Origin of the sequence: Pseudomonas sp. 2hn, from assembly GCF_019646095.1 — a bacterium.
Classification (GTDB): Bacteria; Pseudomonadota; Gammaproteobacteria; order Pseudomonadales; family Pseudomonadaceae; genus Aquipseudomonas; species Aquipseudomonas peradeniyensis.
The window spans coordinates 1,756,024-1,813,263 of record NZ_CP081016.1 but is presented as its reverse complement, the minus strand read 5'-3'; the positions used below and the strand labels follow the sequence as shown (position 1 = coordinate 1,813,263).

Annotated in this window: 51 protein-coding genes and 1 other RNA gene (2 of these 52 cut by a window edge); 36 read left to right on the top strand and 16 right to left on the bottom strand. The window is 65.2% G+C overall.

The genetic code is table 11. The annotated features are described in order from the left end of the window. The 16 genes from ccoN (K2O50_RS08390) to K2O50_RS08315 all read left to right on the top strand — a co-directional run. Positions 1-652, top strand: the 3' portion of a protein-coding gene (gene ccoN, locus K2O50_RS08390; RefSeq protein ID WP_050706570.1) for a cytochrome-c oxidase, cbb3-type subunit I. It extends 773 nt beyond the left edge of the window; only the last 652 of its 1,425 coding nucleotides appear in the window; the start codon falls outside the window, past its left edge; the stop codon is at positions 650-652. Between the two features lie 13 nt (positions 653-665). Beyond that, positions 666-1,274, top strand: coding sequence for a cytochrome-c oxidase, cbb3-type subunit II (gene ccoO / locus K2O50_RS08385; RefSeq protein WP_028692880.1), 609 nt, complete (start codon positions 666-668; stop codon positions 1,272-1,274). Positions 1,275-1,279: 5 nt separating this feature from the next. Then, complete coding sequence (locus tag K2O50_RS08380) at positions 1,280-1,474, top strand: cbb3-type cytochrome c oxidase subunit 3 (protein WP_011533056.1); 195 nt, start codon at positions 1,280-1,282, stop codon at positions 1,472-1,474. Further along, a complete protein-coding gene (gene ccoP / locus K2O50_RS08375; RefSeq protein ID WP_050706571.1) occupies positions 1,471-2,412 on the top strand; it encodes a cytochrome-c oxidase, cbb3-type subunit III in 942 nt (313 codons plus the stop codon). The genes K2O50_RS08380 and ccoP (K2O50_RS08375) overlap by 4 nt, the downstream gene beginning before the upstream one ends. A gap of 558 nt (positions 2,413-2,970) precedes the next feature. Beyond that, on the top strand, positions 2,971-4,413 hold the full coding sequence (gene ccoN, locus K2O50_RS08370; protein WP_050706572.1) for a cytochrome-c oxidase, cbb3-type subunit I: 1,443 nt from the start codon (positions 2,971-2,973) through the stop codon (positions 4,411-4,413). After that, on the top strand, positions 4,413-5,021 hold the full coding sequence (ccoO, locus tag K2O50_RS08365) for a cytochrome-c oxidase, cbb3-type subunit II (RefSeq protein WP_023631369.1): 609 nt from the start codon (positions 4,413-4,415) through the stop codon (positions 5,019-5,021). Before ccoN (K2O50_RS08370) ends, ccoO (K2O50_RS08365) begins: the two co-directional genes overlap by 1 nt. A 5-nt stretch (positions 5,022-5,026) precedes the next feature. Further along, positions 5,027-5,218, top strand: a complete 192-nt coding sequence (locus K2O50_RS08360; RefSeq protein WP_031315534.1) for a CcoQ/FixQ family Cbb3-type cytochrome c oxidase assembly chaperone — start codon at positions 5,027-5,029, stop codon at positions 5,216-5,218. Next, a complete protein-coding gene (gene ccoP, locus K2O50_RS08355) occupies positions 5,215-6,192 on the top strand; it encodes a cytochrome-c oxidase, cbb3-type subunit III (protein WP_050706573.1) in 978 nt (325 codons plus the stop codon). Before K2O50_RS08360 ends, ccoP (K2O50_RS08355) begins: the two co-directional genes overlap by 4 nt. A gap of 304 nt (positions 6,193-6,496) precedes the next feature. Beyond that, a complete protein-coding gene (gene ccoG / locus K2O50_RS08350; RefSeq protein WP_050706574.1) occupies positions 6,497-7,912 on the top strand; it encodes a cytochrome c oxidase accessory protein CcoG in 1,416 nt (471 codons plus the stop codon). Between the two features lie 15 nt (positions 7,913-7,927). Beyond that, the gene (locus K2O50_RS08345; RefSeq protein ID WP_050706575.1) at positions 7,928-8,458 is read left to right on the top strand and encodes a FixH family protein; all 531 of its coding nucleotides are present in this window, start codon (positions 7,928-7,930) and stop codon (positions 8,456-8,458) included. 148 nt (positions 8,459-8,606) lie between these two features. Further along, positions 8,607-11,078, top strand: coding sequence for a heavy metal translocating P-type ATPase (locus K2O50_RS08340; protein ID WP_220689987.1), 2,472 nt, complete (start codon positions 8,607-8,609; stop codon positions 11,076-11,078). After that, the gene (ccoS, locus tag K2O50_RS08335; protein ID WP_050706577.1) at positions 11,060-11,272 is read left to right on the top strand and encodes a cbb3-type cytochrome oxidase assembly protein CcoS; all 213 of its coding nucleotides are present in this window, start codon (positions 11,060-11,062) and stop codon (positions 11,270-11,272) included. Before K2O50_RS08340 ends, ccoS begins: the two co-directional genes overlap by 19 nt. Then, the gene (locus K2O50_RS08330) at positions 11,265-11,948 is read left to right on the top strand and encodes a sulfite exporter TauE/SafE family protein (RefSeq protein ID WP_050706578.1); all 684 of its coding nucleotides are present in this window, start codon (positions 11,265-11,267) and stop codon (positions 11,946-11,948) included. The genes ccoS and K2O50_RS08330 overlap by 8 nt, the downstream gene beginning before the upstream one ends. Before the next feature lie 160 nt (positions 11,949-12,108). Next, positions 12,109-13,491, top strand: coding sequence for an oxygen-independent coproporphyrinogen III oxidase (gene hemN / locus K2O50_RS08325; RefSeq protein ID WP_050706579.1), 1,383 nt, complete (start codon positions 12,109-12,111; stop codon positions 13,489-13,491). 187 nt (positions 13,492-13,678) lie between these two features. Further along, entirely contained in the window at positions 13,679-14,413 is a 735-nt protein-coding gene (gene fnrA / locus K2O50_RS08320) for a Crp/Fnr family transcriptional regulator FnrA (RefSeq protein ID WP_011533044.1), read from the top strand. A gap of 52 nt (positions 14,414-14,465) precedes the next feature. Next, a complete protein-coding gene (locus K2O50_RS08315; protein ID WP_050706580.1) occupies positions 14,466-15,014 on the top strand; it encodes an adenine phosphoribosyltransferase in 549 nt (182 codons plus the stop codon). Positions 15,015-15,256: 242 nt separating this feature from the next. Here K2O50_RS08315 and recR read toward each other — a convergent pair whose 3' ends face one another. The 3 genes from recR to dnaX all read right to left on the bottom strand — a co-directional run bounded on the left by recR (position 15,257) and on the right by dnaX (position 18,414). Next, entirely contained in the window at positions 15,257-15,859 is a 603-nt protein-coding gene (gene recR, locus K2O50_RS08310) for a recombination mediator RecR (RefSeq protein WP_050706581.1), read from the bottom strand. 88 nt (positions 15,860-15,947) lie between these two features. After that, positions 15,948-16,283, bottom strand: a complete 336-nt coding sequence (locus tag K2O50_RS08305; protein ID WP_011533041.1) for a YbaB/EbfC family nucleoid-associated protein — start codon at positions 16,281-16,283, stop codon at positions 15,948-15,950. Between the two features lie 64 nt (positions 16,284-16,347). After that, positions 16,348-18,414, bottom strand: a complete 2,067-nt coding sequence (gene dnaX / locus K2O50_RS08300; RefSeq protein WP_050706582.1) for a DNA polymerase III subunit gamma/tau — start codon at positions 18,412-18,414, stop codon at positions 16,348-16,350. A gap of 131 nt (positions 18,415-18,545) precedes the next feature. Between dnaX and K2O50_RS08295 the strand changes: the two genes are divergently transcribed. Beyond that, complete coding sequence (locus K2O50_RS08295; protein WP_050706583.1) at positions 18,546-19,304, top strand: ABC transporter substrate-binding protein; 759 nt, start codon at positions 18,546-18,548, stop codon at positions 19,302-19,304. A gap of 358 nt (positions 19,305-19,662) precedes the next feature. Here the strand turns inward: K2O50_RS08295 and K2O50_RS08290 are convergent, their stop codons facing one another. Further along, complete coding sequence (locus tag K2O50_RS08290) at positions 19,663-20,169, bottom strand: DUF2938 domain-containing protein (protein ID WP_050706602.1); 507 nt, start codon at positions 20,167-20,169, stop codon at positions 19,663-19,665. Positions 20,170-20,253: 84 nt separating this feature from the next. Between K2O50_RS08290 and K2O50_RS08285 the strand changes: the two genes are divergently transcribed. Beyond that, on the top strand, positions 20,254-20,658 hold the full coding sequence (locus tag K2O50_RS08285) for a helix-turn-helix domain-containing protein (RefSeq protein WP_050706584.1): 405 nt from the start codon (positions 20,254-20,256) through the stop codon (positions 20,656-20,658). 30 nt (positions 20,659-20,688) lie between these two features. Here the strand turns inward: K2O50_RS08285 and K2O50_RS08280 are convergent, their stop codons facing one another. From K2O50_RS08280 to K2O50_RS08250, 7 genes are all read right to left on the bottom strand, one after another. After that, on the bottom strand, positions 20,689-22,638 hold the full coding sequence (locus tag K2O50_RS08280; RefSeq protein ID WP_050706585.1) for a hypothetical protein: 1,950 nt from the start codon (positions 22,636-22,638) through the stop codon (positions 20,689-20,691). Positions 22,639-22,661: 23 nt separating this feature from the next. Further along, entirely contained in the window at positions 22,662-23,057 is a 396-nt protein-coding gene (locus K2O50_RS08275) for a hypothetical protein (RefSeq protein ID WP_050706586.1), read from the bottom strand. 163 nt (positions 23,058-23,220) lie between these two features. Next, positions 23,221-23,317, bottom strand: an RNA gene (gene ffs / locus K2O50_RS08270) — signal recognition particle sRNA small type. A 188-nt stretch (positions 23,318-23,505) separates the two neighbouring features. Continuing rightward, a complete protein-coding gene (gene ligA, locus K2O50_RS08265) occupies positions 23,506-25,848 on the bottom strand; it encodes an NAD-dependent DNA ligase LigA (RefSeq protein ID WP_050706587.1) in 2,343 nt (780 codons plus the stop codon). Positions 25,849-26,136: 288 nt separating this feature from the next. Then, positions 26,137-27,027: a cell division protein ZipA gene (gene zipA, locus K2O50_RS08260; RefSeq protein ID WP_050706588.1), complete on the bottom strand. Its 891-nt coding sequence runs from the start codon at positions 27,025-27,027 to the stop codon at positions 26,137-26,139. A gap of 348 nt (positions 27,028-27,375) precedes the next feature. Continuing rightward, on the bottom strand, positions 27,376-30,864 hold the full coding sequence (smc, locus tag K2O50_RS08255; RefSeq protein WP_220689986.1) for a chromosome segregation protein SMC: 3,489 nt from the start codon (positions 30,862-30,864) through the stop codon (positions 27,376-27,378). 3 nt (positions 30,865-30,867) lie between these two features. Then, positions 30,868-31,527 carry a GntR family transcriptional regulator gene (locus K2O50_RS08250; RefSeq protein WP_050706590.1) on the bottom strand — a complete coding sequence of 220 codons (660 nt, stop codon included), beginning with the start codon at positions 31,525-31,527 and terminating at the stop codon, positions 30,868-30,870. A 272-nt stretch (positions 31,528-31,799) separates the two neighbouring features. Here K2O50_RS08250 and xdhA point away from each other — a divergent pair, with 272 nt between their 5' ends. From xdhA to guaD, 4 genes are all read left to right on the top strand, one after another. Further along, the gene (gene xdhA, locus K2O50_RS08245) at positions 31,800-33,254 is read left to right on the top strand and encodes a xanthine dehydrogenase small subunit (protein ID WP_050706591.1); all 1,455 of its coding nucleotides are present in this window, start codon (positions 31,800-31,802) and stop codon (positions 33,252-33,254) included. Next, complete coding sequence (gene xdhB / locus K2O50_RS08240) at positions 33,247-35,646, top strand: xanthine dehydrogenase molybdopterin binding subunit (protein ID WP_050706592.1); 2,400 nt, start codon at positions 33,247-33,249, stop codon at positions 35,644-35,646. The genes xdhA and xdhB overlap by 8 nt, the downstream gene beginning before the upstream one ends. 152 nt (positions 35,647-35,798) lie before the next feature. Then, positions 35,799-36,644 (top strand): xanthine dehydrogenase accessory protein XdhC, encoded by an 846-nt coding sequence (xdhC, locus tag K2O50_RS08235; RefSeq protein WP_050706593.1) that lies wholly within the window; start codon positions 35,799-35,801, stop codon positions 36,642-36,644. 10 nt (positions 36,645-36,654) lie between these two features. Beyond that, entirely contained in the window at positions 36,655-37,959 is a 1,305-nt protein-coding gene (guaD, locus tag K2O50_RS08230; RefSeq protein WP_050706594.1) for a guanine deaminase, read from the top strand. Positions 37,960-38,006: 47 nt separating this feature from the next. Here the strand turns inward: guaD and aqpZ are convergent, their stop codons facing one another. Together aqpZ and K2O50_RS08220 are read right to left on the bottom strand one after the other, a co-directional pair. Continuing rightward, on the bottom strand, positions 38,007-38,705 hold the full coding sequence (gene aqpZ, locus K2O50_RS08225; RefSeq protein WP_050706595.1) for an aquaporin Z: 699 nt from the start codon (positions 38,703-38,705) through the stop codon (positions 38,007-38,009). Positions 38,706-38,854: 149 nt separating this feature from the next. Beyond that, positions 38,855-39,610, bottom strand: coding sequence for a GntR family transcriptional regulator (locus K2O50_RS08220; protein ID WP_028692849.1), 756 nt, complete (start codon positions 39,608-39,610; stop codon positions 38,855-38,857). Between the two features lie 358 nt (positions 39,611-39,968). Here K2O50_RS08220 and K2O50_RS08215 point away from each other — a divergent pair, with 358 nt between their 5' ends. Further along, positions 39,969-41,318: an NCS2 family permease gene (locus K2O50_RS08215; protein WP_050706596.1), complete on the top strand. Its 1,350-nt coding sequence runs from the start codon at positions 39,969-39,971 to the stop codon at positions 41,316-41,318. 274 nt (positions 41,319-41,592) lie between these two features. On the opposite strand, the gene uraH is transcribed toward K2O50_RS08215, so the two are convergent. Further along, entirely contained in the window at positions 41,593-41,946 is a 354-nt protein-coding gene (gene uraH / locus K2O50_RS08210) for a hydroxyisourate hydrolase (RefSeq protein WP_050706597.1), read from the bottom strand. 378 nt (positions 41,947-42,324) lie between these two features. Between uraH and puuE the strand changes: the two genes are divergently transcribed. The 7 genes from puuE (at position 42,325) to K2O50_RS08175 (ending at position 49,303) form a co-directional block, all read left to right on the top strand. Further along, positions 42,325-43,251, top strand: a complete 927-nt coding sequence (gene puuE / locus K2O50_RS08205) for an allantoinase PuuE (RefSeq protein ID WP_028692846.1) — start codon at positions 42,325-42,327, stop codon at positions 43,249-43,251. Continuing rightward, the gene (gene uraD, locus K2O50_RS08200; protein WP_028692845.1) at positions 43,251-43,766 is read left to right on the top strand and encodes a 2-oxo-4-hydroxy-4-carboxy-5-ureidoimidazoline decarboxylase; all 516 of its coding nucleotides are present in this window, start codon (positions 43,251-43,253) and stop codon (positions 43,764-43,766) included. The genes puuE and uraD overlap by 1 nt, the downstream gene beginning before the upstream one ends. A 47-nt stretch (positions 43,767-43,813) precedes the next feature. Then, entirely contained in the window at positions 43,814-44,317 is a 504-nt protein-coding gene (locus tag K2O50_RS08195; RefSeq protein ID WP_050706598.1) for an ureidoglycolate lyase, read from the top strand. Between the two features lie 56 nt (positions 44,318-44,373). After that, a complete protein-coding gene (locus K2O50_RS08190) occupies positions 44,374-45,693 on the top strand; it encodes a urate hydroxylase PuuD (RefSeq protein ID WP_050706599.1) in 1,320 nt (439 codons plus the stop codon). A gap of 194 nt (positions 45,694-45,887) precedes the next feature. Further along, positions 45,888-47,243 (top strand): nucleobase:cation symporter-2 family protein, encoded by a 1,356-nt coding sequence (locus K2O50_RS08185; RefSeq protein WP_028692843.1) that lies wholly within the window; start codon positions 45,888-45,890, stop codon positions 47,241-47,243. Positions 47,244-47,384: 141 nt separating this feature from the next. Continuing rightward, the gene (locus tag K2O50_RS08180) at positions 47,385-48,170 is read left to right on the top strand and encodes an outer membrane protein OmpK (RefSeq protein WP_023629830.1); all 786 of its coding nucleotides are present in this window, start codon (positions 47,385-47,387) and stop codon (positions 48,168-48,170) included. A gap of 350 nt (positions 48,171-48,520) precedes the next feature. Continuing rightward, on the top strand, positions 48,521-49,303 hold the full coding sequence (locus tag K2O50_RS08175) for an outer membrane protein OmpK (protein WP_050706601.1): 783 nt from the start codon (positions 48,521-48,523) through the stop codon (positions 49,301-49,303). Between the two features lie 92 nt (positions 49,304-49,395). Here the strand turns inward: K2O50_RS08175 and K2O50_RS08170 are convergent, their stop codons facing one another. Beyond that, entirely contained in the window at positions 49,396-50,310 is a 915-nt protein-coding gene (locus tag K2O50_RS08170) for a DUF808 domain-containing protein (protein WP_062574707.1), read from the bottom strand. 132 nt (positions 50,311-50,442) lie between these two features. Here K2O50_RS08170 and K2O50_RS08165 point away from each other — a divergent pair, with 132 nt between their 5' ends. Then, complete coding sequence (locus tag K2O50_RS08165) at positions 50,443-51,054, top strand: TetR/AcrR family transcriptional regulator (RefSeq protein ID WP_050706603.1); 612 nt, start codon at positions 50,443-50,445, stop codon at positions 51,052-51,054. A 121-nt stretch (positions 51,055-51,175) separates the two neighbouring features. Here the strand turns inward: K2O50_RS08165 and K2O50_RS08160 are convergent, their stop codons facing one another. Continuing rightward, entirely contained in the window at positions 51,176-51,616 is a 441-nt protein-coding gene (locus tag K2O50_RS08160) for a heme-binding protein (protein WP_028692837.1), read from the bottom strand. 257 nt (positions 51,617-51,873) lie between these two features. Between K2O50_RS08160 and gcl the strand changes: the two genes are divergently transcribed. From gcl to pyk, 5 genes are all read left to right on the top strand, one after another. After that, positions 51,874-53,649: a glyoxylate carboligase gene (gene gcl / locus K2O50_RS08155; protein WP_050706604.1), complete on the top strand. Its 1,776-nt coding sequence runs from the start codon at positions 51,874-51,876 to the stop codon at positions 53,647-53,649. Positions 53,650-53,703: 54 nt separating this feature from the next. Further along, on the top strand, positions 53,704-54,486 hold the full coding sequence (gene hyi, locus K2O50_RS08150) for a hydroxypyruvate isomerase (protein ID WP_050706605.1): 783 nt from the start codon (positions 53,704-53,706) through the stop codon (positions 54,484-54,486). Positions 54,487-54,663: 177 nt separating this feature from the next. Beyond that, entirely contained in the window at positions 54,664-55,557 is an 894-nt protein-coding gene (locus K2O50_RS08145; RefSeq protein WP_050706606.1) for a 2-hydroxy-3-oxopropionate reductase, read from the top strand. A gap of 217 nt (positions 55,558-55,774) precedes the next feature. Continuing rightward, positions 55,775-57,049, top strand: coding sequence for a glycerate kinase (locus K2O50_RS08140; protein WP_028692834.1), 1,275 nt, complete (start codon positions 55,775-55,777; stop codon positions 57,047-57,049). Then, on the top strand, positions 57,046-57,240 hold the start of the coding sequence (gene pyk / locus K2O50_RS08135) for a pyruvate kinase (RefSeq protein ID WP_050706609.1). The gene runs 1,221 nt beyond the window's last position; only the first 195 of its 1,416 coding nucleotides appear in the window; it begins with the start codon at positions 57,046-57,048; its stop codon lies off the right edge, out of view. Before K2O50_RS08140 ends, pyk begins: the two co-directional genes overlap by 4 nt.

The following is a 57,240-nucleotide window of genomic DNA, read 5'->3' as shown; positions in this document are numbered from 1 at the left end:
CCTGCACTACACCGCGCTGCCGGACTGGGCGCAGTCGCTGGGCATGATCATGTCGCTGATCCTGCTGGCGCCAAGCTGGGGTGGCATGATCAACGGCATGATGACCCTCTCGGGCGCCTGGCATAAGCTGCGCAGCGACCCGATCCTGCGCTTCCTGGTCGTCTCCCTGGCGTTCTACGGCATGTCCACCTTCGAAGGCCCGATGATGGCCATCAAGACGGTCAACGCCCTGTCCCACTACACCGACTGGACCATCGGCCACGTCCACGCCGGCGCCCTCGGCTGGGTGGCGATGATCTCCATCGGCGCGCTGTACCACACCATCCCGAAAGTGTTCGGCAAGGAACGCATGTACAGCCTCGGGCTGATCAACGCGCACTTCTGGCTGGCCACCATCGGCACCGTGCTCTACATCGCCTCGATGTGGGTCAACGGCATCGCCCAGGGCCTGATGTGGCGCGCGGTCAACAGCGACGGCACGCTGACCTACTCGTTCGTCGAAACCCTGGTGGCCAGCCACCCAGGCTTCGTCGTGCGCTTCGTCGGCGGCGTGATCTTCCTCAGCGGCATGTTCCTGATGGCCTGGAACACCTGGCGCACCGTGCGCGCCCCGGCCGCCGAGCAAGCCACCGCCAACGCCCAGCTGGCTTGAGGAGTAGAGCCTGATGAACCATGAAGTCGTTGAGAAAAACATAGGCCTGATGGCCCTGCTGATGGTGTTCGCCGTCAGCATCGGCGGCCTGACCCAGATCGTCCCGCTGTTCTTCCAGGACGTCACCAACAAGCCGGTCGAGGGCATGAAGCCCTACACCGCCCTGCAGCTCGAAGGCCGCGACATCTACATCCGCGAAGGCTGCGTGGGCTGCCACTCGCAGATGGTCCGGCCGTTCCGTGCCGAGACCGAGCGCTACGGCCACTACTCGGTGGCCGGCGAGAGCGTGTGGGACCACCCGTTCCTGTGGGGTTCCAAGCGTACCGGTCCGGACCTGGCCCGGGTCGGCGGCCGCTACTCGGATGACTGGCACCGCGCGCACCTGTACAACCCGCGCAACGTGGTACCGGAATCGAAGATGCCGTCGTACCCATGGCTGGTGGCCGCGCAGGTCGACAACAGCCACACCGACGTCAAGATGCGCGTCCTGCGCGGCCTCGGCGTGCCGTACAGCGACGACGACATCGCCGGCGCCAAGGACGCGGTCAAGGGCAAGACCGAGATGGACGCGCTGGTCGCCTACCTGCAGGTGCTCGGCACCGCGATCAAGAACAAGAGGTGAGTGCGATGGACATCGACATCGGCATGATCCGTGGCCTGGGCACCCTGGTGGTGATGATCGCCTTCATCGGCCTCTCGCTCTGGGTGTTCAACCGTCGCCGCGACCGTGATTTCGCCGAAGCGCGCCTGCTGCCCTTCGTCGACGACCGCCTGCCCCCCGCCGGGCAGGAACCTGCTGCAATGAGGAGTACCCGGCAATGACCACCTTCTGGAGTACGTACATCAGCGTACTGACCCTCGGCAGCCTGATCGGCCTGACCTGGCTGCTGCTCGCCACCCGCAAGGGCCAGAGCAGCGACACCACCGACCAGACCATGGGCCACAGCTTCGATGGCATCGAGGAGTACGACAACCCGCTGCCGAAATGGTGGTTCTGGCTGTTCGTCGGCACCCTGGTGTTCTCGGTCGGCTACCTGATCCTCTACCCGGGCCTGGGCAACTGGAAAGGCATCCTGCCCGGCTACGAGAATGGCTGGACCCAGGTGGACGAGTGGCAGAAAGAGATGGACAAGGCCGACGCCAAGTTCGGCCCGATCTTCGCCAAGTATGCCGCCATGCCGGTGGAGGAAGTGGCCAAGGACCCGCAGGCACTGAAGATGGGCAGCCGGCTGTTCGCCTCCAACTGCTCGGTGTGCCACGGCTCCGACGCCAAGGGCTCCTACGGCTTCCCCAACCTGACCGACAGCGACTGGCGCTGGGGCGGCGAGCCGGAGACCATCAAGGCCTCGATCATGAACGGCCGCCACGGCATCATGCCGGGCTGGTCCACGGTGATCGGCGAGCAGGGCGTGGCCGATGTGGCCGCGTTCGTGCTGACCAATCTCGACGGTCGCACCCTGCCGGCTGATGCCAAGGCCGACCCGGCCAAGGGCAAGGAGCTGTTCGCCACCAACTGCGTGGCCTGCCACGGGCCCGAAGGCAAGGGCACCCCGGCCATGGGCGCGCCGAACCTGACCCATCCGCAGGCGTTCATCTACGGCTCGAGCTTCGCCCAGCTGCAGCAGACCATCCGTTATGGCCGTCAGGGCCAGATGCCGGCGCAGCACGACATCCAGGGCAACGACAAGGTCCACCTGCTGGCGGCCTATGTGTACAGCCTGTCGCAGGAGCAGGCCACTGAAACAGTGACTGCCAAGTAACACTCGTGGGAGCGGGCTTGCCCCGCGATGGCGCCAGACCTGACGACCTCATCGCCCGGGCCGACGCCATCGCGGGGCAAGCCCGCTCCCACGCTGTAAAAGCCTGCAACTCCGCTCCCTGCGCGAGAGTGCAGCCCCAAAGGGTTTGGTGATCTCCTACAGACCTCCCCCTCTCCCCTCCCGCCTTGCACCCCCTCCGAACACAACTAAGCTTGTTGCCACAGTGGCTCCGCTCGCAGCGACCGGAACAGACGTGGTGCACAGCCTGACATCACGCATCGACTCCACGCTCACGAGCCTGCGGCTTTGGGATGACGCCTTGCGTGCCCGTCCCCGTTTAAAAAGCTTGACCGAACGATCAGAAAAACATGGAAAACGGTACACATTACAAATATTTATTTGTGTACAATCATCCAGCCCAGAAGCCGCGGGACGGCGGTGAAAAGGGTCTGGACACGGGTCGGCGCAGGTTTCCTTGCGTTGCCATAACCCTGGTGGTTATCGATACTGGCGCCGATTTACCAACCAACAAGAACACCCAAACCGTGGAACCTTAGAATGAGCACTGCAATCAGTCCGACTGCTTATAACTATAAGGTCGTCCGCCAGTTCGCCATCATGACGGTGGTCTGGGGGATCCTTGGCATGGGGCTCGGCGTCTTCATCGCCTCGCAACTGGTATGGCCCCAGCTCAACCTGGACCTGCCATGGACGAGCTTCGGCCGCCTGCGCCCACTGCACACCAACCTGGTGATCTTCGCCTTCGGTGGCTGTGCCCTGTTCGGCACCAGCTACTACGTGGTGCAGCGCACCTGCCAGACCCGGCTGATCTCCGACAGCATGGCCGCCTTCACCTTCTGGGGTTGGCAGGCGGTGATCGTCGGCGCGCTGATCACCCTGCCGATGGGCTTCACCACCACCAAGGAGTACGCCGAGCTCGAGTGGCCGCTGGCGATCCTGCTGGCCATCGTCTGGGTCACCTATGCCCTGGTGTTCTTCGGCACCATCGTCAAGCGCAAGACCAAGCACATCTATGTCGGCAACTGGTTCTACGGCGCGTTCATCGTGGTCACCGCGATGCTGCACATCGTCAACCACATCTCCCTGCCGGTGAGCCTGTTCAAGTCCTACTCGGCCTACGCCGGCGCCACCGACGCGATGATCCAGTGGTGGTACGGGCACAACGCCGTGGGCTTCTTCCTCACCACCGGCTTCCTCGGGATGATGTACTACTTCGTGCCCAAGCAGGCCGAACGCCCGATCTACTCCTATCGCCTGTCGATCGTGCACTTCTGGGCGCTGATCACCTTGTACATCTGGGCAGGTCCCCACCACCTGCACTACACCGCGCTGCCGGACTGGGCGCAGTCGCTGGGCATGGTGATGTCGATCATCCTCCTGGCGCCGAGCTGGGGCGGCATGATCAACGGCATGATGACCCTCTCGGGCGCCTGGCATAAGCTGCGCACCGACCCGATCCTGCGCTTCCTGGTCGTCTCGCTGGCGTTCTACGGCATGTCCACCTTCGAAGGCCCGATGATGGCCATCAAGACGGTCAACTCGCTGTCGCACTACACCGACTGGACCATCGGCCACGTCCACGCCGGCGCCCTCGGCTGGGTGGCGATGATTTCGATCGGCGCGGTCTACCACATGATCCCGAAACTCTACGGCCGCGATCAGATGCACAGCGTCGGCCTGATCAACGCACACTTCTGGCTGGCCACCATCGGCACCGTGCTGTACATCGCCTCGATGTGGGTCAACGGCATCACCCAGGGCCTGATGTGGCGCGCCATCAACGACGACGGCACCCTCACCTACTCCTTCGTCGAAGCCCTGCAGGCCAGCCACCCGGGCTTCATCGTCCGCGCCCTGGGCGGTGCGTTCTTCGCCTCCGGCATGCTGCTGATGGCCTACAACGTGCTGCGTACCGTGCGCGCCGCCAACCCGGTTCAGGCTGAGGAAGCCGCCAAGATCGTCGTCGTGGGAGCCCACTGATGAAGCATGAAGCAGTCGAGAAGAACATTGGCCTGATGGCCTTCTTCATGGTCATCGCCGTCAGCGTCGGTGGCCTCACCCAGATCGTCCCGCTGTTCTTCCAGGACGTCACCAACAAGCCGGTCGAGGGCATGAAGCCGCGTACCGCGCTGGAGCTCGAAGGCCGCGACATCTACATCCGCGAAGGCTGCGTGGGCTGCCACTCGCAGATGATCCGGCCGTTCCGTGCCGAGACCGAGCGCTACGGCCACTACTCGGTGGCCGGCGAGAGCGTGTGGGACCACCCGTTCCTGTGGGGCTCCAAGCGTACCGGCCCGGACCTGGCCCGGGTCGGCGGCCGCTACTCGGACGACTGGCACCGCGCCCACCTGTACAACCCGCGCAACGTGGTGCCTGAGTCGAAGATGCCGTCCTACCCGTGGCTGGTCGAGCACAAGCTCGACGGCAAGGACACTGCCAAGAAGATGGAAGTGCTGCGCACCCTGGGCACCCCCTACACCGATGAAGACATCGCCGGCGCCGCCGACGCGGTCAAGGGCAAGACCGAGATGGACGCCCTGGTCGCGTACCTGCAAGGCCTTGGCACCCTCATCAAGAGCAAACGGTGACCGTGATGGATATCGGGATGATTCGCGGCCTGGGCACCGTCGTGGTGCTGGTGGCCTTCGTGGGCCTTGCGCTGTGGGTGTTCAGCCCACGGCGCAAGCGGGAATTCGACGAGGCAACGCAATTGCCGTTCGCGGACGACCCCGAAGCCACCCGTCACGTCGAGCAAGCACAAGCTTCTAGGAGCAAAAAACAATGACAACCTTCTGGAGTCTGTACGTCACCGTCCTGACCCTGGGCACCATCTTCGCCTTGACCTGGCTGCTGCTGTCGACCCGCAAGGGCCAGCGCGAGGAAATCACCGACGAAGTCGTCGGCCACGCCTTCGACGGCATCGAGGAGTACGACAACCCGCTGCCGAAATGGTGGTTCTGGCTGTTCATCGGCACCGTGGTCTTCGCCCTCGGCTACCTGGTGCTGTACCCGGGCCTGGGCAACTGGAAAGGCCTCCTGCCGGGCTATGCCTACGTCGACAACGACAAGAAGACCGAGTTTTCCAACGGCCAGGCCGGCTGGACCGGCGTGCACGAGTGGGAAAAGGAAATGGCCAAGGCCGACGCCCGTTTCGGGCCAATCTTCGCCAAGTTCGCCGCCATGCCGCTGGAGGATGTGGCCAAGGACCCGCAGGCTCTGAAGATGGGCGCGCGCCTGTTCGCCTCCAACTGCTCGGTGTGCCACGGCTCCGACGCCCGCGGCGCCTACGGCTTCCCCAACCTGACCGACAACGACTGGCGCTGGGGCGGTGAGCCGGAGACCATCAAGACCACCATCATGAATGGTCGCCACGGCGTGATGCCGGGCTGGGCCACTGTGATCGGCGAGCAGGGCGTGGCGGATGTGGCGGCCTTCGTGCTGACCAACCTGGACGGACGCAAGCTGCCCGAGGACGCCAAGGCCGACCCGGCCAAGGGCCAGCAGATCTTCGCCACCAACTGCGTGGCCTGCCACGGGCCTGAAGGCAAGGGCACCCCGGCCATGGGCGCGCCGAACCTGACCCACCCGCAGGCGTTCATCTACGGCTCGAGCTTCGCCCAGCTGCAGCAGACCATTCGCTATGGCCGCCAGGGGCAGATGCCGGCCCAGGCGCAAATGCAGGGCAACGACAAGGTGCACTTGCTGGCCGCTTATGTGTACAGCTTGTCGCATCAGGCGGAACCGGCCAAGACCGAGTAAGGCAGGCCTGGCCTCTTCGCGGGTAAACCCGCTCCCACAGGTACTTCACTGAACCTGTGGGAGCGGGTTTACCCGCGAAGAGGCCGGCACTGACAGCACAATTCCTGCAGGCCTCATGACCTGAATCAATTGACACCCGCCATAACACGATTCACACCACGAACCCAACGCGACTAAAGGTCGCAGCGCGCCCCGCACGCGCCAACTCAGGCGTATCATGGGCCGCAGAGCGCTAGCAGAACGCGCGAGACTGCGGCCGGCACGCACTGGCCGCGGCATTTCTCCACTGCCGTGGGACTTGATGATGAGCAAGCAAATTCCGGTACATGACGTCACCCCGCCTGCCAGCAAAGGGAAGGATTCCGTCGACCTCTACGCCTCGCGCGAAAAAATCTACACCCGCGCCTTCACCGGCATCTTCCGCAGGCTGCGGATGGTCGGTGGCGCGGTGTTGTTCCTGCTGTACTTCGGCACCGTCTGGCTGAACTGGGGCGGCCACCAGGCCGTCTGGTGGAACCTGCCCGAACGCAAGTTCTACATCTTTGGCGCCACCATCTGGCCCCAGGACTTCATCCTGCTCTCGGGCATCCTGATCGTCGCCGCCTTCGGCCTGTTCTTCATCACCGTCTACGCCGGCCGGGTCTGGTGCGGCTACACCTGCCCGCAAAGCGTGTGGACCTGGGTGTTCATGTGGTGCGAGAAAGTCACCGAAGGCGACCGCAACCAGCGCATGAAGCTGGACAAGGCGCCCATGAGCGCCAACAAGTTCCTGCGCAAGCTGGCCAAGCACAGCCTGTGGCTGCTGATCGGCTTCGTCACCGGCATGACCTTCGTCGGCTACTTCGCGCCGATCCGCGAACTGGCCATCGAGTTCTTTACCGGGCAGGCCGATGGCTGGGCCTACTTCTGGGTCGGCTTCTTCACCCTGGCCACCTACGGCAACGCCGGCTGGCTGCGCGAGCAGGTGTGCATCTACATGTGCCCGTACGCGCGCTTCCAGAGCGTGATGTTCGACAAAGACACCCTGATCGTCTCCTACGACCCACGCCGCGGCGAGACCCGCGGCCCGCGCAAGAAAGACATCGACTACAAGGCCAAGGGCCTGGGCGACTGCATCGACTGCACCATGTGCGTGCAGGTCTGCCCCACCGGCATCGACATCCGTGACGGCCTGCAGATCGAGTGTATCGGCTGCGCCGCCTGCATCGACGCCTGCGACAGCATCATGGACAAGATGAACTACCCCAAGGGCCTGATCAGCTACACCACCGAGCACAACCTGTCCGGGCAGAAGACCCACATGCTGCGCCCGCGTCTGATCGGCTACGCCCTGGTGCTGCTGGTGATGATTGGCGCCCTGATCACCGCCTTCGCCACCCGCTCACTGGTCGGCTTCGACGTGGCCAAGGACCGCGTGCTGTACCGCGAGAACGCACAGGGGCGGATCGAGAACGTCTACAGCCTGAAAGTGATGAACAAGGACCAGCGCGACCACGTCTACGTGCTCGACGCCGCCGGCCTGCCCGACCTCAAGCTCGAAGGCCAGCGCGAGATCCGCGTGGCCGCCGGCGACATCGTCAACCTGCCGGTGCAGTTGTCGGTCGCTCCCGAACAACTGCCCTCGACCACCAACGAAGTCACCTTCATCCTCAAGGACGCCGACGACAGCGCCAGCCAGGTTGAAGCCAAGAGCCGTTTCATCGGCCCACAGATCCGCTGAGAGAGAACACCAACAATGCCTGCAGCCACCGCCGCCAGCCCCTGGTACAAGCACCTCTGGCCCTGGATCATCATCGGCATCCTGGCCACCTCGGTGTGCCTGAGCCTGACCATGGTCAGCATTGCCGTGCGCAACCCGGACAACCTGGTCAACGACAACTACTACGAGGCCGGCAAGGGCATCAACCGCTCGCTGGACCGCGAGCTGCTGGCCCAGACCCTCAACCTCAAGGCCAGCGTGCACCTGGACGAGCTGACCGGCGAGGTGGAAGTGCGCCTGACCGGCAACAGCGACCCGCAGACGCTGGAACTGAACCTGATCTCGCCGACCCAGCCGGACAAGGACCGCAAGGTGCCGCTGACCCGTACCGAGCAAGGCCGCTATGTCGGCCAGCTCGACGACAAGGTCCAGGGGCGGCGCTTCGTCGAGTTGCTGGGCAGCCAGGATGAGCATGTGTGGCGGTTGTTCGAGGAGGAGAAGGTCGAGCATGGGCTGACCTTGCAGCTGGGGGACGAGGCGTTGCAAGGTGCCGAGCACCAGCAATGAACCGCGATACCGCTGGGGCTGCCCTGCAGCCCTTTCGCGGCACAAGGCCGCTCCTACAGGGGAACGCATGCTTCTGTAGGAGCGGCCTTGTGCCGCGAAAGGGCCGCAAGGCGGCCCCGGCAATCCCAAGCCAAAAGATAGACTCAAAATGACCCACCCCACCCCCTGCTACCACTGCGCCCTGCCCGTCCCCGCCGGCAGCCGCTTCACCGCCGTGGTCCTCGGCGCGCCGCGGCAATTCTGCTGCCCCGGCTGCCAGGCAGTGGCCGAGTCCATCGTCGCCGGTGGCCTGGAGCACTACTACCAGCACCGCAGCGACACCAGCGCCAACCCCGAGGCCCTGCCCCGCCAGCTCCAGGATGAACTGGCGCTGTACGACCGCAGCGACGTGCAACAGACGTTCGTGCGCCACGAAGGCGAACTGGCCTCGACCATCCTGATGGTCGAGGGCATCAGCTGCGCCGCCTGCGGCTGGCTGATCGAGAAGCACCTGCGCAACCTGCCCGGCGTCGACGACGCCCGCTTGAACCTGTCCAACCACCGCCTGCTGGTCAGTTGGGACGACCAGCAACTGCCACTGTCCAAACTGCTGGCCGAGCTGCGCCAGATCGGCTACGCCGCCCACCCCTACCAGCCCGACCAGGCTGCCGAACAGCTGGCCCGGGAAAACCGCAGCGCCCTGCGCCGCCTGGGCGTGGCCGGGCTGCTGTGGTTCCAGGCGATGATGGCGACCATGGCCACCTGGCCGGAATTCAACATCGACCTGTCGCCCGAGCTGCACACCATCCTGCGCTGGGTCGCGCTGTTCCTCACCACCCCCATCGTGTTCTACAGCTGCGCGCCGTTCTTCAAGGGCGCGGCCCGCGACCTGCGCACCCGCCACCTGACCATGGACGTCTCGGTGTCGCTGGCCATCGCCCTGGCCTACTGCGCCGGGATCTGGACCGCGATCACCGGCAGTGGCGAGCTGTACTTCGACACCGTCGGCATGTTCGCCCTGTTCCTGCTCACCGGCCGCTACCTCGAACGCCGCGCCCGCGAGCGCACCGCGGCGGCCACCGCGCAGCTGGTCAACCTGTTGCCGGCCTCGTGCCTGCGCCTGGACGCCAACGGCCAGGGCGAGCGCATCCTGCTTGGCGAACTGCAGTGCGGCGACCGGGTGCAGGTGCTGCCCGGTGCGGTGATCCCGGCCGACGGGCTGATCCTCGACGGCCGCTCCAGCGTCGACGAATCGCTGTTGACCGGCGAATACCTGCCCCTGGCGCGCCGCGTCGGCGACCGGGTGACCGGCGGCACCCTCAACGTCGAAAGCACCCTCACCGTCGAAGTCCAGGCCCTGGGCCAGGACTCGCGGCTGTCAGCCATCGTCCGCCTGCTGGAGCGCGCCCAGTCGGAAAAACCACGCCTGGCGGAAATCGCCGACCGCGCCTCGCAGTGGTTCCTGCTGTTTACCTTGGTGGCCGCCGCCGTGATCGGCGTGATCTGGTGGCAACTGGATGCGCCACGGGCGTTCTGGATCGTCCTGGCCATGCTGGTCGCCACCTGCCCCTGCGCCCTGTCACTGGCCACGCCGACCGCCCTCACCGCGGCCACCGGCAGCCTGCACAAGCTCGGCCTGCTGATCACCCGCGGCCATGTGTTGGAAGGGCTGAACCAGATCGACACGGTGATCTTCGACAAGACCGGCACCCTCACCGAGGGCCGCCTGGCCTTGCGCAGCGTGCGCCCGATGGGTCGGCTGGACGGCGACCAATGCCTGGCGCTGGCCGCCGCCCTGGAAAACCGCTCCGAGCATCCCATCGCCCGCGCTTTCGGCCGCGCCGCCCAGGCCGCCGAAAGCGTCAGCAGCATGCCGGGGCTGGGCCTGGAAGGCGAGTTGGCCGGCCAACGCCTGCGTATCGGTCAGGCCGCCTTCGTCTGCGCCCTCAGCGGCGCCGAAGTGCCCGGCGTGCCGGAGCCACGCGGACAATGGCTGCTGCTGGGCGACCGCCAAGGCCCGCTGGCCTGGTTCGGGCTGGACGACCGCCTGCGCGACGACGCCCAGGACCTGGTGACCGCCTGCAAGGCCCGGGGCTGGCAAACGCTGCTGCTGTCCGGCGACAGCTCGCCGATGGTCGCCGAAGTGGCCGCGCAACTGGGCATCGACCAGGCCGTCGGCGGCCTGCGCCCGGACGACAAGCTCGCCCGCCTCAAGACCCTGCAAGGCCAGGGCCGCAAGGTGCTGATGATCGGCGACGGCGTCAACGACGTGCCGGTGCTGGCCGCCGCCGACATCAGCATCGCCATGGGCAGCGCCACCGACCTTGCCAAGACCAGCGCCGACGCGGTGCTGCTTTCCAATCGCCTGCAAGCGCTGGTGCAGGCCTTCGACCTCGCCCGCCGAACCCGCCGCAACATTGTCGAGAACCTGCTCTGGGCGACGCTGTACAATGGCCTCATGCTGCCGTTCGCCGCGCTCGGCTGGATCACCCCGGTGTGGGCGGCGATCGGCATGTCGGTCAGTTCGCTGATCGTGGTGCTCAACGCCCTGCGCCTGACCCGGCTGCCCGCCGATGCGGCGCCGGCCGGGCGCGAGCCGGCGTCGCTCGAAAGGAAACCGCTATGCCCGCCCTCTACGTGATGATCCCCGCCGCCCTGCTGCTGGTCGGCGTCGCCGTTTACATCTTCTTCTGGGCGGTGGACAGCGGCCAGTACGACGACCTCGAAGGCCCGGCCCACAGCATCCTGTTCGATGACCAGGACCCGCGCCACCAGGCCGCCGTGAAGCCCGGGGACGAACAGCCCGACGACAAGGACCCCGCGCCACGTGCCTGAACTGATTCCGCTCCTGGGCTCGGCGCTGGTCCTGGGCCTGCTCGGTGGCGGCCACTGCCTGGGCATGTGCGGCGGCCTGATGGGCGCCCTGACCCTGGCCATCCCACCCGAGCAGCGCGGTCGACGCCTGCGCCTGCTGCTGGCCTACAACCTCGGGCGCATCCTCAGCTATGCCGCCGCCGGCCTGCTGCTGGGTCTTGCCGGCGTGGCGCTGGCCAGCAGCCCACTGGCCATCGGCCTGCGCGTCATCGCGGCGCTGCTGCTGATCGCCATGGGCCTGTACCTGGCCGGCTGGTGGAGCGGCCTGACCCGTATCGAAGCGCTCGGCCGCGGCCTGTGGCGCCATGTACAACCCGTTGCCACCCGCCTGTTGCCGGTGTCCAGCCTGCCTCGCGCCCTGCTGCTGGGCGCCCTGTGGGGCTGGCTGCCGTGCGGGCTGGTGTATAGCACACTGCTGTGGGCGGCGAGCCAGGGCGATGCGCTGCACAGCGCGGCACTGATGCTGGCGTTCGGCGTCGGCACCTGGCCGGTGCTGCTGGCCACGGGGCTTGCCGCCGAGCGCGTGGGTCGCCTGCTGCGCAAACGCGGGGTGCGCATGGCCGGCGGTGTACTGGTGATCCTCTTTGGTCTCTGGACATTGCCTGGGCCGCACCAGCACTGGTTGATGGGACACTGATCGCGGGGCAAGCCGCTCCCACGCCTGCTAGGGGCGCGCCAACGGGTGGGAGCTGGCTTGCCCCGCGACGGTCGCCAACTCACCTTGATACAAATCAACACGACTTCTTACATCCGCCCCTAGACTCCGGACACTGCAGCTCTATCCGGGGACCACCCACATGCTCGACGACCTACGCTGGGACGCCGACCTGATTCGTCGCTACGATCTGGCCGGGCCACGCTACACCTCCTATCCGACCGCCGTGCAACTGCACGGCGAAGTGGGCTCGTTCGACCTGCTTCACGCCCTGCGCGAAAGCCGCCGCGCCACGCGCCCGCTGTCGCTGTACGTGCACGTGCCGTTCTGCGCCAACATCTGCTACTACTGCGCCTGCAACAAGGTCATCACCAAGGACCGTGGCCGCGCCGCGCCCTACCTGCAGCGCCTGGAGCAGGAGATCCAGCTGATCGCCTGCCACCTCGACCCGAAACAGGTGGTCGAGCAGCTGCACTTCGGCGGCGGCACGCCGACCTTCCTCAGCCATGTGGAACTGCGCCAGCTGATGGCCACCCTGCGCCAGCACTTCCACCTGCTGGACGACGACTCCGGCGACTACGGCATCGAGATCGACCCGCGCGAGGCCGACTGGTCGACCATGGGCCTGCTGCGCGAGCTGGGCTTCAACCGCGTCAGTCTCGGCGTGCAGGACCTCGATCCGGCCGTGCAGCGCGCGGTCAACCGCCTGCAGAGCCTGGAGCAGACCCGCACCCTGATCGAGGCGGCGCGCACCCTGCAGTTCCGTTCGATCAACCTCGACCTGATCTACGGCCTGCCCAAGCAGACCCCGGAAGGCTTCGCCCGCACTGTCGAGGAAGTGATCCGCCTGCAGCCCGACCGTCTGTCGGTATTCAACTACGCACACCTGCCCGAGCGCTTCATGCCCCAGCGGCGCATCGACAGCGCCGACCTGCCGGCGCCGGCGGCCAAGCTGGAAATGCTCCACGCCACCATCGACCAACTGACCGCAGCCGGCTACCGCTACATCGGCATGGACCACTTCGCCCTGCCCGACGACGAACTGGCCATCGCCCAGGAGGAAGGCACTCTGCAGCGCAACTTCCAGGGCTACACCACCCACGGCCACTGCGACCTGATCGGCCTGGGCGTGTCGGCGATCAGCCAGATCGGCGACCTGTACTGCCAGAACAGCAGCGACCTCAACACCTACCAGGACACCCTTTCCACCGCCCAGCTGGCGACCCAGCGCGGCCTTTTGTGCAACCAGGACGACCGCCTGCGCCGTGCAGTGATCCAGCAACTGATCTGCCACTTCGAACTGGATTTCGAGGCGTTCGAGCAGGCCTTCACCATCGATTTTCGCGGCTACTTCAAGGAGCTGTGGCCGCAGCTGCAAGCCATGCAGCGCGACGGCCTGATCAGCCTGGACAGCAAAGGCATCCGTATCCTGCCGGCCGGCCGCCTGCTGGCGCGCTCGGTATGCATGGTGTTCGACGCCTACCTCGCGCAGCAGAATCGCCAGCGTTTCTCGCGGGTGATCTGAGGCGATTGAGGCGTTTCACCGCATGGACAGCCCGCCTTTCGAGGCACACTATGGACAGTTGAACGGTAGCGGAACACCCCTTCCCTGCCGCCGCTAGCGTGCACCAAAAATGCGCACACTGGCCTACAGCCCATGCCGCAGGTTATCCTTACGGCTTATGTGTGCTTTCCCACAAGGATCGAAAGAAATGTCCGAGCCAGTAAAACTGCGCCCACACAACCAGGCCCACTGCAAGGATTGCAGCCTGGCCCCCCTGTGCCTGCCCCTGTCCCTGAACCTGGAGGACATGGATGCACTGGATGAAATCGTCAAACGCGGCCGCCCGTTGAAGAAAGGCGAGTTCCTGTTCCGCCAGGGTGACAATTTCGGCTCGGTCTATGCGGTCCGCTCTGGCGCCCTGAAAACCTTCAGCCTCAGCGATGCCGGCGAAGAGCAGATCACCGGCTTCCACCTGCCCAGCGAGCTGGTCGGCCTGTCGGGCATGGACACCGAGGCCTACCCGGTGTCGGCCCAGGCCCAGGAAACCACCTCGGTGTGCGAGATTCCCTTCGAGCGCCTCGACGAACTCTCGGTACAACTGCCGCAGCTGCGCCGCCAGCTGATGCGGGTGATGAGCCGCGAGATCCGCGACGACCAGCAGATGATGCTGCTGCTGTCGAAGAAGACCGCCGACGAGCGCATCGCCACCTTCCTGGTCAACCTGTCGGCACGCTTCCGTGCCCGCGGCTACTCGGCCAACCAGTTCCGCCTGAGCATGTCGCGCAACGAGATCGGCAACTACCTGGGCCTGGCGGTGGAAACCGTGTCGCGGGTGTTCACCCGCTTCCAGCAGAACGGCCTGCTCAAGGCCGAGGGCAAGGAAGTGCACATCCTCGACCCGATCCAGCTGTGCGCGCTGGCCGGTGGTGCGCTCGAAGCCTGATCGCCCCGTGAACAGGGTATACTGGCGCCGAGTTTTTCCAGGATACCCGCCCATGCACAGCGACACCTTCGACCTCAAAGCCCTGATCCGCCCGGTAGTGGACTTCCCCAAGCCGGGCGTGATCTTCCGCGACATCACACCGCTGTTCCAGTCGCCGCGCGGGCTGCGCTATGTCGCCGACCAGTTCATCGAGCGCTATGTCGAGGCCGATTTCAGCCATATCGGCGCCATGGACGCACGGGGCTTCCTGATCGGCTCGATCATCGCCCACCAGCTGAACAAACCACTTATCCTGTTCCGCAAGCAGGGCAAGCTGCCGGCCGACGTGCTGTCGGAGGGTTACCAGACCGAATACGGCGAGGCCTTCCTGGAAGTGCACGCCGACAGCCTGTGCGATGGCGACTCGGTATTGATCTTCGATGACCTGATCGCCACCGGCGGCACCCTGCTGGCCGCGGCCAACCTGGTGCGCCGCACCGGCGCCCAGGTGTTCGAGGCGGCGGCGATCATCGACCTGCCGGAGCTCGAAGGTTCGCGCCGGCTGCAGGCAGCCGGGGTGCCGACCTTCTGCCTGACCGAGTTTTCCCTCAGCGAATATTGAGTTCGCGTTCGCGATGCTTTGCGTGGGCTTCCAGCCCCCGTCAAGGTTCTGCGATTTTTCGATATGACCGTTCCAACTCAGGATTGCCGGGGTCGCTTTGCGACCCTTTCGCGGCACAAGGCCGCTCCTACAGGGGCGCGCAGTCGCCTGTAGGAGCGGCCTTGTGCCGCGAAAGGGCTGCAAAGCAGCCCCGGCAAATCCAAGCCTGGCGCCAATTATCAAAACCTTGAAAGGGCTGGGTCTTACAGCGAAATCGGCCTGCGCCCCGCAAAGGCGTGGGCCAGCGTCCCGCCGTCCACCAGCTCCAGCTCCCCGCCCAACGGCACGCCATGGGCGATGCGCGTGGCGGCCAGGCCCTTCTCGGCCAGCAGCTGGGCGATGTAGTGGGCAGTCGCCTCCCCCTCCACCGTGGGGTTGGTGGCCAGGATCACCTCGCTGAAGGTGCCCTGCTCCTCGATCCGCGCCATCAGCTGCGGAATACCGATGGCCTCAGGCCCCAGGCCATCGAGCGGCGACAAGTGCCCCTTGAGCACGAAGTAGCGGCCGCGATAGCCGGTCTGCTCTACCGCGTATACATCCATCGGGCCTTCCACCACGCACAGCTGGGTATCGTCACGGCGTGGATCAGAGCACTGCGGACACAACTCCTGCTCGGTGAGGGTCCGGCACTGGCGGCAGTGGCCAACGCCTTCCATGGCCTGGCTCAGGGCCTGGGCCAGGCGCGTGCCGCCGCTACGGTCGCGCTCGAGCAACTGCAGGGCCATGCGCTGGGCGGTTTTCTGGCCTACACCGGGCAAAATGCGCAGGGCGTCGATCAGTTGGCGGATCAGGGGGCTGAAGCTCATCTAGGCAGGCCTGTCAGTCGGTAAACAGAACGAAGAAGGGAGCAACGACCGCTTGGCCGTTGCTCCCCATTGTGCAGCGTGAGCCGGATCAGAACGGCATCTTGAAACCAGGCGGCAGTTGCATGCCGGCAGTCATGCTGCCCATCTTGTCCTGGCTGTTCTGCTCGATCTTGCGCACGGCGTCATTCAGCGCGGCGGCGATCAGGTCCTCGAGCACTTCCTTGTCGTCGGCGTCGGTCGACATCAGGCTCTGGTCGATGCTGACGCGCTTGACGTCGTGGCGACCGGTCATCACCACGCTCACCAGGCCACCGCCGGACTGGCCGGTGACTTCCGCGTTGGCCAGCTCTTCCTGCATCTTCTGCATCTTTTCCTGCATCTGCTGGGCCTGCTTCATCAGGCCGGCCATGCCACCTTTCATCATGGGGGTATACCTCGATTGGGTCATGTGATGCGGCCCGGCACAGGCGGGCCGCATGGTTATCCGTTCATTGGCTCTGGCTGGCCAGGGCGTCTACAGGCTCAATAGTATCCTGCCTGACCGTCGCGCCGAACTGCCGGATCATCTGCTGGATGAGCGGATCCTGCTCGATCGACACCACGGCGTCATGCTGGCGCTCGGCCCGCTTACGCGAGGCGGCCTGGGCCGGGGTTTCCTGCTCGGGGCGGATCAGCTCGATCTTCAGGCGGATCTCGCGACCCAGCTGCTGGTTGAGCGCGTCGTTCAGCCGGCGCTGCTGCGTCGAGTTGAACAACGCGCCCTGCCCCGGGTCCAGGTGCAACAGCCAGTCATCGCCATCGGCGGCGATCAGCGTACAGTTTGCGGCGATGTTGCCTGTCATACCGGAGACAGGCAACTGTGGGAATAATTCCAGCCATTGCAGGGCCAGCCCGGTCGCGGGCATGGCCGCCGGCAGCGGCTCCGGTGCCTGGGCGGGCGCCTCTTCCTGTACGTGCTCGGCCAGTTCGTCCAGGTAGCTGAAGCCAGCCGGATCGCTGTCGGGCGCGTAGTAGTCCTCGTCCGCCGGCGGCTCGTCGTCGCGCTCCATGCCCGCTGGGTTGTAGGCCGACGGATCGAACGGCGGCTCGTCGTAGTCTGGCTGCGGGCTGGCGGCCTCGACCACAGGTGCAGGCTCGGGCGGCTGCTCGGGCGCGACCGGCGCCGGCGCGGCAACGGGCTCCTCCCACGGCAGGTCGATGACCTCCTCGACGGGCTGCGGCTCAGGCTCGGGCTCTGGCTCCGATTGCGCTGCCTCGACAACCTCGGCAACGACCGGCACTTCGATGACTGGCGGCTCCGGCTGTACAGGTGGCTCAGCCACGGGCACCGGCGCGACCGCTTCAGCGACAGGGCTGGCGACAACGGGCGGCGCCACGGCCACAGCCGCCGCTGCCACCGGTTGGGCCGGATCAGCTGTGGCCTGGCTGATCCCCACCGGCTTTAGTACCGGCTTCGGCGCATCGTCGGTGTCAGCCGGACGGAACGCCAGCATGCGCAGCAGGACCATTTCGAAGCCGCCACGCGGGTCCGGCGCCAACGGTAGATCGCGACGACCGATCAGGCCCATCTGGTAATAGAACTGCACATCCTCAGCCGGAAGGGCCTGGGCCAGCGCCAGCACGCGCTCACGGTCGCCCTGGCCGTTGTCGACCGCCTCGGGCAGCGCCTGGGCGATGGCCACCCGGTGCAGCACATTGAGCATTTCCGACAGCACGCCGTTCCAGTCCGGCCCTTGCTCGGCCAGGTCGCGCACCGCCTCCAGCAACGCCCGGGCATCACCCTCGAGCAACGCCTGCAGCACCCCGTACACCTGACCATGGTCGAGGGTGCCGAGCATCGCCCGCACATCGGCGGCCAGCACCTTGCCCTCGCCAAAGGCGATGGCCTGGTCGGTCAGGCTCATGGCGTCGCGCATCGAGCCATCGGCGGCGCGACCGAGCAGCCACAGGGCGTCTTCCTCGAACGGTACGTTCTCGGCGCCCAGCACATGGGTCAGGTGCTCGACCACCCGCTCCGGGCTCATGTTCTTCAGCGAGAACTGCAGGCAGCGCGACAGGATGGTCGCCGGCAGCTTCTGCGGGTCGGTGGTGGCGAGGATGAACTTGACGTAGGGCGGCGGCTCTTCCAGCGTCTTCAACAAGGCGTTGAACGAGTGGGTGGAGAGCATGTGCACTTCGTCGATCAGGTAGACCTTGAAGCGCCCGCGGCTCGGCGCGTACTGCACGTTGTCGAGCAGTTCGCGGGTGTCCTCGACCTTGGTGCGGCTGGCGGCGTCGATCTCGATCAGGTCGACGAAACGGCCTTCGTCGATCTCCCGGCACACCGAACAGGTGCCGCACGGGGTAGAGGTGATGCCGGTCTCGCAGTTCAGGCACTTGGCGATGATCCGCGCGATGGTGGTCTTGCCCACGCCCCGGGTACCGGTGAACAGGTAGGCGTGGTGCAGGCGCTGGTTGTCCAGGGCGTTGATCAAAGCCTTGAGCACATGGGTCTGGCCGACCATTTCGCGGAACGAGCGCGGACGCCATTTACGTGCAAGAACCTGATAACTCATCAAAAAACCATCGTGACCGGAGCGGGCGGAAAGAGCGCTAATGCTAGCGGAGCGGGGCCGAAATTGCACCCTGCCGATCTCGTCTAAGCTCAGTAACGGGCACACCGGCGGCGGATCAGGGAGGATGAGGCGTGCGGCGAGTCCTGGCCATCCTGTTGCTGTGGACCACCCACGGCCTGGCGCAACCGCCGGTGCTGCGCTTTTCCGTCGCCGAAAGCTGGAGCATGCCGTTGATGCGCACCGAGGACCAGCAACCGGTGGAAGGCATCCTTTTCGAGCTGATGCAGGCCATTGCCCGGGAGACCGACGCCCGCCCGCAGTACCACGTGATGGCTCGCCTGCGCCTGCAGGAGGCGATGCAGGCCGGTGAAATCGACGTGCGCTGCTATGTCTCCACCCAGTGGCTGACCGACCGGCCGGGCGACTACCTGTGGAGCATCCCCATCATCGAACAGCGCGACCTGCTGATTGGCCGCCCCGGCGACAGCGGGCCCACCCGCCCGGAAGCACTGTCGCCCCAGGCCATCGGCACCGTGCTCGGCTACACCTACCCCACCCTGGAACCCCTGTTCAGCCAGGACCGCCTGCAGCGCGAGGACAGCCGCAACCAGCTACTGGCCCTGCAGAAGCTCCAGGCCGGACGCTTTCGCCACGCGATCAGCAACCAGCTGTCATTGCAGTGGTACAACCGCTCCCTGCCGCCAGGGCAACGCCTGCAGGCCTTGGCCGTGCTGGAAGAGCAAGCGCTGGGCTGCATGGTGCGCAACGATCCCCAACTACCGACCCAAGGTGTGCTCAGGGCGCTGGTGCGGATCAAGGAGTCCGGGGAGATGCAGCGGATTGTCGAGCGGTATACCGATGACCAGGTCTTTCAAAGTGCTCGACGCTAGAGTTGTGGCGCCTATCAGATCGAGCGCCGCCCGCGCGGCGCATCGCGGGACAAGCCCGCTCCTACATCTGTTTCGGGCCAGTCAATCCTGTGCCATTACCTGGTCCGCCTTGTTCGTCCGACACGGTTCCAGCGTGTGCACCACAGCCGCTTCACCTGTCTCAAGACAGGCACCAAGGCGGACAACCATGGCCTAACAGGTTCGGCACGTTGCAACAAATGTAGGAGCGGGCTTGTCCCGCGATGCGCCGCGCGGGCGGCGCTCGATCTGACAGGCGCTGCAGGGGTTGTGGCGGACACCTGGAGGCCCTCACCCAAGACAAGCATGATGCAGGCTCCATTGGTCCAAACACACCTGTTTAACCTGTCAGCCCTCCCCGAACCCCTCCCAACACTACCGCACTCAGGAACAACCCAAAACCGAACACCCCATGCGTGGCCAAGCTACGCAGGCCGCTCCTGAGCGGTGTCGGGGTACGGGTGGCAAAATACCCCGCCCCAAACGCGGGCTGCACCACACACAACGGCACCAGCACCGAGACCACCCCGAACAGCAACGCGGGCCACAGGACCGGCGCCAGCAACCACCCCTCCCCTGCAATAGCCACCAGCAGCGCCGCAAACACCAGCCCCGTGGCGTAATGGAGCAACCAGCCCCACGCCAGCTCCCCCCTCACCGACGCGGCCTTGCCGATTGCCGCATGCCGCCAGCGCCCCGCGAACAGGTGGCCAACCCAGCGCCCGACCATCGCGTAGTTCAGGGTGGTGATGCCCAGGCGCCTGAGCAGCAGGGTCCACAGGTCCATGACCAGGGTGGCGCCGATGCCGACAAGCAAAATGGAAAATGCGAGAGAAGTAACGCTCATGTCGAAAGCCCTTGGCAGATTGACGGAAAGATCGATGCCGAGCAGCATGCAAGTTGAAGTCAACTTCAAGTCAAGGGAGCCGCGATGGACATTGCCGATGTCGCCAGGCGCACCGGAGTGCCGGCGTCGACATTGCGTTACTACGCGAACAAGGGCCTGCTCACATCGCTCGCCGGCCATGGCCAGCGCCGGCAATTTCCGGCGGATACGCCAGAACGCCTGGCCCTGATCGCCCTGGGCCAGGCGGCGGGCTTTTCGCTGGACGAAGTGGCGGCGATGCTGGACGAGCAACGGGTCGATCGAGCGCTGCTGCTGGCCAAGGCCGACGAGATCGAGCAGAGGATCAAGCGCCTGCAGGCGATGAGCAAAGGGCTGCGGCATGCGGCAGTGTGCCCCGAGGAGAACCACCTGCAATGCCCGACTTTCCAGCGATTGATGCAGGTGTCAGCCAGCAAGGGCAAGCGCGGGAGTCGCCCTGCCCCGCGATGAGGCCCGCCAGCCCAAAGTACGACAGCGGGCTCAGTAGCCGTGCAACTCGCGGAACGGCTGGCCCTTGTGGTAGTTGATCCACTCTTCCACGTCATAGGGCAGGTACAACTGCCGACGCGCCCGCGACAGGGCGATGTATACCGCGCAGATCCGCGCATCGAAGGCGTAGGCGTCCTTGAAGCGCTGGGTGGTCATCAGCTCCGGCGTCAACAGCACCTGATCGAACTCCAGGCCACCGGCCTCCTCGGCCATCAACAGCGTGAGACTGGCGGGCTGCGTGGCGACGCGCGCATCCAGACCGGTCAGGTCGGCAAGCTTGAAACCCGCCTCCAGCCGCGCCTCGACCCACTGGAACGCGGCATCGAAGCGCTCGGACTCGCGCACCTGCTGCCAGTCGAGCAGGTGCGCGAAATACCCATGCGGCCCTTCGGCGTCCTGCCCCGGCGCGTAGAACCCCGCCCTGAACAGGCCAATCGCGGTAACCATGAAGCGCCGCATGTCCGGCCAGTCGGGGAAGTTCAGCAGGCAGTTGGACTCGGCCATCTCCATCGCCCAGCGCATCGTGTCCCAGCGCGAGGCGGTCAGCACCACGCAGCCCTCGGGCGGGACAAAACCTTCGGGGAAGTGCTCGATGCCGACATCGACATGCCGCGCCGCCTCGAACGCGACCTTGGATTTTTTCGAGTGCACACCGATCAACGGGTTGATCAGGCGCTCCACCTTGGGCCCGGAGCGCACGGCGAAGGCCATGTCCTTCTGCCGTACCTGACGCTCGCGCCTGACCACCTCGCCGGTGGCCTTCTGGTATTCGTCACCCAGGGTGATCAGCACCTGGCGGCCACGCTCGATTACCTGCAGCAACGAGGCCGGCACGTCCTGGCTTTCGTCGATGATCACGTGGCTGAAACGCCCGGGCACGCTGCAACCGCCCAGGCTGGCACGTTTGAGCAGCAGCAACGCCTCGAACCCGGTCTGCGCGCCCCAGGTCGGCTGCGCCTCCAGGTAGCGCCACAGGCGGCTGGCGTACTCGAGCAGCACCTGGGCATCGAGGCCGGACAGCGCCTGGCGAAAATGCGGCAGGTGGCGGCTGGACAGGCTGTAGTCCCGCGACTCGCAATAGTTGCGCAGCACTTCCAGGCAGATATCCAGGGCGTGCTCGGCGTCGTACTGGCGCAGCCCGACGATCCCCAGCTCTTCGGCCAGCCGGCGCTTGCCAGGACCGCGCTGTGCCGTCCGGGCGGGAACCGGCCGGGTATCCTTGAGCAGGGCCCGGGCGAACTGGCCGAAGGTCATGCCGACCTTGGCCTGGGTATCCAGCCCCATGCGCCGACGCAGGGTACCGAGCTTGGCCGGCGTGCGCGCCAGGGCCAGCACCCGGCCACGGGGCAGGCATTCCATCAGCGCGCCGAGCAGGTAGCTCTTGCCTATCCCGGCATAGCCCTGCACATGGATGTCCTCATCGAGATTGGCCTGGATGACCTTGAGCAGCTTGTCCTGCTCGACGGTCAGCCAGCGCTCGGTGTCGAAGCCGGTGGTCACCCGCTGGCTGAACGGGTTGTCACTGTGATGCAGGCGAATGCGGTAGTCGAAATCCCACTTGCCGTCCGCCAGCAGGTACTCCCGCGCCTGCACTTGTTCGGCATCGAGCAGGCGCAGCTTGGAACCCTTGATCACCTCGAGGCCGAAATAGAGCTTGCGCGCATCGAACAGCCGACGGGCCTCGGACAGCAAGTCCACGCCAGGCGAGTGCCTGCCATCGACCGCCCACGCCAACAGCTTGCCGAGCACCTTTTCCGCCGCCCGCGCATCGACCTGGCCCGGTGCCTGGGCCAGGTTCTGGATCACCAGCACGGCCGCCAGCTCAGGGTCGCCCAAGGCATCGAGCGCAGGCGCGCCCTCGGCCTGCAGCAAGGCCTGGCATACCTCTGCGCTGACCGGCAGGTACACCGGATGGGAAAAGTCGAAGTGCTCGGGCTGCATGTCGGTACGGGTCCGGGGATCACTCAAGGTTTGTCGGATTCAGCGGCCTGCCCCACCACCAGTTCGAAGCGGTAGGCCCCCAACGACCCGGCCATGTCGCCGGGATAGCTGACACCCGCCTGCGGTGCGTCGAGTACGCCATCGAGCTCATGCAGGGCCAGTTCCAGCAGCTTGCGCAAGTCACGCACCGAGTGCGCCGACACCTGCACCTGCAGCTCGAAGGCCGCCGCGTCAGCCGTTGCTGCCACCGGCACGACCGCTGCCTCGAGGATGCGCTCATGCTCTTCTTCCATCTGGTCGAGCACCTGCGACAGCTCCAGCACACGCTCGGGGCTGGCGGCCATCTGGTCCTTGATTTCCAGGCGGCGCAGCTGCCACTCGCGGATCTTCTGGCGGGTGAGGTCGTCGACATGTTCCACGGTCGCTATCTCCTGGCCGAATGTGCTGACACGATGGGATGCATGATAAGGCGCTGCGCGGAATCGTGCAGGCGGAAAACAGTGCGAGGGTGTAAAGAAACGCGTCTGATGGGTGACGCCTGACAGGTACGCCGGAAAATCCCTGCGCCCAAAATGGAGGCGGCCCCACCAGCCACACCCCGGCACTCGATGTTCCCGCTATGGCTGCTCCCTTCCGGGCCTGACCAGGTTAACGGGTAATCAATGCGGGGGGACCGATGGGGCCACCACGACGGCTCGTCAGCTGACGAGCCGCGCCATTGTACAGCGCCGGGGCGAAGTTACAACCTTTGATCGTGAAAAAACCATCATTTCTCAAGGACTTGTGGCAAAACTATCGCGGGGCAAGCCCGCTCCCACGCATCATCACCCGTGGGAGCGGGCTTGCCCCGCGATAAGGCCTGCGGGTTCAGACGCTGATACCACGCTCCGCCAGGAAGCCCACGAACGCCTCCTCGTCCATCACCTCAACGCCCAGCTCGGCGGCCTTGGCCAGCTTGGAGCCAGCGCCGGGGCCGGCGACCACGCAGTGGGTCTTGCCGGACACGGAACCCGCCACCTTGGCCCCCAGGCTTTCCAGCTTCTCCTTGGCGATATCGCGGCTCATGCGCTCCAGGGTGCCGGTCAGCACCCAGGTCTGGCCGGCCAGCGGCAATCCCTCGGCGGACTTCTTCTCGCACGACCAGTGCATGCCGAATTCCAGCAACTGGGCTTCGATGGCACGGGCCAGCTGCTGGTTGGCCTCGACCTTGAAGAACTCGCGCACGCTGTCAGCGGCCTTGGTATTCAGGGCCTGGCGCAAGTCGATGCCATCGGCGGCGATGATCTTGTCCAGGGTGCCCAGCTTGTCTACCAGCTTCTCGGCACCGGTCGGCCCGACCGAAGGGATGTCGAGCTTGGCGAGCATGCCGGCCAGCGTGGTGCTGGCGGCGAACTCGGCGGCCAGCTCACCCTCGTCCTGCAACTGCATGCCGCAGGCCAGCAACTGCGCGATGACTTCGCGGTTGTGCGCGTCCTCGAAGAAGTTGTGGATCTCGTGGGCGACTTCCAGGCCGATATCCGGCAGGTAGGTCAGCACCTGCGGCAACGCCACCTGCACCCGCGCCAGGCTGCCCAGGGAGCGGGCCAGCACCTTGGCGGTCTCCTCGCCGACATCGGGGATGCCCAGCGCATAGATGAAGCGCGCCAGGCTCGGGCGCTTGCTCGCCTCGATAGCAGCCAGCAACTTGTTGCTCGACACCTCGGCAAAGCCTTCCAGCGCCACCACCTGGTCGAAGGTCAGGTGGTAGAGATCGGCCGGCGAGCGGATCAGGTTCTCGTCGACCAGCTGCTCGACGCTCTTCTCGCCCAGGCCGTCGATGTCCATGGCCCGGCGCGACACGTAGTGGATGATCGCCTGCTTGAGCTGGGCGGCGCAGCTCAGGCGCCCCACGCAGCGGTACACCGCGCCTTCGCTGGTGGTTTCCTTGCCCTTGCTGCGCTTGACCAGCTGGGTGCGCTCGACCTGCGAGCCGCACACCGGGCACTGCGTGGGCACCTCGACCGGCCGGGCGTCCTGCGGACGGCGGTCGAGCACCACCTGCATCACCTGAGGGATCACATCGCCGGCGCGGCGAATGATCACCGTGTCGCCGATGCGCAGGCCCAGCCGGGCGATCTCGTCCATGTTGTGCAGGGTGGCGTTGGACACGGTCACGCCGGCCACCTTGACCGGCTTGAGCCGCGCCACCGGAGTCACGGCGCCGGTGCGCCCGACCTGGAACTCGACGTCGAGCACCTCGGTGAGCTCTTCCATGGCCGGGAACTTGTGGGCGATCGCCCAGCGCGGCTCACGGGCGCGGAAGCCCAGTTCACGCTGGGAGGCCAGGCTGTTGACCTTGAACACCACGCCATCGATTTCATAGGGCAGGCCGTTGCGGCGGGCGCCGATATCGCGGTAGTAGGCCAGGCACTCATCGATACCGGAGGCATGGCGCAGCTCGCGGCTGATCGGCAGCCCCCAGGTCTTGAGCTTCTCGAGGATGCCGATATGACTGTCGCCAAAGGCTTCCGACACCTGGCCGACGCCATAGCAGCAGAACTCCAGCGGGCGGCTGGCGGTGATCTTCGAGTCCAGCTGGCGCAGACTGCCGGCCGCGGCGTTGCGCGGGTTGGCGAAAGTCTTGCCGCCGGCCTCGGCCTGGGCGGCGTTGAGCCGGTCGAAACCGGCCTTGCTCATGTACACCTCGCCACGCACCTCCAGCACCGCCGGCCAGCCCTCGCCCTGCAGCTTGAGCGGGATGTTGCGCACCGTGCGCACGTTGGCGCTGATGTCCTCGCCGGTGGTGCCGTCGCCGCGGGTGGCGCCCTGCACCAATTGGCCATCACGGTACAGCAGGCTCACCGCCAGGCCGTCGAGCTTCGGCTCGCAGCTGTAGTCCACCGCCGCCTGTTCGCCGCCCGGCAGATCCAGGCCCTCCACCACGCGGCGACCGAAATCGCGCAGGTCGTCTTCCTCGAAGGCGTTGCCCAGGCTGAGCATGGGCACTTCGTGACGGACCTGGCTGAACGCCGCCAACGCCGTGCCACCGACGCGCTGGGTCGGCGAGTCCGGGGTCACCAGGTGCGGGTGCTCGGCCTCCAGTGCCTTGAGCTCGTTGAACAGGCGGTCGTACTCGGCATCGGGCACGCTGGGTTCGTCGAGCACGTAGTAGCGGTAGTTGTGCTGGTCAAGTTCGGCGCGCAGGGCATGGATTCGGGATTCGGCGTTCATGGGGTCGTCTTCTCTTGCAAAGCAAAAGAGCAGCCCCTGGCTTAATGCCAGTCAGTTAGCGCTTCATCGCACTTATTGGGGCTGCTTTGCAGCCCTTCGCGGGTAAACCCGCTCCCACAGGATCGCGCAAACGCTGAATCGAGCGCTGTACCTGTGGGAGCGGGTTTACCCGCGAAGGGTCGCGCAGCGACCCCAATTGGCTTAACTGACTGGCATTAAGCCCCTGGCTGCTCTTTTGCTTGAATCATCGCGGCGCGGATCGAGGCTGGATCCACCCGCTCGTACACATCAGCGTTTCTGGGTCAGGGCGCGGCGCTCGAACTCGACGATGCGCTGGCGGTAGTGCTCGATGGTCTGGGCGGTCAGCACGCTGCGCTGGTCGTCCTTGAGTTCACCGTTGAGCTCGTGGGCCAGCTTGCGGGCGGCGGCCACCATCACGTCAAAGGCCTGCTTGGGATGACGCGGGCCAGGCAGACCGAGGAAGAAGCTCACCGCACGGGTGCTGAAGTGGTCGATGTCGTCCAGGTCGAACACGCCGGGCTTGACCGCGTTGGCCATGGAGAACAGCACTTCGCCGTGACCGGCCATGCTCTCGTGACGGTGGAAGATGTCCATCTCGCCGAAGCGCAGGCCGCTTTCGAGGATGTTCTGCAGCAGTGCCGGGCCCTTGAAGCCACCCTCGTCACGGGAAATCACGCTGATCACCAGCACTTCCTCGGCCGGAGGCAGCTCCTTGGCCGGCGTGCTCGGCGCGGTGAAACCGTTGGCGCGGGTGTTGTCGGCGGCGAAATCGTCGTCGCCACCCTCGAACAGGTCGGGCTCACGGGGCTCGGCGGCCAGGTTCAGGTCACCCTGCTGCGGCTCGCTGTGGTTGCGCTTGCCGCGCTTGGCCTTGGCCGGCTTGGGTTCGCGCTCGCGCTCCCGTTCGCGCGCAGGGGCGCTCACCGACGGCAGGTCGGACTCGTCCAGCTCGGGCTCTTTATGGGTTTCCAGCACACGCGCAGGGCCGAGCACCTCGGCGCTGCCGCTGTCGTCGTCCGGGGCGTTGGCGTAGCTACGGTCCAGACGGAACTTCAACTTGCCCTTGCCGCCGCGCATGCGGCGCCAGCCGTCGAAAAGAATACCGGCGATGACAATGATGCCGATGACGATCAGCCACTCGCGCAGACCGATTTCCATGTAATCCCGTGCCTCTATAAAAAAATATGCTTGAAAACAAAGGCTTCAAAGGCCTTTAACACGTGGCGCCAACTCTATGTTCTGACAGGCGTTTTACCCACGCAAAAAACAAGTGACATTAAGCTAGCACGACCAAAGGCAACTTTACACCGTCTGTCGCGTCTGCTGAGGCTTTTGCCTACACGTTCACACCCTTTCTTTACCCCTTAGGCTCTGTCCGAAATGTATCTGCACTCGCCCATACTGCGTTGAAACGGGGCTCGGAATGCTCATGTACTCCAGTACACTCCGCTTCCTCCCCCCGTTTCGCCTTGTCTGACCTTCGCGCAGACACATTTCGTACAGACCCTAGGCATCGACCATGGCCATCGCCTCTTCCACATCGACTGCTACAAGACGTGAACAGCCCGGCTCATGCATGGTCACCCCCATCAGCTGGTCGGCCATTTCCATGGCGATCTTGTTGTGGGTGATGTAGATGAACTGCACGGTCTCGCTCATTTCCTTCACCAGACGGGCATAGCGCCCGACGTTGGCGTCGTCCAGCGGCGCGTCGACCTCGTCGAGCATGCAGAACGGCGCCGGGTTCAGCTTGAAGATGGCGAACACCAGGGCCAGGGCCGTGAGTGCCTTCTCGCCGCCGGACAGCAGATGGATGGTGCTGTTCTTCTTGCCCGGCGGGCGCGCCATGATCGTCACCCCTGTATCGAGTAGATCTTCGCCCGTCAGTTCCAGATAAGCGCTGCCGCCACCGAAAACTTTTGGGAAAAGTGCCTGTAATCCGGCATTTATCTGATCAAAGGTATCCTTGAAGCGATTGCGGGTTTCCTTGTCGATCTTGCGGATGACGTTTTCCAGGGTCTCCAGCGCCTCGACCAGGTCGGCGTCCTGGGCGTCCAGGTAACGCTTGCGCTCGGACTGCTGTTCATATTCCTCGATGGCCGCCAGGTTGATCGCGCCCAGGCGCTGGATCCGCGCCTCGAGCTGCTCCAGCGCCTGCTCGGTGCCCTGCTCGCTGGCATCGACCTCGAGCGTGGCGAGCACGCCCTGAAGATCGTAGCCGTCGGCGAGCAGTTGTTCCTGCAAGGTCTTGCGTCGCACGTCCAGCCCCTGGGACTCCAGGCGCTGCTGTTCCAGCTGGCCGCGCAGCAATTGCGACTGCTGCTCGGCCTGGGTGCGGCGCCGTTCGGCATCGCGCAGCTCACGGTCGGCCTCGTCCATGTGCAGGCGCGCCTGGCGCATTTCCTCGTCGACGCTCATGCGTCGTTCCAGCAGCTCCTCGAGCTTGAGGCGCAATTCTTCCAGTGGTGCCTCGCCCTCCTCCAGGTTCAGGTTCAACTGTTCCTGGCGCTCGCTCAGACGTGCGGCCTGCTGTTCCAGGCGTTCGAGGGCCTGGCGGGTCGAGTCGTGCTGGGCGCGCAGCGAGCCCAGGCGCACGGCCAGCTGGTGGGCGTGATCCTTGTGCTGGCGGGCTTCCTGGCGGATGCGGTCGAGGCCTTCGCGCAGGGTGTCGCGGCGCGCCATCAGCAGCTCGCGCTGTTCGGTGTCCTGGGCCATCAGTTCCAGGGCTTCCTGCAGCAACAGGCGCGCCTCGCCCAGTTGCTCGTGCTCCAGGGCGCGCTGCTCCTGCAGTTCGGTCAGCTCTTCCTGCAGGCGGCGGCGGCGCAGCTCCAACTGCTCGGCACGAGCGCGGCCGGCGGACAGGCGTGCATTGAGCTCGCCGTGCTGGCGGCTTTCGTCCTGGCTGCGACGGCGCAACTGCTCGCGCTGCTCCTCCAGGTCGAGCTGCTGCTCGCGCAGGCGTTGCAACTGCTCGTCGAGCTGTTCGAGCAAGGCCTCCTGCTCCAGCTGCTCCTGCCCCAGCCGCTCGATCTCCTGGCCACGGGCCAGTACGCCACCCTGGGCCTCACCACCGCGGCTGACCCGCAGGAAGTGCCGCCCGACCCAGTAGCCGTCGCGGCTGACCAGGCTCTGCCCAGCGCCCAGCGAGGCCCGCCGGGCCAGGGCCTGTTCCAGGGTGTCCACCGGCATGACCTGGCCCAGCCAGGGCGACAGGTCGACGCTTCCTTCGACCTTGTCGAGCAGGCTGCCGGCGACGGTCGCGCCCCCTCCCCCCGCCATCAGCAGGCGCAGTTCGCCCTGCTCAAGCGCGGCGAATTCCAGGCCGGCGAAATCATCCAGCAGCACCGCCTGCAGGTCGGCGCCCAGCACTGTTTCCACTGCCAGTTCCCAGCCGGGTTCGACCCGCAGCCCCTCGGCCAGTCGTGGGCGCTGTTCCAGGCCCTGGGCGCGCAGCCAGTCGGCGGCCCCGACACCTGGCTCCAGCGCGGCCTGCTGCAAGGCTTCGAGGGACGCCAGGCGCCCGCCCAGGCGCTGCAGGTCACCCTGCTGCTGTTGCTGCGCCTGAGTGGCCTGCTGCATTTGCTCGCGCAACGCGTCCAACTGCTCGACCACTTGCCGCTCTTGCAGCTGGAGTTCCTCAAGCAGCAACTCGCTGCTGGCCACCTGCTCGTCCAGGTCGCTGGTCTCGGTATCTTGCGAATCGCCGCCGAGCTGGTCGCGCTCTTCGCCCAGCTTGCGCTGGCGCTCGGCCAGGCGTTCCAGGCTGGCCTCCAGCTGCGCCAGGCGCGCCTGCTGCACTTCGGCCTGGCGGCGCGGCTCGGCGGAGCGGGTGTTGAAGCTGTCCCACTGTTCCTGCCAGCCGTGCATGCCCAGCTCGGCCTCCTCCAGGGTCGCGGCGGCCTCCTCGGCCGCGGCCAGGGTCAGTTCCTGCTCGGGCTCGAGCATCGCCAGCTCTTCACCCAGGGTCGCCAGCAAGGTGCGGTCGTGCCCCAGGTGCGATTCGGTTTCCAGACGGCTGCGTTCAGCCTCCTTGAGGTCGTCCTGCAACTGACGCAGGCGTTGCTGGCCGTGCTGGATGCTCTGCTCGACCCGGGCGATATCGCCGGCCACCGAATAAAAGCGGCCCTGCACCTGGTTGAAGCGTTCGGACAGCTCATGATGGCCGTCGCGCAGGCGCTCGATGCTGGCATCGGCGTTGCGCTGCTCGGCCACCAGGGCCTCGAAGGCGATCTCCTGGTCGCCGATGACCGTCTCGCGCTGGCGCACCCGCTGATCCAGGTCGCGCCAGCGCAAGGCCGCCAGGCGCGCCTTGAGCTGGCGTTCCTCGGCCTTGTACTCGCGGTACTTCTCGGCGGCCTGGGCCTGGCGGTGCAGGCGCTCGAGCTGGCGTTCCAGCTCTTCACGCAGGTCGGTCAGGCGCGCCAGGTTCTCCTGGGTGCGGCGGATGCGGTTCTCGGTCTCGCGGCGGCGCTCCTTGTACTTGGAGATGCCTGCCGCCTCCTCGATGAAGTTGCGCAGCTCCTCGGGCTTGGCCTCGATCAGCTTGGAGATCATGCCCTGTTCGATGATCGAGTAGCTGCGCGGCCCCAGGCCCGTGCCGAGGAAGATATCGGTAATATCACGGCGCCGGCACTTGGTGCCGTTGAGGTAATAGGTGTTCTGCCCGTCGCGGGTGACCTTGCGACGGATCGAGATCTCGGCGTAGGCGGCGTACTCGCCGACCAGAGAGTTGTCGCTGTTGTCGAACACCAGCTCGATGCTGGCCTGGCTGACCGGCTTGCGGCTGGTGGAGCCGTTGAAGATGACATCGGTCATCGACTCGCCGCGCAGGTTCTTGGCCGAGCTTTCGCCCATCACCCAGCGCACCGCGTCGATGATGTTGGACTTGCCGCAGCCATTGGGGCCGACCACGGCCGCCATGTTGCTGGGGAAGTTGACCGTGGTCGGGTCGACGAAGGACTTGAACCCGGCCAGGCGGATGCACTTCAGGCGCATCGATCAGACCCGCGCCAGCGCCGCCAGCACCAGTTCGCAACTGCGCTGGCAATAGGCGGTGAGCACCTCGCGGATGCGCGGCAGGTCGCGGGCGACCACGGCTTCGAGCAGGCGGGCGAACAGCTCCAGGTAATCGACCATGTTGGCCTGACGCTGGTCCAGGGCCAGGTAGTAGGCACGGCTCATGGCCGGCTGCAGGTTCTCGACGGTTTCCTGCAGGTACGGGTTGTTGGCGAACGGATAGGCGGCGCGCATCACCGCGAAGCTGTCGCCGACGAAGGCCTTGATGTCCTTGGCGGCGTGGGCCTGCTTGAGGCGCTGCTGGATGTCCAGGAACGGGCGCAGGTCGCTGTCGCTGCGCCAATGTTGGGCAACGGCGTTGCCCAGCAGGATGTAGAACTCGCCCATCAGGGTACACAGGCTGCGCACGCTGTTCTCGTCCAGCTCGGTCACATGGGCGCCGCGGCGCGGCAGGATCGCCACCAGGTGGCGGCGTTCGAGGATGAGCAGCGCCTCGCGCACCGAGCCACGGCTGACGTTGAGGGCCTGGGTGACCTTCTGCTCCTGGATGCGCTCGCCGGGTGCGAGTTCGCCGCGGATGATCCGCTCGGCCAGGTAGTGGGCAATTTGCTCGGAGAGGCTGTCCGGCGCCTTGAACGTCATGGTTTTCCTTCGCGATCTGGGTAGCTGTGCACAAGGGCGCGATTGTAGCGCACTTGTCCCGTGCCCGCGCAGCGGCGCGACGCGCTTTGTGCGACTGGCGGGTCAACTTTCCCACTCGGCGCGAACTATGCTTGGAGAAAGGCTCGATGAAGCGGTTCGGAAGGCCTCTGGGCGAAATCTTGACCTTTGAGTCAGAAAATTATTGACCTCAGGGTCAAGCGTTGCTTAGAGTCCGCCCGAACAACAATAAAACCATTGCGAGGCCCTCCCCCGTGATCCAGTTTCTCGTCAACCAGGAGCTGCGCAGCGAGCACGCCCTGGACCCGAACATGACGGTGCTGCAATACCTGCGTGAGCACCTGGGCAAACCCGGCACCAAGGAAGGCTGCGCCAGCGGCGACTGCGGCGCCTGCACCGTGGTCGTCGGCGAACTCGTCGAGGACGACCAGGGCTGCGACACTATCCGCTACCGCAGCCTCAACTCGTGCCTGACGTTCGTGTCCTCCCTGCACGGCAAGCAGCTGATCAGCGTCGAGGGCCTCAAACACCAGGGCGAGCTGCACAGCGTGCAGAAAGCCATGGCCGACTGCCATGGTTCGCAGTGCGGCTTCTGCACCCCCGGTTTCGTCATGTCGCTGTTCGCCCTGCAGAAGAACAGCGAGGGCCACGACCTGCACCAGGCCCAGGAGGCCCTGGCCGGCAACCTGTGCCGCTGCACCGGCTACCGGCCGATCCTCGAAGCCGCCGAGCAGAGCTGCGCCCGCCCCTGCCGCGACCAGTTCGACGCCCAGCAGGCGCAGACCATCGCCCGCCTCAAGGCCATCGCCCCGCAACAGACCGGCGAGCTCAACAGCGGCGACAAGCGCTGCCTGGTGCCGCTGACCGTGGCCGACCTGGCCGACCTCTACAGCTCGCACCCCGAGGCGCGTCTGCTGGCCGGCGGCACCGACCTGGCGCTGGAGGTCACCCAGTTCCACCGCACCCTGCCGGTGATGATCTACGTCGGCCATGTCGCCGAGCTCAAGCGCATCGACAAGACCGCCACCCACCTGGAGATCGGCGCCGCCACCCCGCTGACCGACTGCTACACCGCGCTCAACGAGGAATACCCCGACTTCGGCGACCTGCTGCACCGCTTCGCCTCGCTGCAGATCCGCAACCAGGGCACCCTGGGCGGCAACATCGGCAACGCCTCGCCGATCGGCGACTCGCCGCCCCTGCTGATCGCCCTGGACGCGCAGATCGTCCTGCGCCAGGGTGAGCGCCAGCGCACCCTGGCCCTGGAAGACTACTTCATCGACTACCGCATCACGGCGCGCCAGGACAGCGAGTTCATCGAGAAGATCATCGTGCCACGCGCGAGCAACGACTGGGCGTTCCGCGCCTATAAAGTGTCCAAGCGCCTGGACGACGATATCTCCGCCGTGTGCGCGGCGTTCAACCTGAGCATCGAGAACGGCGCGGTCAGCGGCGTGCGCATCGCCTTCGGCGGCATGGCGGCGATCCCCAAACGCGCCCGCGCCTGCGAGGCCGCGCTACGCGGCAAGCCGTGGAACCAGGCCAGCGTCGAGCGCGCCTGCCAGGCCCTGGCCGAGGACTTCACCCCGCTCAGCGACTTCCGCGCCAGCCGCGAGTACCGCCTGCTGACCGCGCAGAACCTGCTGCGCAAGTACTTCATCGAACTGCAAACGCCGCACATCGAAACCCGGGTGACCGCCTATGTCTAACCATCACGCCGTCAAGAGCCAGGCCGAGATGGCCGCACTGTTCAGCCAGGACCTGACCACCGGGGTCGGCCGCAGCCTCAAGCACGACAGCGCCGACAAACACGTGGCGGGCGAGGCGGTGTACATCGATGACCGCCTGGAATTCCCCAACCAGCTGCACGTCTATGCGCGCACCGCAGACCGCGCCCATGCGCGCATCCTGCGCATCGACACCACGCCCTGCTACCAGTTCGAAGGCGTACGCATCGCCATCACCCACGAAGACATCCCGGGGCTCAAGGACATCGGCCCGGTGGTGGCCGGCGACCCGCTGCTGGCCATCGACAAGGTCGAGTTCTTCGGCCAACCGGTGCTCGCCGTGGCCGCCCGCGACCTGGACACCGCCCGCCGCGCCGCCATGGCCGCCATCGTCGAGTACGAGGACCTGGAACCGGTGCTCGATGTGGTCGAGGCGCTGCGCAAGAAACACTTCGTGCTCGACAGCCACACCCACAAGCGCGGTGATTCGGACGCGGCCCTGGCCAGTGCCCCGCACCGCATCCAGGGCAGCCTGCACATCGGCGGCCAGGAGCACTTCTACCTGGAAACCCAGATCAGCTCGGTGATGCCCAGCGAAGACGGCGGCATGATCGTCTACTGCTCCACGCAGAACCCCACCGAGGTGCAGAAGCTGGTCGCCGAGGTGCTCGACGTGCCGATGCACAAGATCGTCGTCGACATGCGCCGCATGGGCGGTGGTTTCGGTGGCAAGGAAACCCAGGCCGCCAGCCCCGCCTGCCTGTGCGCGGTGATCGCGCGCCTGACCGGCCAGCCGACCAAGATGCGCCTGCCCCGCGTCGAAGACATGATGATGACCGGCAAGCGCCACCCGTTCTACGTCGAGTACGACGTCGGCTTCGACGACAGCGGTCGCCTGCACGGCATCAATTTCGACCTGGCCGGCAACTGCGGCTACTCGCCTGACCTGTCCGGCTCGATCGTCGACCGCGCCATGTTCCACTCCGACAACGCCTACTACCTGGGCGACGCCACGGTGCACGGCCACCGCTGCAAGACCAACACCGCGTCCAACACCGCCTACCGTGGCTTTGGCGGCCCGCAAGGCATGGTTGCCATCGAACAGGTGATGGACCATATCGCCCGCCACCTGGCGCTGGACCCGCTGGCGGTGCGCAAGGCCAACTACTACGGCAAGACCGAGCGCAACGTCACCCACTACTACCAGACCGTCGAGCACAACATGCTCGAGGAGATGACCGCCGAGATCGAGGCGAGCAGCGACTACCACGAGCGCCGCGAATCGATCCGCCGCTTCAACGCCAACAGCCCGGTACTGAAAAAGGGCCTGGCACTGACCCCGGTGAAGTTCGGCATCTCGTTCACCGCCACCTTCCTCAACCAGGCCGGTGCCTTGATCCACATCTACACCGACGGCAGCATCCACCTCAACCACGGCGGCACCGAGATGGGCCAGGGCCTGAACACCAAGGTGGCCCAGGTGGTGGCCCAGGTGTTCCAGGTCGACTTCAACCGTATCCAGATCACCGCCACCAACACCGACAAGGTACCCAACACCTCGCCGACCGCCGCCTCCAGCGGCGCCGACCTGAACGGCAAGGCAGCGCAGAATGCCGCCGAGATCCTCAAGAAGCGTCTGACCGAGTTCGCTGCCCGGCACTACAACGTCACCGAGGAAGACGTCGAGTTCCGCAACGGCCATGTGCGCGTGCGCGACCAGATCGTCAGCTTCGAGCAACTGGTGCAGCAGGCCTACTTCGCCCAGGTGTCGCTGTCGACCACCGGTTTCTACCGCACGCCGAAGATCTTCTACGACCGCTCCCAGGCCCGTGGCCGGCCGTTCTACTACTTCGCCTTCGGCGCCGCCTGTGTGGAAGTGATCGTCGACACCCTGACCGGCGAGTACAAGATGCTGCGCGCCGACATCCTGCACGACGTCGGCGACTCGCTGAACCCGGCCATCGATATCGGCCAGGTCGAGGGCGGCTTCGTCCAGGGCATGGGCTGGCTGACCACCGAGGAGCTGGTGTGGAACGCCAAGGGCAAGCTGATGACCAACGGCCCGGCCAGCTACAAGATTCCGGCGGTGGCCGACATGCCGATCGACATGCGCGTCAAGCTGGTGGAGAACCGCAAGAACCCCGAGGACACGGTGTTCCATTCCAAGGCCGTGGGCGAGCCGCCGTTCATGCTCGGCATCGCCGCCTGGTGCGCGATCAAGGACGCGGTGGCGAGCATCGCCGACTACCGCGTGCAGCCGAACATCGACGCGCCGTCGACGCCGGAGCGGGTGCTGTGGGGGTGCGAACAGATGCGCAAGGCGGTGGCTGCGCAGCAGCCTGCCGAACAGGAATTGGAACCGGTGACGCACTGACGCCGCGCCACTGTGTAGGAGCGGCCTTGTGCCGCGAAAGGGTCGCGCAGCGGCCCCTGGATCTGTGCCGCAATGAAGATTTTGGGGCTGCTACGCAGCCCTTTCGCGGCACAAGGCCGCTCCTACACTGGGGACAGAGGAGGATTGAAGACATGCACCAATGGATCAACGCCCTCGCCGACCATCAAGCCCGCGGCGAACCCTGCGTCCTGGTGACCATCATCGAGGAACGCGGCTCCACGCCGCGCAACGCCGGCTCGAAAATGGTGGTCAGCGCCAGCGCGTTGTACGACACCATCGGCGGCGGCCACCTGGAATTCAAGGCCCTGCACATTGCCCGGCAGATGCTCGAGGAACACCGCAGCACCCCACACCTGGAGCGCTTCAGCCTTGGCGCCAGCCTCGGTCAGTGCTGCGGCGGCGCCACCGTGCTGCTGTTCGAGCCGATGACCGGCGTGCAGGCCGAGATCGCGGTATTCGGCGCGGGCCATGTCGGCCGCGCTCTGGTACCCTTGCTCGCCGCGCTGCCCTGCCGGGTGCGCTGGATCGACTCGCGCGAGCAGGAGTTCCCCGACGTCATCCCCAACGGGGTGAGCCGGATCGTCAGCGAAGAGCCGGTCGACGAAGTCGCCGACCTGCCCGCCGGCAGCTACTGCATCGTCATGACCCACAATCACCAGCTGGACCTGGAACTGACCGCCGCGATCCTCAAGCGCAACGATTTCACCTGGTTCGGCCTGATCGGCTCGAAGACCAAGCGCGTCAAGTTCGAGCACCGCCTGCGCGAGCGCGGTTTCGACGACGCCCTGATGGCGCGAATGCGCTGCCCGATGGGCCTGGCCGAGGTCAAGGGCAAGCTGCCGATCGAGATCGCCGTGTCCATCGCCGCCGAGATCATTGCCACCTACAACGCCTGCTTCGGCCAGCACGACGCTGCCGCCAACTCAGGCCCCATCGCCCAGTTGCTGCCATCCTCGCGACGCAGCCAGACACTTTGACGAGAGCCCCATGAGCGCAACCCGCAAAGCCTACCGAGCCGCCATCCTGCACAGCATCGCCGATCCTGCCGAAGTCGGCCTGGAGGCGTCCTGCGAATACTATGGAGATGGCCTGCTGGTGGTCGACAACGGCCGCATCAGCGCCCTGGGCCATGCCAGCGAGCTGCTGCCGACCCTCGACGCCGACATCCCGGTGCAGCACTACCAGGACGCCCTGATCACCCCGGGCTTCATCGACACCCACATCCACTTCCCGCAGACCGGCATGATCGGCTCCTACGGCGAGCAACTGCTGGACTGGCTGAACACCTACACCTTCCCCTGCGAGAAGCAGTTCGCCGACAAGGCCCACGCCGACCAGGTGGCGAAGATCTTCCTCAAGGAGCTGCTGCGCAACGGCACCACCACCGCCCTGGTGTTCGGCAGCGTGCACCCGGAGTCGGTCAATGCCCTGTTCGAGGAGGCCGAGCGCCTCGACCTGCGCATGATCGCCGGCAAGGTGATGATGGACCGCAACGCCCCCGACTACCTGACCGACACCGCCGAATCCAGCTACCGCGACAGCAAGGCGCTGATCGAGCGCTGGCACGGCAAGGGCCGCCTGCACTACGCGGTCACCCCGCGCTTCGCGCCGACCAGCACGCCGGAGCAGTTGAGCGTGGCCGGCCAGTTGCTCAAGGAGCACCCGGGCGTGTACATGCACACCCACCTGTCGGAGAACCTCAAGGAGATCGACTGGGTCAAGTCGCTGTTCCCCGAGCAGAAAGGCTACCTGGACGTCTACGACCATTTCGAGCTGCTCGGCGAGCGCTCGGTGTTCGCCCACGGCGTGCACCTGTGCGACGACGAGTGCCAGCGCCTGGCCGAGACCGGCTCGGCCATCGCCTTCTGCCCGACCTCCAACCTGTTCCTGGGCAGCGGCCTGTTCAACCTGCCCCAGGCCGAGCGTTTCAAGGTCAACGTGGGCTTGGGCACCGACGTCGGCGCCGGCACCAGTTTCTCGCTGCTCAATACCTTGAACGAGGCATACAAGGTGATGCAGTTGCAAGGCGCGCGCCTGCACCCGTACAAGTCGCTGTACCTGGCCACCCTCGGCGGCGCCCGCGCCCTGCGCCTGGACGACCGCATCGGCAGCCTGCGCCCGGGCAATGACGCCGACTTCGTGGTGCTCGACTACAAGGCCACGCCGCTGCTGGACTACCGTCTGCAGCAGTCGAAGAACATCGAGGAGACCTTGTTCGTGCTCACCACCCTGGGCGACGACCGCACCGTACGCGAGACCTACGCCGCCGGGCGTTGCGTGCACCAGCGCTGACAAGATCGCGGGGCTCCGTGGGAGCGGGCTTGCCCCGCGATAAGCGGCTAGGGCTGCTTCGCCAACCCGCGGTACAAAGCCCCGCCAATCGCCGCGCCGATCAGCGGTGCCACCCAGAACAGCCACAGCTGCTGCACGGCCCAGCCACCGACGAACAACGCCGGCCCCGTGCTGCGCGCCGGGTTCACCGAAGTATTGGTCACCGGGATCGAGATCAGGTGAATCAAGGTCAGCGCCAGGCCGATGGCGATCGGCGCGAACCCCGCCGGTGCCCGTGCGTCCGTGGCGCCCATGATGATCACCAGGAACATCGCGGTCATCACCACTTCGCTGGTGAAGCCTGCCGCCAAGGTGTAGCCGCCGGGCGAGTGCTCGCCGTAGCCGTTCGATGCCAAGCCGTTGGCCAGCTCGAAACCGGCCTTGCCACTGGCGATGAAGTAGATCACCGCCGCGGCGAGGATCGCGCCGATCACCTGGGCGATCACATAGGGCAGCAACTCTTTGGCCGGGAAGCGCCCGCCCACCACTAGGCCGAACGACACGGCGGGGTTGAGATGACAACCGGAGATATGACCGATGGCGAAAGCCATGGTCAGGACCGTCAGGCCGAAGGCGAAGGCGACACCGAGGACACCGATGCCGACCGGGGAGCTTGCGGCCAGCACCGCGCTGCCGCACCCGCCGAGGACCAACCAGAACGTGCCGACCAACTCGGCACCCATGCGCACACCCAGGGACGAACTCATGGAGCATTCCTCAAGTAATTGGACGCAACGACTGCGCAAGCCCAACTGCTTGATGAAGGTTTGCTGAAGAGAAATCTAGCAGAGCTTTGGCCGGTGGCCAGAAACGACCAGGGGCCGCAAAGCGGCCCCTGGTTCATGCAGGCAAACGATCAACCCTTGGCGGTGGCCTTGGGCTTTTTCAGCAGGTGCGAGAACACCGCGTGCAGATCGTCCGAGGCGCTCTCCTCGTCGAGGTTGAGCTTGCTGTCGATATGGTCCATGTGGTGCATCATCAGGCTCACCGCCTGTTCGGCGTCACGGGCCTCGATGGCGTCGATCAGTTGCATGTGCTCGTCGTACGAGCAGTGCGAGCGGTTGCCACTTTCGTACTGGGCGATGATCAGCGAGGTCTGCGACACCAGGCTGCGCTGGAAGCTCACCAGCGGCGCATTGCCTGCGGCCTCGGCCAGCTTGAGGTGGAACTCGCCGGACAGGCGGATACCGGCGCCGCGGTCCCCGCGGGAGAAGCTGTCGCGCTCCTCGCGGACCATCTGGCGCAGTTCGTTGAGCTGCTCGGCGGTGGCGTGCTGCACGGCCAGTTCGGTGATGGCGCGCTCGACCATGCGCCGAGAGAAGAACACCTGGCGCGCCTCTTCCACCGTAGGGCTGGCCACCACCGCGCCGCGGTTCGGCCGCAGCAGCACCACGCTTTCATGAGCCAGGCGCGACAGCGCGCGGCGGATGATGGTGCGGCTGACGCCGAAGATCTCGCCCAGTGCTTCCTCGCTCAACTTGGTGCCCGGGGCCAGGCGCTGCTCGAGGATCGCCTCGAAGATGTGCGCGTAGACGATGTCGTCCTGGGTACCGCTGCGACCGGCCTTGCCGGTACGCGCAGGTTTTTTCAGAGGTTGCAGCTGTTCGTTCATGGGCGCTCGAGCACAAGGGATCTGCCAGTCGGACCGTGACTGTAATGCCCGTCGACGGGGGGATGGCAAGTCCGGAAAGAAGATAATGGGCCAAGGTATGGCGCCATTGTACACAGGCTGACCCGTTTCTGCAGGTGGCCTTTTACCTATATAGCCGTTGTACGACCGTTTGTACGCACAAAAGATAAAACATTATTTGCTTTATTTGTACACAAAAGCATAATCCTGCGAGCAACTTCCTGACCCATAAGTCAACAAAATGGTCGGACGTCTGCCACACCCTCCCTCGCGAAGCCCCCAAGTGCATCGGCTCAGGACCAGGCTTCGAACAACAAGAAAGACTTGAGGAGTACTCGCTGTGGAAAGCCGCAAATCCGAAGCACCTACGCTGGATCTCGCCCCACCGCTCGAATCGGGCTGGCTGGAGCGGATTTTCAAACTCAAGCGACACGGCACGACCGTCAGGACCGAACTGATCGCCGGGGTGACCACCTTCATCACCATGGCCTACATCATCTTCGTCAACCCCAACATCATGGCCGACGCCGGCATCGACCACGGTGCGGCATTCGTCGCCACCTGCATCGCCGCCGCGCTGGGTTGCCTGCTGATGGGCCTGTATGCCAACTGGCCGGTGGGCCTGGCGCCGGGCATGGGGCTCAACGCCTTCTTCACCTACACCGTGGTCGGCACCATGGGCTACAACTGGGAAACGGCGCTGGGGGCGGTATTCGTCTCGGGCGTGCTGTTCATGTTCCTGACCGTTTCGCGGGTGCGCGAGTGGCTGCTCAACAGCATCCCGGTAAGCCTGCGCCATGCCATGGGGGCCGGCGTCGGATTGTTCCTCGGGCTGATCGGCCTGAAGACCGCCGGCATCATCGTCGACAGCCCGGCCACCCTGGTCAAGCTGGGCTCGCTGCATGAGCCCGGCCCGCTGCTGGCGGCCGTGTGCTTCCTGTCGATCGCCATTCTCAGCTACAAGCGGGTGTTCGGTGCGATCCTGATCAGCATCATCGGCGTCACCCTGGCCGGCTGGGGCCTGGGCCTGGTCAAGTTCGGCGGGGTGATGTCGATGCCGCCGAGCCTGGCGCCGACCTGGATGGCCATGGACGTGGCCGGGGTGTTCAACGTCAGCATGATCAGCGTGGTGCTGGCGTTCCTGTTCGTGCACATGTTCGACACCGCCGGCACGCTGATGGGCGTGGCCCAGCGTGCCAACCTGGTGGCGCCGGACGGACGCATCGAGAACCTGTCGCGGGCGCTGAAGGCCGACAGTACCTCCAGCGTGTTCGGCGCGGTGGTCGGCGTGCCGCCGGTGACCAGCTACGTGGAAAGTGCCGCGGGCGTGGCGGCGGGTGGGCGTACCGGCCTGACGGCCGTGGTGGTCGGCGTGCTGTTCGTTGCCGCGATGTTCTTCGCCCCGCTGGCCGGGATGATTCCGGCCTATGCCACCGCCGGCGCGTTGATCTACGTGGCGATGCTGATGATGGGCAGCATGGCGCATATCGAGTGGGACGAAGCCACCGACAGCATTCCGGCGATCGTCACGGTGATCATGATGCCGCTGACCTTCTCGGTGGCGGACGGCATTGCCCTGGGCTTCATCAGCTATGTGGCGCTGAAGGCCGGGACCGGCAAGTACAAGGAGATCTCGGCGAGCCTTTGGGTGCTGTGCCTGATTTTCATTGCCAAGTTCGTATTCCTCTGACTCCACAGCAACAACCAAGGGCGCCTCGGCGCCCTTTCTTTTTGCCTGTTAATGACGATCCCCTGTAGGAGCGGCCTTGCGCCGCGAATGGGCTGCGCAGCGGCCCCAGGATCTGGGCATCATGCAACATTGCCGGGGCTGCTACGCAGCCCATTCGCGGCGCAAGGCCGCTCCTACAGGGCAGGTCGCACCCGAGATGTAAAAAAGCAGGCGAAAAAAAGCCCGCCAGTGTGAGAGCGGGCCAAGGACCTACGAAGATTCTTCTAGCGACCAACTAGCTTCCACGATAGGTCGAATAGCTGTACGGCGAGATCAGCAGCGGCACGTGGTAGTGCTCCTGCTGCTCGTCGATACCAAAGCGCAGCACGACCACGTCGAGGAACGCGGTGCCCGGCAGCTTCACGCCCTTGGCGCGGTAGTAGTCACCGGCGCTGAACTGCAGTTGATAGACGCCGGTGCGGTAGTCGTCGCCCTGCAGCAACGGCGCGTCGACGCGGCCATCGCTGTTGGTCAGGGCGGTGTTCACCAGCTCCAGCTGCTGGCCTTCGACGCGGTACAGCTCGACCTTGATCGAGCTGCCCGGGCAGCCATGCGCGGCGTCCAGTACGTGTGTGGTCAATCGTCCCATTTGCTTGTCGCCTCTTGTCGTATGCGTGGGCAAAAAATACACGGCAATCACCGGGCACGGGGCCTGCGGCGTGCGGGAATGACGTCATTAAGACAGTTTACCGATAAATTGTACACAATTTTTTATCCCCTCCCGCGCAACCTCCACAGAACAGGCCGCCAGTCGCAAAGACACGCGCCATGCCGCCGTCCTTGGCATTAGTTGACCAATCAGGCAGGTTTCTTGCAAGCCATTCTTACGCGACAAATGGGAAGAAATGCGGAAAAACAGGCTTACAAAAGATTTCAGAAGTTGTATACAATAAGCCCATCCGGTGGTGCGACATCCCGACGCGGCCCGCCCCACCCACCGCATTAACGAACAAGAAGGAAGACTGCAGTGAGCGCTGACTACCCACGCGACCTGATCGGTTACGGCAACAACCCACCTCATCCGCAATGGCCGGGGAATGCCCGCATTGCACTGTCCTTCGTGCTCAACTACGAAGAAGGTGGCGAGCGCAACATCCTGCACGGCGACAAGGAGTCCGAAGCGTTCCTTTCCGAAATGGTCGCCGCCCAGCCGCTGCAGGGCGTGCGCAACATGAGCATGGAGTCGCTGTACGAATACGGCAGCCGCGCCGGCGTCTGGCGCCTGCTCAAGCTGTTCAAGGACAGCGGCGTGCCACTGACCATCTTCGCCGTGGCCATGGCCGCCCAGCGCCACCCCGACGTGATCCGCGCCATGGCCGAGGCCGGCCACGAGATCTGCAGCCATGGCTACCGCTGGATCGACTACCAGTACATGGACGAAGCGCAAGAGCGCGAGCACATGCTCGAGGCCATCCGCATCCTCACCGAGATCACCGGCGAGCGCCCCGTGGGCTGGTACACCGGCCGCACCGGCCCGAACACCCGGCGCCTGGTGATGGAGGAAGGCGGCTTCCTCTACGACAGCGACACCTACGACGACGACCTGCCCTACTGGGAACCGAACAACCCGACCGACAAGCCGCACCTGGTGATCCCCTACACCCTGGACACCAACGACATGCGCTTCACCCAGGTCCAGGGTTTCAACTGCGGCGAGCAGTTCTTCCAGTACCTGAAGGACGCCTTCGACGTGCTCTACGCCGAAGGCGCCGAGGCACCGAAGATGCTCTCGATCGGCCTGCACTGCCGCCTGGTCGGCCGCCCGGCGCGCCTGGCCGCGCTCAAGCGCTTCGTCGACTACGCCAAGAGCCACGAGCAGGTCTGGTTCGCCCGTCGCGCGGACATCGCCCGCCACTGGCACGCCACCCACCCGTACAAGAAAGAGAACGCCTGATGACCGCCTTCAAGACCCTCAAGCCTTCCACCCTCGAGCGCGCCGCCTTCGTCGCTGCCTTCGCCGACATCTACGAGCACTCGCCGTGGGTCGCCGAGAAAGCCTACGACCTGGGCCAGCTGGCCGAGCTGGACGAGATCGAGGCGCTGCATCAGCGCATGAGCGACATCCTGCTCAGCGCCAGCCATGCCGAGCAACTGGCACTGATCAACGCTCACCCGGACCTGGCCGGCAAGGCCGCCATCCAGGGCGAGCTGACCGAGTCGAGCACCAATGAACAGGCCGGCGCCGGCATCCACCAGTGCACCGCCGAGGAGTTCGCCCGCTTCACCGAGCTGAACGACGCCTACAAGGCCAAGTTCCAGTTCCCGTTCATCATGGCGGTCAAGGGCAGCAACCGGCACCAGATCCTCGCCGCCTTCGAAAAGCGCATCCACAACGACCAGGATGCCGAGTTCAAGGAAGCCCTGGCGCAGATCAACCTGATCGCCCTGTTCCGCCTGCTGCAGCTGTAAGCGACAGCCGAACTTTTCAGTACAACGAACATATAAGAGAGACCCGCATGCGCACCCTGATGATCGAGCCCCTGAGCAAAGAAGCCTTCGCCCCCTTCGGTGACGTGATCGAAACCGACGGCAGCGACCACTTCATGATCAACAACGGCTCGACCATGCGCTTCCACAAGCTCGCCACGGTCGAGACCGCCGAGCCCGAGGACAAGGCGATCATCAGCATCTTCCGCGCCGACGCGCTGGACATGCCGCTGACCGTACGCATGCTGGAACGCCATCCGCTGGGCAGCCAGGCTTTCATCCCGCTGCTCGGCAACCCCTTTCTGATCGTGGTCGCGCCAGTTGGCGATGCACCTGTATCAGGCTTGGTCCGAGCCTTCCGCAGCAATGGCAGGCAGGGCGTTAATTACCATCGCGGCGTCTGGCACCACCCGGTGCTGACGATCGAAAAGCGGGATGACTTCCTGGTGGTTGATCGCAGTGGTTCTGGCAACAACTGCGATGAGCATTACTTCCCCGAGGAACAGATGTTGATCCTCAATCCCCACCAATAAGAAAAGGTCGGTCATCCAAGGTCCGCCCTGAGGGTGGCCGGCGAGAGGTACATACTGTGGAAGCACACCTTCACGAATGGCTGAACCTGAGCATTCGCTGGGTTCACATGATCACCGGTGTCGCCTGGATCGGTGCATCGTTCTACTTTGTCTGGCTGGAGAACCACCTGAACCGAAGCAACCCGCGCGATGGGTTGTCGGGTGACCTCTGGGCCATCCACGGCGGTGGTATCTACCACCTGGAGAAATACAAGCTCGCGCCGCCGAAAATGCCCGAGAACCTGCACTGGTTCAAATGGGAAGCCTACTTCACCTGGATGTCCGGGATCGCCCTGCTGTGCGTGGTGTTCTACTGGAACCCGAGCCTCTACCTGCTGGCGCCCGGCAGTACCCTGAGCGGTGCCGAAGGCGTGGCCATCGGTATCGGTTCGCTGGTTGCCGGCTGGTTCATCTACGACTTCCTGTGCGACTCGCCCCTGGGCAAGCAGCCGGCCCTGCTGGGCGCCGTGCTGTTCGTGCTGATCATCGCCGCCTGCTGGGGCTTCAGCCTGGTGTTCAGCGGCCGTGGCGCCTACCTGCACACCGGCGCGATCATCGGCACCATCATGGTCGGCAACGTGTTCCGCATCATCATGCCGGCCCAGCGCCAGCTGGTGGCGGCGATCGAGAACAACCAGACCCCCGACCCGGTACTGCCGGCCAAGGGCCTGCTGCGTTCGCGCCACAACAACTATTTCACCCTGCCGGTGCTGTTCATCATGATCAGCAACCACTTCCCGAGCACCTACGGCAGCCAGTACAACTGGCTGATCCTGGCCGGGATCGCGGTGGCCGCAGTACTGATCCGTCACTACTTCAACACCCGCCACGACAGCAACAAGTACGCCTGGACCCTGCCCGTCGGTGCCCTGGCGATGATCTGCCTGGCCTACGTGACCGGTCCCAAGCCGCTGCCGACCGCCCCGGAACAAGCCGCCGCCAAGGTCGAGTACCAGCCGCTGCCAGCCACCGCCGTCGGTGGCAAGACCGCCGCCGAGCTGCGCGCCGAGGAGGCCGCCAAGCCTGCCCAGGCACCGGCTGCGGAACCAGCCCAGGCCACGGCCCAGGCGGCCACCGGCAGCTTCGACAAGATCCACACCGTCATCCAGGAACGCTGCACCGTGTGCCACTCGGCCAAGCCGACCAGCCCGCTGTTCAGCGCCGCTCCTGGCGGCGTGATGTTCGACACCCCGCAGCAGATCCAGGCCCAGGCCGCGCGCATCCAGGCGCAGGCCGTCGCCAGCCAGATCATGCCGCTAGGCAACATCACCCAGATGACCGTCGAGGAGCGCAAGCTGGTCGGCGACTGGATCGCCAACGGCGCGCGGGTCAACTGATACACCCCACGACTGCGTGGGCGCGGGCTTGCCCCGCGATGAGGCCGGTACTCCCGGCCTCGCTTCCAAGCTCTACGTAACAAGCAAGCATCGAGCGTTCGGCTTCACGCGGGTCCCCAGCCTCCTTCACCGGAGCCTGCCACATGAAGCCGCCCGCTTGGATCCGAGAATAAAAACAAAACTCGAGGTGCTGCATGTCCGAGTCACCCAAGGCGTACATCCCTGTTGCGCCGCCACGACAGCCCCTGCCCTTGTTCCAGCTGATCCTGGTGGGTCTGCAACACGTTCTGCTGATGTACGGGGGCGCCATCGCGGTGCCGCTGATCATCGGCCAGGCGGCGGGCCTGTCCCGCGAAGAAGTCGCCTTCCTGATCAACGCCGACCTGCTGGTCGCCGGCGTTGCCACCATCATCCAATCCTTCGGTATCGGCCCCGTGGGCATCCGCATGCCCGTCATGATGGGCGCCAGCTTCGCCGCGGTCGGCAGCATGGTGGCCATGGCCGGCATGCCCGGTGTCGGCCTGCAGGGGATCTTCGGCGCGACCATCGCCGCCGGGTTCTTCGGCATGCTGATCGCGCCGTTCATGTCCAAGGTCGTGCGTTTCTTCCCGCCGCTGGTGACCGGCACGGTCATCACCTCCATCGGCCTGTCGCTGTTCCCGGTGGCGGTCAACTGGGCCGGCGGCGGCCATGAGGCGCAAGCCTTCGGCGCGCCGATCTACCTGATGGTCGCCGGCCTGGTTCTGGCGGTGATCCTGCTGATCAACCGCTTCATGCGCGGTTTCTGGGTCAATGTGTCGGTACTGGTGGGCATGGGCCTGGGCTATGTGCTCGCCGGTTCCATCGGCATGGTCGACCTGTCTGGCCTGAGCGAGGCGCCGTGGTTGCAGGTGGTCACCCCCCTGCACTTCGGCATGCCGACCTTCAGCCTGGCGCCGATCCTGTCGATGTGCCTGGTGGTGGTGATCATCTTCGTCGAGTCCACGGGCATGTTCCTCGCCCTGGGCAAGGTGACCGATCGTGAAGTCACGCCGGGTATGCTGCGACGCGGCCTGCTGTGCGACGCTGGCGCGTCGTTCATCGCCGGTTTCTTCAACACCTTCACCCACTCCTCGTTCGCCCAGAACATCGGCCTGGTGCAGATGACCGGGGTTCGCTGCCGCTACGTCACGGTGATGGCCGGCGCGCTGCTGATCCTGCTCAGCCTGCTGCCCAAGGCGGCCTTCCTGATCGCCTCGATCCCACCTGCGGTACTGGGCGGCGCGTCCATCGCCATGTTCGGCATGGTCACCGCCACCGGGATCAAGATCCTCCAGGAAGCGGATATCGCCGACCGGCGCAACCAGCTGCTGGTCGCGGTCAGCGTCGGTTTCGGCCTGATCCCGGTGGTGCGGCCGGAGTTCTTCGCGCAGATGCCACAGTGGATGGAGCCCATCACCCACAGTGGCATCGCCATGGCCACCCTCAGCGCCCTGGTGTTGAACCTGCTGTTCAACATCCTCGGCGGCGCCGACCGCGCCGCGCACAACGATGCCTGTCACCAGCATTGAGTGACCAGGGGCGGCGCCGTGCCGGCCGCCCCGTTCCAACCACGCGGTAACGCTGGACCGTCGGCCCGCCGGAATGGGCCGCCCGGGGCGCTTGCGCGCCGAAAAAGCCCTTACAAAAACAATAAGTCCGGGAATCACAACATGAAGCGCATCACCACGTCCGTCCTGCTGGGCAGCAGCCTGCTGGCCACCCTCCCCGCCCACGCCGGCGAATGGCTGCAATGGCACGGCGAAAGCCTGTCCTACCTGTACGGCAAGGACTTCAAGGTCAACCCCGACATCCAGCAGACCATCACCTTCGAACATGCCAACAAGTGGAAGTACGGCGACACCTTCCTGTTCGTCGACAAGATCTTCTACAACGGCAAGGCCGACCCCGGCAAAGGCGTGACCACCTACTACGGCGAATTCAGCCCGCGCCTGTCGTTCGGCAAGATCTTCGAGCGCAACCTGGCCTTCGGTCCGATCAAGGACGTGCTGCTGGCCATGACCTACGAACGAGGCGAGGGCGACAACGAGGCCTACCTGATCGGCCCCGGCTTCGACCTGAACGTGCCCGGCTTCAACTACTTCACCCTGAACTTCTACCTGCGCAACACCGAAGGCAGCCGCCCCGGCGACAACGTCTGGCAGATCACCCCGGCCTGGTCGTACACCATCCCGGTGGGCAAGTCCGACATCCTGATCGACGGCTACATCGACTGGGTGGTCGACAACGACCAGACCCGTCGCGGCACCTACCACGCCAACCTGCAGTTCAACCCGCAGGTCAAGTACGACCTGGGCAAGGCCCTGAACCTGGGTGCCAAGCAGCTCTACGTCGGCTTCGAATACAGCTACTGGAAGGACAAGTACGGCATCGACAGCCACGGCAACGTGGACAGCAACCAGAGCGTGGCCAGCGCCCTGGTGAAGGTGCACTTCTGAAAAACTGACCGAACGCCCAAATTTTCACCACCGTGCTCCAGGACGGAGCACTTGAGGCCCGGCGCGCAAGTGAGTAATCTGCGCGCCCCCTCGATCGGGGCGGGAAGGATCCCGCCCGCGTTTGCTGACCGCTCAGTCAATGTTTCCGGGCGGTTGGCCAACGTGTTGCCAGCGTGAAATACCCATTTCATCCGTTCAGAAAGACGTCGAGCAGGATGGTTGTGCCCAACGTGGAAAAGTTGGCGCAGCTCTTGCCAAACAGCTGTGGCCAATTGAAAAAAGCTGACCCAAAAGACAAGAACAGCGCCCGAGCGCTGACAACAGATCCAATCAAGGGAGCGACACTCGCAATGCGTACCGTTAATAGCCTGATCCTCGCCGGTGGCCTGCTGGCCTGCGGCGCCAGCCAAGCCGGCGACCTGCTGCAATGGCAGAACAACAGCCTGACCTACCTGTGGGGCAAGAACTTCAAGGTCAACCCCGAGATCCAGCAGACCGTGACCTTCGAGCACGCCGATGCGTGGAAGTACGGCGACAACTTCTTCTTCCTCGACAAGATCTTCTACCAGGGCAAGAAGGACGCCAACAACGGCCCCAACACCTACTACGGCGAGTTCAGCCCACGCCTGTCGTTCGGCAAGATCTTCGACCAGAAGATTGAGTTCGGCCCGGTGAAGGACGTGCTGCTGGCGATGACCTACGAGTTCGGCGAAGGTGACACCGAGTCGTACCTGATCGGCCCCGGCTTCGACCTGGCCATCCCCGGCTTCGACTACTTCCAGCTGAACTTCTACCAGCGCACCACCGACGGCAGCCGTCCGGGCGACAATGTCTGGCAGATCACCCCGGTCTGGTCCTACACCATCCCCGTGGGCTCGTCCGACATCCTGATCGACGGTTTCATGGATTGGGTGGTCGACAACGACGAGAACCGTCGCGGCACCTATCAGGCCAACCTGCACTTCAACCCGCAGGTCAAGTACGACCTGGGCAAGGCGCTGCACCTGGGCGAGAAGCAGTTGTACGTGGGTATCGAGTACGACTACTGGAAGAACAAGTACGGCATCAAGGACAGCGATGCCTTTACCACCGATCAGAACACCATGAGCTTCCTGGTGAAAGTGCACTTCTGATCACACAGCGCTCAGGCTCTGTCTGACGTGGGAGCGGGCTTGCCCCGCGATCGCTATCGCGGGGCAAGCCCGCTCCCACGCCCCTGCGCTACTCAATGCGCAGGGCGTAGCGCCTGCCACAGCTTGCCGACGACGCTCACCACCGCCAGCACCACCGCCCCCGCAATCACCCCTGCCACACCATTGAGCAGCGCCCCGGTCAACGCCCCGCCCCGCCCTTCGCTGAACGCCTCGATGGCGTGATGCAGCGGCGCGATGCCGTGCACCAGGATGCCGCCGCCGACCAGGAACATCGCCGCGGTGCCGATCACCGACAGGCTCTTCATCATGTACGGCGCGGCGCGCAGGATGCCGTTGCCCACCGCCTGGCTCAGCGCCGAGGCTTTCTTGGTCATCCACAGCCCCAGGTCATCGAGCTTGACGATGCCGGCCACCAGGCCATACACCCCCAGGGTCATGACGATCGCGATCCCTGACAGCACGATGATCTGCTGGCTCAACGGCGCATCGGCCACGGTGCCCAGGGTAATGGCGATGATCTCGGCGGAGAGGATGAAATCGGTGCGCACCGCGCCCTTGATCTTGCTCTTCTCAAAAGCCACAAGGTCGACCTGCTCGTCCGCCACAGCCGCCTTGCGCGCCTCGTGCTGCGCCTCATCCTCGGCCTTGCTGTGCAGGAACTTGTGCGCCAGCTTCTCGAAGCCCTCGAAGCACAGGTAGGCGCCACCGACCATCAGCAGCGGAATCACCGCCCAGGGAATGAACGCACTGATCAACAGCGCCGCCGGCACCAGGATCGCCTTGTTCACCAGCGAGCCCTTGGCCACCGCCCACACCACCGGGATCTCGCGCTCGGCGCGCACGCCGGTGACCTGCTGGGCGTTGAGCGCCAGGTCATCACCCAGCACCCCTGCGGTCTTCTTTGCCGCGACCTTGGTCATTAACGAGACATCGTCGAGTACCGTAGCGATATCGTCGATCAATACCAGTAAGCTGCTTCCTGCCATGTCAAAATGTTTCCAGTAGGTTCGTATGGCCGGGATTCTAGCCCAAAGACGCTGCCTTGAGCGCTCGTCCGGGCGGGTGCTACCATGCCGGACCCCATTGCAGGGGGCCAGACAACAGGAAGACCCCTGACAATGAGCACCATTCGCGAGCGCAACAAGGAACTGATCCTGCGCGCGGCCAGTGAAGAATTCGCCGACAAGGGCTTCGCCGCCACCAAGACCAGCGACATCGCGGCCAAGGCCGGCCTGCCCAAGCCGAACGTGTATTACTACTTCAAGTCGAAGGAAAACCTCTACCGCGAGGTGCTCGAGAGCATCATCGCGCCGATCATGCAGGCCTCGACGCCGTTCAACGCCGACGGCGATCCGAAAGAGGTGCTCAGCGCCTACATCCGCTCGAAGATCCGCATCTCCCGCGACCTGCCCCACGCCTCCAAGGTGTTCGCCAGCGAGATCATGCATGGCGCGCCGCACCTGTCGCCGCGCCAGGTCGAGCAGCTCAACGAGCAGGCCCGCCACAACATCGAGTGCATCCAGCGCTGGATCGAGCGCGGCCAGATCGCCCACGTCGATCCGCACCACCTGATGTTCAGCATCTGGGCGGCGACGCAGACCTACGCGGATTTCGACTGGCAGATCGCCGTGGTGACCGGCAAGGCCAAGCTGGCCGACAGCGACTATGACGCGGCGGCGGAGACCATCATCCGCCTGGTGTTGAAGGGCTGCGAGCCCGAGACGGCCTGAACCAACGCGCTTGCCCCTTCGCGGGTAAACCCGCTCCCACAGGATCACCACAACCTTCGACATTGTGATGAACCTGTGGAGCGGGTTTACCCGCGAAAGGGCCAGCAGCGTCAATAGAGAATCAGGCGGCCACCCCCGCATCCGCCGTCAGCCCCACCTCTTCGATCGCACTGATCGCGCACTGCTCGTCGATATCCGAGGTATCCCCGCTGATCCCGACAGCCCCCAGCACCTTGCCGTCCCGATCACGGATCAGCACCCCGCCCGGCACCGGCACCACCGGCCGCTCGCCCAGCCCGTTCAGCGCGGCATAGAACGCCGGCCGCTGCTGCGAATCCAGCGCCAGCAGGCGCGAGCCCTTGCCCAGGGCCACCGCGCCCCAGGCCTTGCCGATGGCCACCTGCGGACGCAGCAGGGTGGCGCCATCCTCGCGCTGCAGCGCCAGCAAGTGCCCGCCGGCATCCAGCACCGCCACGGTCAGCGGCGCGGCGTTGATCTTGCGGCCCGCGGCCAGCGCGGCGTTCACCACGCCGACAGCGTCTTTGAGGGTCAATGCGTTCATGAAAAGGTCCTCTTCTTGTTGTGAGAAGCCCTGAGGGCAGTTGAAAACCAGTAGACAGAATAGAACACAACGAAGACACGCTTTGTATACAATTATTTGAATCAATCCTGCCAAGTGCGACGAAATGCCGCCTCATCGCCCAATGACCGCTCAGTCAACGCCGCCGACGAAAATGGATTGACCTTTTGCGCCGAGCATGAATACACTCTGCCGCAACACAAGTTGTATACAATTACAAAATCGATGAGGCACAAACCATGAGCAAAATGAGAGCAATCGATGCAGCCGTTCTGGTCATGCGCCGTGAAGGTGTAGATACCGCGTTCGGCATTCCGGGGGCTGCCATCAACCCGCTGTATTCGGCCCTGAAGAAAGTCGGTGGCATCGATCACGTCCTCGCTCGCCACGTCGAAGGTGCCTCGCACATGGCCGAGGGCTACACCCGCGCCAACCCGGGCAACATCGGTGTGTGCATCGGCACCTCCGGCCCTGCCGGCACCGACATGGTCACCGGCCTGTACAGCGCCTCTGCCGACTCCATCCCGATCCTCTGCATCACCGGCCAGGCACCGCGCGCACGCCTGCACAAGGAAGACTTCCAGGCCGTCGACATCACCAGCATCGTCAAGCCGGTGACCAAGTGGGCAACCACCGTCCTGGAACCAGGCCAGGTGCCCTACGCCTTCCAGAAAGCCTTCTATGAAATGCGCACCGGCCGCCCGGGCCCAGTGCTGATCGACCTGCCGTTCGACGTACAGATGGCCGAGATCGAATTCGACATCGACGCCTACGAGCCGCTGCCAGTACACAAGCCACAAGCCAGCCGCGTACAGGCCGAGAAAGCCCTGGCCCTGCTCAATGACGCCGAGCGCCCACTGCTGGTGGCCGGTGGCGGCATCATCAACGCCGACGCCAGCGACAAGCTGGTCGAGTTCGCCGAACTGACCGGCGTGCCGGTAATCCCGACCCTGATGGGCTGGGGCACCATCCCGGACGACCACGAACTGATGGTCGGCATGGTCGGCCTGCAGACCTCGCACCGCTACGGCAACGCCACCCTGCTCAAGTCCGACCTGGTGTTCGGCATCGGCAACCGCTGGGCCAACCGCCACACCGGTTCCGTCGACGTCTACACCGAAGGCCGCAAGTTCGTGCATGTGGACATCGAGCCGACCCAGATCGGCCGCGTATTCACCCCGGACCTGGGTATCGTTTCCGACGCCGGCAAGGCACTGGACGTGTTCCTGGAAGTAGCCCGCGAGTGGAAAGCCGCAGGCCTGCTCAAGTGCCGCAAGGCCTGGCTGGAAGACTGCCAGCAGCGCAAGGCCACCCTGCAGCGCAAGACCCACTTCGACAACGTGCCGGTCAAGCCGCAGCGCGTGTATGAAGAGATGAACCAGGTGTTCGGCAAGGACACCTGCTACGTCAGCACCATTGGCCTGTCGCAGATCGCCGGCGCGCAGTTCCTGCACGTGTACAAGCCACGCCACTGGATCAACTGCGGCCAGGCCGGCCCACTGGGCTGGACCATCCCGGCCGCCCTCGGTGTGGTCAAGGCCGATCCGAAGCGCAAGGTCGTCGCGCTGTCCGGTGACTACGACTTCCAGTTCATGATCGAAGAACTGGCGGTGGGCGCGCAGTTCAACCTGCCGTACGTCCACGTGCTGGTGAACAACGCCTACCTCGGCCTGATCCGCCAGGCCCAGCGTGGTTTCGACATGGATTACTGTGTACAACTGGCATTCGAGAACATCAACGCCACCGACGCCGCCACCTACGGTGTCGACCACGTCGCCGTGGTCGAAGGCCTGGGCTGCAAGGCCATCCGCGTGTTCGAACCGGCCGACATCGCCCCTGCCCTGCTCAAGGCGCAGAAGATGGCCGAAGAGTTCCGCGTGCCGGTGGTGGTCGAAGTGATTCTCGAGCGCGTGACCAACATTTCCATGGGCACCGAGATCAACGCGGTCAACGAGTTCGAAGACCTCGCCCTGGTCGGCAACGACGCGCCGACCGCCATCTCGCTGCTGGACTGATCGCCTGACGCCCCCGCGCCTTGCGCGGGGGTCTTCAACGCAAGGAGACGACTTATGCCTCGCTTCGCCGCCAACCTGTCCATGCTGTTCACCGAACAGGACTTCCTGGCCCGCTTCAAGGCCGCCGCCGACGCTGGTTTCAGCGGTGTCGAATACCTTTTCCCGTACGATTTCAGCGCCGCCGAGATCAAGCAGCAGCTCGACGCCCACGGCCTGACCCAGGTGCTGTTCAACCTCCCCGCCGGCGATTGGGCCAAGGGTGAGCGCGGCATCACCTGCCATCCTGACCGCGTCGAGGAGTTCCGCGCCGGCGTCGACAAGGCCATCGAGTACGCCAAGGTACTGGGCAACACCCAGGTCAACGCCCTGGCCGGCATCCGCCCCGAAGGCCTGGACTGCGCCACCGTGCGCAAGACCTTCGTGGAAAACCTGCGCTACGCCGCCGACAAGCTCAAGGCCGCCGGGATCCGCCTGGTCATGGAAATGATCAACACCCGCGACATCCCGGGCTTCTACCTGAACACCACGAAACAGGCCCTGGAAATCCAGGCCGAGGTGGGCAGCGACAACCTGTTCCTGCAGTACGACATCTATCACATGCAGATCATGGAAGGTGACCTGGCGCGCACCCTGGAAACCAACCTGAAGCTGATCAACCACGTGCAGCTGGCCGACAACCCGGGCCGCCACGAGCCGGGCACCGGCGAGATCAACTACCGCTTCCTGTTCGAGCACCTGGACCGCATCGGCTACCAGGGCTGGGTGGGCGCGGAGTACAAGCCCAAGACCACCACTGAGGCGGGCCTGGGCTGGCTCAAGACCCACAACGCAATCTAAGGATGCACACGGTTCCTGTAGGAGCGGCCTTGTGTCGCGATGGGCTGCGCAGCAGCCCCCGGCAATCGCTGAAATGGCCGAAATCGTGGGGCCGCTGCGCGCCCCTTTCGCGGCACAAGGCCGCTCCTACAGGGGCCTGGTCGCCTGTTCATACAAATACAAAGAGGCAGAACTCTCATGGCTAAAATCGGTTTCCTCGGCACCGGCATCATGGGCAAGCCCATGGCGCAGAACCTGCAAAAGGCAGGTCACAGCATCTTCGTTTCCACCCACCACGACGCAGCACCGGCCGACCTGATCGCCGCCGGCGCCGTGGCCCTGGCCAACCCGAAGGAAGTGGCCCAGGAAGCCGAGTTCATCATCGTCATGGTCCCGGACACCCCGCAGGTCGAGAGCGTCCTGTTCGGTGAGAACGGCGTCGTCGAAGGTGTCGGCCCGAACAAGGTGGTGATCGACATGAGCTCGATCTCCCCCACCGCCACCAAGGCCTTCGCCGAGAAGATCAAGGCCACCGGCGCCGCCTACCTGGACGCACCGGTGTCCGGCGGCGAAGTCGGCGCCAAGGCCGCGACCCTGAGCATCATGGTCGGCGGCTGCCCGAAAGCCTTCGAGCGCGCCCTGCCGCTGTTCGAAGCCATGGGCAAGAACATCACCCGCGTCGGCGGCAACGGCGACGGCCAGACCGCCAAGGTGGCCAACCAGATCATCGTCGCCCTGAACATCCAGGCCGTCGGCGAAGCGCTGCTGTTCGCCGCCAAGAACGGCGCGGACCCTGCCAAGGTGCGTGAAGCGCTGATGGGCGGCTTCGCCTCGTCGAAGATCCTCGAAGTACACGCCGAGCGCATGATCAAAGGCACCTTCGACCCGGGCTTCCGCATCAACCTGCACCAGAAGGACCTGAACCTGGCCCTGCAAGGCGCCAAGGAACTGGGCATCAACCTGCCCAACACCTCCAACGCCCAGCAAGTGTTCAGCACCTGCGTGGCGCTGGGCGGCGGCAACTGGGACCATTCGGCGCTGATCAAGGGCCTGGAGCACATGGCCAACTTCTCGATCCGCGACGAGAAATAACCTGTACCGGCCTCTTCGCGGGGCAAGCCCGCTCCTACAGAAATGCGTGGTCCGTGTAGGAGCGGGCTTGCCCCGCGAAGAAGCCAACACCGATGAACCTGCAACCACAGGCCCATCAGGTGAAACCGAGCAACACCCGCCCCTGGTTCAGCCTGCACGGAGGCAGTTCCAGGGGCGTTTTCGATTGTGCAAAACAACAAGAATCTGGGAGCCTGCCATGTCGGTCGATCCACAAAAACTCCTGCGCGAGCTGTTCGACACAGCCATCGCCGCCGCCCACCCCCGCCAGGTCCTCGAACCCCACCTGCCCGCCGACCGTAGCGGCCGGGTCATTGTCATCGGCGCCGGCAAGGCCGCCGCCGCCATGGCCGAAGTGGTCGAGAAAAGCTGGCAGGGCGAAGTCTCCGGCCTGGTGGTCACCCGCTACGGCCATGGCGCCAGCTGCCAGAAGATCGAGGTGGTCGAAGCCGCCCACCCGGTCCCCGATGCCGCCGGCCTGGCCGTGGCCAAGCGCGTGCTCGACCTGGTCAGCAACCTGAGCGAAGACGACCGCGTCATCTTCCTGCTGTCCGGCGGCGGCTCGGCCCTGCTGGCCCTGCCCGCCGAAGGCCTGACCTTGGCCGACAAGCAGCAGATCAACAAGGCCCTGCTGAAATCCGGCGCCACCATCGGCGAGATGAACTGCGTGCGCAAGCACCTCTCGGCGATCAAGGGCGGCCGCCTGGCCAAGGCCTGCTGGCCAGCCACCGTCTACACCTACGCGATTTCCGACGTGCCGGGCGATCTCGCCACGGTCATCGCCTCCGGCCCCACCGTGGCCGACCCAAGCACCTCGGCCGACGCCCTGGCGATCATCAAGCGTTACAACATCGACGCGCCCAAGGCCGTCATCGACTGGCTCAACAACCCGGCCTCCGAAACCGTCAAGGCCGATGATCCGGCCCTGGCCCGCAGCCACTTCCAGCTGATCGCCAGGCCCCAGCAGTCGCTGGAGGCCGCCGCGGTGAAAGCCCGCCAGGCCGGCTTCAGCCCGCTGATCCTCGGCGACCTGGAGGGCGAGTCGCGCGAGGTGGCCAAGGTGCATGCCGGCATCGCCCGGCAGATCGTCCTGCACGGCCAACCGCTCAAGGCCCCCTGCGTGATCCTCTCCGGCGGCGAGACCACCGTCACCGTGCGCGGCAATGGCCGTGGCGGACGCAACGCCGAGTTCCTGCTCAGCCTTACCGAAAGCCTCAAGGGCCTGCCGGGCGTGTACGCCCTGGCCGGCGACACCGACGGCATCGACGGCTCGGAGGATAACGCCGGCGCCTTCATGACCCCGGACAGCTTTGCTCGCGCCGAGGCCCTGGGCCTGTCGGCCAGCGATGAGCTGGACAACAACAATGGCTATGGCTACTTCGCCGCGCTCGACGCGCTGATCGTCACCGAGCCGACCCGCACCAACGTCAACGACTTCCGTGCCATCCTGATCCTCGAGACTCCGCAATCATGACGCCTGATAAAAAAGTCAAAATCCTCGCCACCCTAGGGCCTGCGATCAAAGGCATCGATGACATCCGCCAACTGGTCGAGGCCGGGGTGAACATCTTCCGCCTCAACTTCAGTCACGGCGAGCACGCCGACCACGCCCTGCGCTACCAGTGGATCCGCGAAGTCGAGCAGCAGCTCAACTACCCGCTGGGC

What these genes read in the sequence shown, in the direction of transcription:
- ccoO (WP_028692880.1), top strand. Translation starts at nt 666, where the DNA reads ATGAACCATGAAGTCGTTGAGAAAAACATAGGCCTGATGGCCCTGCTG.
- K2O50_RS08380 (WP_011533056.1), top strand. Translation starts at nt 1,280, where the DNA reads ATGGACATCGACATCGGCATGATCCGTGGCCTGGGCACCCTGGTGGTG.
- ccoP (WP_050706571.1), top strand. Translation starts at nt 1,471, where the DNA reads ATGACCACCTTCTGGAGTACGTACATCAGCGTACTGACCCTCGGCAGC.
- ccoN (WP_050706572.1), top strand. Translation starts at nt 2,971, where the DNA reads ATGAGCACTGCAATCAGTCCGACTGCTTATAACTATAAGGTCGTCCGC.
- ccoO (WP_023631369.1), top strand. Translation starts at nt 4,413, where the DNA reads ATGAAGCATGAAGCAGTCGAGAAGAACATTGGCCTGATGGCCTTCTTC.
- K2O50_RS08360 (WP_031315534.1), top strand. Translation starts at nt 5,027, where the DNA reads ATGGATATCGGGATGATTCGCGGCCTGGGCACCGTCGTGGTGCTGGTG.
- ccoP (WP_050706573.1), top strand. Translation starts at nt 5,215, where the DNA reads ATGACAACCTTCTGGAGTCTGTACGTCACCGTCCTGACCCTGGGCACC.
- ccoG (WP_050706574.1), top strand. Translation starts at nt 6,497, where the DNA reads ATGAGCAAGCAAATTCCGGTACATGACGTCACCCCGCCTGCCAGCAAA.
- K2O50_RS08345 (WP_050706575.1), top strand. Translation starts at nt 7,928, where the DNA reads ATGCCTGCAGCCACCGCCGCCAGCCCCTGGTACAAGCACCTCTGGCCC.
- K2O50_RS08340 (WP_220689987.1), top strand. Translation starts at nt 8,607, where the DNA reads ATGACCCACCCCACCCCCTGCTACCACTGCGCCCTGCCCGTCCCCGCC.
- ccoS (WP_050706577.1), top strand. Translation starts at nt 11,060, where the DNA reads ATGCCCGCCCTCTACGTGATGATCCCCGCCGCCCTGCTGCTGGTCGGC.
- hemN (WP_050706579.1), top strand. Translation starts at nt 12,109, where the DNA reads ATGCTCGACGACCTACGCTGGGACGCCGACCTGATTCGTCGCTACGAT.
- fnrA (WP_011533044.1), top strand. Translation starts at nt 13,679, where the DNA reads ATGTCCGAGCCAGTAAAACTGCGCCCACACAACCAGGCCCACTGCAAG.
- K2O50_RS08315 (WP_050706580.1), top strand. Translation starts at nt 14,466, where the DNA reads ATGCACAGCGACACCTTCGACCTCAAAGCCCTGATCCGCCCGGTAGTG.
- recR (WP_050706581.1), bottom strand. Translation starts at nt 15,859, where the DNA reads ATGAGCTTCAGCCCCCTGATCCGCCAACTGATCGACGCCCTGCGCATT.
- K2O50_RS08305 (WP_011533041.1), bottom strand. Translation starts at nt 16,283, where the DNA reads ATGATGAAAGGTGGCATGGCCGGCCTGATGAAGCAGGCCCAGCAGATG.
- dnaX (WP_050706582.1), bottom strand. Translation starts at nt 18,414, where the DNA reads ATGAGTTATCAGGTTCTTGCACGTAAATGGCGTCCGCGCTCGTTCCGC.
- K2O50_RS08290 (WP_050706602.1), bottom strand. Translation starts at nt 20,169, where the DNA reads ATGAGCGTTACTTCTCTCGCATTTTCCATTTTGCTTGTCGGCATCGGC.
- K2O50_RS08285 (WP_050706584.1), top strand. Translation starts at nt 20,254, where the DNA reads ATGGACATTGCCGATGTCGCCAGGCGCACCGGAGTGCCGGCGTCGACA.
- K2O50_RS08280 (WP_050706585.1), bottom strand. Translation starts at nt 22,638, where the DNA reads ATGCAGCCCGAGCACTTCGACTTTTCCCATCCGGTGTACCTGCCGGTC.
- ligA (WP_050706587.1), bottom strand. Translation starts at nt 25,848, where the DNA reads ATGAACGCCGAATCCCGAATCCATGCCCTGCGCGCCGAACTTGACCAG.
- zipA (WP_050706588.1), bottom strand. Translation starts at nt 27,027, where the DNA reads ATGGAAATCGGTCTGCGCGAGTGGCTGATCGTCATCGGCATCATTGTC.
- smc (WP_220689986.1), bottom strand. Translation starts at nt 30,864, where the DNA reads ATGCGCCTGAAGTGCATCCGCCTGGCCGGGTTCAAGTCCTTCGTCGAC.
- K2O50_RS08250 (WP_050706590.1), bottom strand. Translation starts at nt 31,527, where the DNA reads ATGACGTTCAAGGCGCCGGACAGCCTCTCCGAGCAAATTGCCCACTAC.
- xdhB (WP_050706592.1), top strand. Translation starts at nt 33,247, where the DNA reads ATGTCTAACCATCACGCCGTCAAGAGCCAGGCCGAGATGGCCGCACTG.
- xdhC (WP_050706593.1), top strand. Translation starts at nt 35,799, where the DNA reads ATGCACCAATGGATCAACGCCCTCGCCGACCATCAAGCCCGCGGCGAA.
- guaD (WP_050706594.1), top strand. Translation starts at nt 36,655, where the DNA reads ATGAGCGCAACCCGCAAAGCCTACCGAGCCGCCATCCTGCACAGCATC.
- aqpZ (WP_050706595.1), bottom strand. Translation starts at nt 38,705, where the DNA reads ATGAGTTCGTCCCTGGGTGTGCGCATGGGTGCCGAGTTGGTCGGCACG.
- K2O50_RS08220 (WP_028692849.1), bottom strand. Translation starts at nt 39,610, where the DNA reads ATGAACGAACAGCTGCAACCTCTGAAAAAACCTGCGCGTACCGGCAAG.
- uraH (WP_050706597.1), bottom strand. Translation starts at nt 41,946, where the DNA reads ATGGGACGATTGACCACACACGTACTGGACGCCGCGCATGGCTGCCCG.
- uraD (WP_028692845.1), top strand. Translation starts at nt 43,251, where the DNA reads ATGACCGCCTTCAAGACCCTCAAGCCTTCCACCCTCGAGCGCGCCGCC.
- K2O50_RS08195 (WP_050706598.1), top strand. Translation starts at nt 43,814, where the DNA reads ATGCGCACCCTGATGATCGAGCCCCTGAGCAAAGAAGCCTTCGCCCCC.
- K2O50_RS08185 (WP_028692843.1), top strand. Translation starts at nt 45,888, where the DNA reads ATGTCCGAGTCACCCAAGGCGTACATCCCTGTTGCGCCGCCACGACAG.
- K2O50_RS08180 (WP_023629830.1), top strand. Translation starts at nt 47,385, where the DNA reads ATGAAGCGCATCACCACGTCCGTCCTGCTGGGCAGCAGCCTGCTGGCC.
- K2O50_RS08175 (WP_050706601.1), top strand. Translation starts at nt 48,521, where the DNA reads ATGCGTACCGTTAATAGCCTGATCCTCGCCGGTGGCCTGCTGGCCTGC.
- K2O50_RS08170 (WP_062574707.1), bottom strand. Translation starts at nt 50,310, where the DNA reads ATGGCAGGAAGCAGCTTACTGGTATTGATCGACGATATCGCTACGGTA.
- K2O50_RS08165 (WP_050706603.1), top strand. Translation starts at nt 50,443, where the DNA reads ATGAGCACCATTCGCGAGCGCAACAAGGAACTGATCCTGCGCGCGGCC.
- K2O50_RS08160 (WP_028692837.1), bottom strand. Translation starts at nt 51,616, where the DNA reads ATGAACGCATTGACCCTCAAAGACGCTGTCGGCGTGGTGAACGCCGCG.
- gcl (WP_050706604.1), top strand. Translation starts at nt 51,874, where the DNA reads ATGAGCAAAATGAGAGCAATCGATGCAGCCGTTCTGGTCATGCGCCGT.
- hyi (WP_050706605.1), top strand. Translation starts at nt 53,704, where the DNA reads ATGCCTCGCTTCGCCGCCAACCTGTCCATGCTGTTCACCGAACAGGAC.
- K2O50_RS08145 (WP_050706606.1), top strand. Translation starts at nt 54,664, where the DNA reads ATGGCTAAAATCGGTTTCCTCGGCACCGGCATCATGGGCAAGCCCATG.
- K2O50_RS08140 (WP_028692834.1), top strand. Translation starts at nt 55,775, where the DNA reads ATGTCGGTCGATCCACAAAAACTCCTGCGCGAGCTGTTCGACACAGCC.